This window comes from Vibrio sp. B1FIG11 (assembly GCF_905175335.1).
In the GTDB taxonomy this organism is placed as follows: Bacteria; Pseudomonadota; Gammaproteobacteria; order Enterobacterales; family Vibrionaceae; genus Vibrio; species Vibrio campbellii.
Map to the genome: position 1 here is coordinate 2,304,678 of NZ_HG992751.1, position 57,671 is coordinate 2,362,348.

The 57,671-nt window shown below is 42.5% G+C and carries 52 protein-coding genes and 1 pseudogene (2 of these 53 cut by a window edge); 11 read left to right on the top strand and 42 right to left on the bottom strand.

What is annotated here, in order from left to right; genetic code table 11:
* A protein-coding gene (locus KHO06_RS10715) for a hypothetical protein (RefSeq protein WP_052127666.1) crosses the window boundary here: on the bottom strand, positions 1 to 542 show its 5' portion. 40 nt of this gene lie to the left of the window's left edge; only the first 542 of its 582 coding nucleotides appear in the window; the start codon lies at positions 540 to 542; its stop codon lies beyond the left edge, outside the window.
* Between the two features lie 787 nt (positions 543 to 1,329).
* Here KHO06_RS10715 and KHO06_RS10720 point away from each other — a divergent pair.
* Complete coding sequence (locus tag KHO06_RS10720) at positions 1,330 to 1,581, top strand: hypothetical protein (RefSeq protein WP_047479157.1); 252 nt, start codon at positions 1,330 to 1,332, stop codon at positions 1,579 to 1,581.
* A 163-nt stretch (positions 1,582 to 1,744) separates the two neighbouring features.
* Here the strand turns inward: KHO06_RS10720 and KHO06_RS10725 are convergent, their stop codons facing one another.
* The 10 genes from KHO06_RS10725 to KHO06_RS10770 all read right to left on the bottom strand — a co-directional run bounded on the left by KHO06_RS10725 (position 1,745) and on the right by KHO06_RS10770 (position 17,344).
* Positions 1,745 to 3,496 (bottom strand): EAL domain-containing protein, encoded by a 1,752-nt coding sequence (locus tag KHO06_RS10725; protein WP_047479155.1) that lies wholly within the window; start codon positions 3,494 to 3,496, stop codon positions 1,745 to 1,747.
* A complete protein-coding gene (locus tag KHO06_RS10730; protein WP_212581552.1) occupies positions 3,493 to 6,330 on the bottom strand; it encodes an ATP-binding protein in 2,838 nt (945 codons plus the stop codon). Before KHO06_RS10730 ends, KHO06_RS10725 begins: the two co-directional genes overlap by 4 nt.
* Before the next feature lie 7 nt (positions 6,331 to 6,337).
* The gene (locus tag KHO06_RS10735; RefSeq protein ID WP_212581553.1) at positions 6,338 to 7,045 is read right to left on the bottom strand and encodes a transporter substrate-binding domain-containing protein; all 708 of its coding nucleotides are present in this window, start codon (positions 7,043 to 7,045) and stop codon (positions 6,338 to 6,340) included.
* 371 nt (positions 7,046 to 7,416) lie between these two features.
* Positions 7,417 to 9,420 carry a hypothetical protein gene (locus KHO06_RS10740; RefSeq protein ID WP_212581554.1) on the bottom strand — a complete coding sequence of 668 codons (2,004 nt, stop codon included), beginning with the start codon at positions 9,418 to 9,420 and terminating at the stop codon, positions 7,417 to 7,419.
* A 223-nt stretch (positions 9,421 to 9,643) separates the two neighbouring features.
* Positions 9,644 to 11,332, bottom strand: a complete 1,689-nt coding sequence (locus KHO06_RS10745; RefSeq protein ID WP_212581555.1) for a hypothetical protein — start codon at positions 11,330 to 11,332, stop codon at positions 9,644 to 9,646.
* A 314-nt stretch (positions 11,333 to 11,646) separates the two neighbouring features.
* Positions 11,647 to 12,732 (bottom strand): hypothetical protein, encoded by a 1,086-nt coding sequence (locus KHO06_RS10750; RefSeq protein ID WP_212581556.1) that lies wholly within the window; start codon positions 12,730 to 12,732, stop codon positions 11,647 to 11,649.
* A 7-nt stretch (positions 12,733 to 12,739) separates the two neighbouring features.
* On the bottom strand, positions 12,740 to 13,477 hold the full coding sequence (locus KHO06_RS10755; RefSeq protein WP_047479142.1) for a hypothetical protein: 738 nt from the start codon (positions 13,475 to 13,477) through the stop codon (positions 12,740 to 12,742).
* A gap of 11 nt (positions 13,478 to 13,488) precedes the next feature.
* Entirely contained in the window at positions 13,489 to 16,185 is a 2,697-nt protein-coding gene (locus KHO06_RS10760; protein ID WP_212581557.1) for a TcfC E-set like domain-containing protein, read from the bottom strand.
* 11 nt (positions 16,186 to 16,196) lie between these two features.
* Complete coding sequence (locus KHO06_RS10765) at positions 16,197 to 16,718, bottom strand: hypothetical protein (RefSeq protein ID WP_047479137.1); 522 nt, start codon at positions 16,716 to 16,718, stop codon at positions 16,197 to 16,199.
* A 56-nt stretch (positions 16,719 to 16,774) separates the two neighbouring features.
* Positions 16,775 to 17,344: a hypothetical protein gene (locus tag KHO06_RS10770; protein ID WP_047479135.1), complete on the bottom strand. Its 570-nt coding sequence runs from the start codon at positions 17,342 to 17,344 to the stop codon at positions 16,775 to 16,777.
* Positions 17,345 to 18,251: 907 nt separating this feature from the next.
* On the opposite strand from KHO06_RS10770, the gene KHO06_RS10775 reads away from it, so the two are divergent.
* A complete protein-coding gene (locus KHO06_RS10775) occupies positions 18,252 to 18,581 on the top strand; it encodes a hypothetical protein (protein ID WP_143686041.1) in 330 nt (109 codons plus the stop codon).
* 69 nt (positions 18,582 to 18,650) lie between these two features.
* On the opposite strand, the gene KHO06_RS10780 is transcribed toward KHO06_RS10775, so the two are convergent.
* The 17 genes from KHO06_RS10780 to KHO06_RS10855 form a co-directional block, all read right to left on the bottom strand.
* Positions 18,651 to 18,965, bottom strand: a complete 315-nt coding sequence (locus KHO06_RS10780; protein ID WP_005443150.1) for a heavy metal-binding domain-containing protein — start codon at positions 18,963 to 18,965, stop codon at positions 18,651 to 18,653.
* A 1-nt stretch (position 18,966) separates the two neighbouring features.
* On the bottom strand, positions 18,967 to 19,356 hold the full coding sequence (locus tag KHO06_RS10785) for a VOC family protein (protein ID WP_077261572.1): 390 nt from the start codon (positions 19,354 to 19,356) through the stop codon (positions 18,967 to 18,969).
* Between the two features lie 10 nt (positions 19,357 to 19,366).
* On the bottom strand, positions 19,367 to 19,747 hold the full coding sequence (locus KHO06_RS10790) for a RidA family protein (RefSeq protein ID WP_045418405.1): 381 nt from the start codon (positions 19,745 to 19,747) through the stop codon (positions 19,367 to 19,369).
* A gap of 16 nt (positions 19,748 to 19,763) precedes the next feature.
* Entirely contained in the window at positions 19,764 to 20,048 is a 285-nt protein-coding gene (locus tag KHO06_RS10795; protein WP_212581558.1) for a MazG nucleotide pyrophosphohydrolase domain-containing protein, read from the bottom strand.
* 61 nt (positions 20,049 to 20,109) lie between these two features.
* On the bottom strand, positions 20,110 to 20,655 hold the full coding sequence (locus KHO06_RS10800; protein WP_212581559.1) for a GNAT family N-acetyltransferase: 546 nt from the start codon (positions 20,653 to 20,655) through the stop codon (positions 20,110 to 20,112).
* A 186-nt stretch (positions 20,656 to 20,841) separates the two neighbouring features.
* Complete coding sequence (gene rplT, locus KHO06_RS10805) at positions 20,842 to 21,195, bottom strand: 50S ribosomal protein L20 (protein ID WP_004727974.1); 354 nt, start codon at positions 21,193 to 21,195, stop codon at positions 20,842 to 20,844.
* A gap of 40 nt (positions 21,196 to 21,235) precedes the next feature.
* Complete coding sequence (rpmI, locus tag KHO06_RS10810) at positions 21,236 to 21,430, bottom strand: 50S ribosomal protein L35 (protein ID WP_005428085.1); 195 nt, start codon at positions 21,428 to 21,430, stop codon at positions 21,236 to 21,238.
* 117 nt (positions 21,431 to 21,547) lie between these two features.
* Positions 21,548 to 22,099 (bottom strand): translation initiation factor IF-3, encoded by a 552-nt coding sequence (gene infC, locus KHO06_RS10815; RefSeq protein ID WP_074050532.1) that lies wholly within the window; start codon positions 22,097 to 22,099, stop codon positions 21,548 to 21,550.
* A 3-nt stretch (positions 22,100 to 22,102) separates the two neighbouring features.
* Positions 22,103 to 24,031, bottom strand: coding sequence for a threonine--tRNA ligase (thrS, locus tag KHO06_RS10820; RefSeq protein ID WP_005428072.1), 1,929 nt, complete (start codon positions 24,029 to 24,031; stop codon positions 22,103 to 22,105).
* Between the two features lie 281 nt (positions 24,032 to 24,312).
* On the bottom strand, positions 24,313 to 25,599 hold the full coding sequence (locus KHO06_RS10825) for a BatD family protein (protein ID WP_212581560.1): 1,287 nt from the start codon (positions 25,597 to 25,599) through the stop codon (positions 24,313 to 24,315).
* Between the two features lie 121 nt (positions 25,600 to 25,720).
* A complete protein-coding gene (locus KHO06_RS10830; protein ID WP_212581561.1) occupies positions 25,721 to 26,410 on the bottom strand; it encodes a hypothetical protein in 690 nt (229 codons plus the stop codon).
* Positions 26,411 to 26,421: 11 nt separating this feature from the next.
* On the bottom strand, positions 26,422 to 27,417 hold the full coding sequence (locus KHO06_RS10835; RefSeq protein ID WP_244858355.1) for a VWA domain-containing protein: 996 nt from the start codon (positions 27,415 to 27,417) through the stop codon (positions 26,422 to 26,424).
* Positions 27,410 to 28,453: a VWA domain-containing protein gene (locus KHO06_RS10840; RefSeq protein ID WP_212581562.1), complete on the bottom strand. Its 1,044-nt coding sequence runs from the start codon at positions 28,451 to 28,453 to the stop codon at positions 27,410 to 27,412. Before KHO06_RS10840 ends, KHO06_RS10835 begins: the two co-directional genes overlap by 8 nt.
* The gene (locus KHO06_RS10845) at positions 28,446 to 28,955 is read right to left on the bottom strand and encodes a DUF4381 domain-containing protein (RefSeq protein ID WP_212581563.1); all 510 of its coding nucleotides are present in this window, start codon (positions 28,953 to 28,955) and stop codon (positions 28,446 to 28,448) included. Before KHO06_RS10845 ends, KHO06_RS10840 begins: the two co-directional genes overlap by 8 nt.
* An 18-nt stretch (positions 28,956 to 28,973) precedes the next feature.
* Positions 28,974 to 29,201, bottom strand: a complete 228-nt coding sequence (locus KHO06_RS26535; protein WP_244858356.1) for a hypothetical protein — start codon at positions 29,199 to 29,201, stop codon at positions 28,974 to 28,976.
* Positions 29,202 to 29,301: 100 nt separating this feature from the next.
* Positions 29,302 to 29,949: a DUF58 domain-containing protein gene (locus KHO06_RS10850; protein ID WP_244858357.1), complete on the bottom strand. Its 648-nt coding sequence runs from the start codon at positions 29,947 to 29,949 to the stop codon at positions 29,302 to 29,304.
* 11 nt (positions 29,950 to 29,960) lie between these two features.
* On the bottom strand, positions 29,961 to 30,929 hold the full coding sequence (locus KHO06_RS10855) for a MoxR family ATPase (protein ID WP_212581564.1): 969 nt from the start codon (positions 30,927 to 30,929) through the stop codon (positions 29,961 to 29,963).
* A gap of 264 nt (positions 30,930 to 31,193) precedes the next feature.
* On the opposite strand from KHO06_RS10855, the gene KHO06_RS10860 reads away from it, so the two are divergent.
* Both KHO06_RS10860 and KHO06_RS10865 read left to right on the top strand, forming a co-directional pair.
* Positions 31,194 to 32,246, top strand: a complete 1,053-nt coding sequence (locus KHO06_RS10860) for a DUF1214 domain-containing protein (RefSeq protein ID WP_212581565.1) — start codon at positions 31,194 to 31,196, stop codon at positions 32,244 to 32,246.
* 195 nt (positions 32,247 to 32,441) lie between these two features.
* Positions 32,442 to 33,380 (top strand): LysR substrate-binding domain-containing protein, encoded by a 939-nt coding sequence (locus tag KHO06_RS10865; RefSeq protein ID WP_212581566.1) that lies wholly within the window; start codon positions 32,442 to 32,444, stop codon positions 33,378 to 33,380.
* Between the two features lie 241 nt (positions 33,381 to 33,621).
* Here the strand turns inward: KHO06_RS10865 and KHO06_RS10870 are convergent, their stop codons facing one another.
* The 9 genes from KHO06_RS10870 to KHO06_RS10910 form a co-directional block, all read right to left on the bottom strand.
* Positions 33,622 to 34,218: a hypothetical protein gene (locus tag KHO06_RS10870; protein ID WP_045368777.1), complete on the bottom strand. Its 597-nt coding sequence runs from the start codon at positions 34,216 to 34,218 to the stop codon at positions 33,622 to 33,624.
* Positions 34,219 to 34,431: 213 nt separating this feature from the next.
* Positions 34,432 to 35,463, bottom strand: a complete 1,032-nt coding sequence (locus KHO06_RS10875; RefSeq protein ID WP_045368775.1) for a biotin/lipoyl-binding protein — start codon at positions 35,461 to 35,463, stop codon at positions 34,432 to 34,434.
* A complete protein-coding gene (locus KHO06_RS10880) occupies positions 35,463 to 35,924 on the bottom strand; it encodes a hypothetical protein (protein WP_045368773.1) in 462 nt (153 codons plus the stop codon). The genes KHO06_RS10875 and KHO06_RS10880 overlap by 1 nt, the downstream gene beginning before the upstream one ends.
* Positions 35,925 to 35,937: 13 nt before the next feature.
* Positions 35,938 to 37,113 (bottom strand): outer membrane protein transport protein, encoded by a 1,176-nt coding sequence (locus tag KHO06_RS10885; RefSeq protein WP_212581567.1) that lies wholly within the window; start codon positions 37,111 to 37,113, stop codon positions 35,938 to 35,940.
* A gap of 104 nt (positions 37,114 to 37,217) precedes the next feature.
* Positions 37,218 to 38,057, bottom strand: coding sequence for a hypothetical protein (locus KHO06_RS10890; RefSeq protein ID WP_212581568.1), 840 nt, complete (start codon positions 38,055 to 38,057; stop codon positions 37,218 to 37,220).
* 74 nt (positions 38,058 to 38,131) lie between these two features.
* Positions 38,132 to 39,061 carry a LysR family transcriptional regulator gene (locus tag KHO06_RS10895; RefSeq protein ID WP_212581569.1) on the bottom strand — a complete coding sequence of 310 codons (930 nt, stop codon included), beginning with the start codon at positions 39,059 to 39,061 and terminating at the stop codon, positions 38,132 to 38,134.
* Positions 39,062 to 39,104: 43 nt separating this feature from the next.
* Positions 39,105 to 39,488, bottom strand: a complete 384-nt coding sequence (locus KHO06_RS10900) for a glycine zipper domain-containing protein (RefSeq protein WP_050913444.1) — start codon at positions 39,486 to 39,488, stop codon at positions 39,105 to 39,107.
* A 367-nt stretch (positions 39,489 to 39,855) separates the two neighbouring features.
* Positions 39,856 to 41,352: a DUF1214 domain-containing protein gene (locus KHO06_RS10905; RefSeq protein ID WP_212581570.1), complete on the bottom strand. Its 1,497-nt coding sequence runs from the start codon at positions 41,350 to 41,352 to the stop codon at positions 39,856 to 39,858.
* Positions 41,353 to 41,431: 79 nt separating this feature from the next.
* On the bottom strand, positions 41,432 to 42,919 hold the full coding sequence (locus tag KHO06_RS10910) for a DUF1214 domain-containing protein (RefSeq protein ID WP_045368763.1): 1,488 nt from the start codon (positions 42,917 to 42,919) through the stop codon (positions 41,432 to 41,434).
* Positions 42,920 to 43,046: 127 nt separating this feature from the next.
* Here KHO06_RS10910 and KHO06_RS10915 point away from each other — a divergent pair, with 127 nt between their 5' ends.
* The gene (locus KHO06_RS10915) at positions 43,047 to 43,976 is read left to right on the top strand and encodes a LysR family transcriptional regulator (RefSeq protein WP_045368761.1); all 930 of its coding nucleotides are present in this window, start codon (positions 43,047 to 43,049) and stop codon (positions 43,974 to 43,976) included.
* Between the two features lie 156 nt (positions 43,977 to 44,132).
* Complete coding sequence (locus KHO06_RS10920; protein ID WP_212581571.1) at positions 44,133 to 45,122, top strand: DUF3187 family protein; 990 nt, start codon at positions 44,133 to 44,135, stop codon at positions 45,120 to 45,122.
* A 5-nt stretch (positions 45,123 to 45,127) separates the two neighbouring features.
* Here KHO06_RS10920 and KHO06_RS10925 read toward each other — a convergent pair.
* Positions 45,128 to 45,870, bottom strand: a pseudogene (locus KHO06_RS10925) (sporulation protein).
* 193 nt (positions 45,871 to 46,063) lie between these two features.
* Here KHO06_RS10925 and hutC point away from each other — a divergent pair.
* From hutC to hutH, 5 genes are all read left to right on the top strand, one after another.
* Positions 46,064 to 46,771, top strand: a complete 708-nt coding sequence (gene hutC / locus KHO06_RS10930) for a histidine utilization repressor (protein ID WP_047479121.1) — start codon at positions 46,064 to 46,066, stop codon at positions 46,769 to 46,771.
* A gap of 120 nt (positions 46,772 to 46,891) precedes the next feature.
* Positions 46,892 to 48,142, top strand: a complete 1,251-nt coding sequence (gene hutI / locus KHO06_RS10935; protein WP_212581572.1) for an imidazolonepropionase — start codon at positions 46,892 to 46,894, stop codon at positions 48,140 to 48,142.
* Between the two features lies 1 nt (position 48,143).
* Positions 48,144 to 49,157, top strand: coding sequence for a formimidoylglutamase (gene hutG, locus KHO06_RS10940; protein ID WP_212581573.1), 1,014 nt, complete (start codon positions 48,144 to 48,146; stop codon positions 49,155 to 49,157).
* A 112-nt stretch (positions 49,158 to 49,269) separates the two neighbouring features.
* Positions 49,270 to 50,967 carry a urocanate hydratase gene (gene hutU / locus KHO06_RS10945; RefSeq protein ID WP_212581574.1) on the top strand — a complete coding sequence of 566 codons (1,698 nt, stop codon included), beginning with the start codon at positions 49,270 to 49,272 and terminating at the stop codon, positions 50,965 to 50,967.
* 11 nt (positions 50,968 to 50,978) lie between these two features.
* Complete coding sequence (gene hutH, locus KHO06_RS10950) at positions 50,979 to 52,514, top strand: histidine ammonia-lyase (RefSeq protein ID WP_010448635.1); 1,536 nt, start codon at positions 50,979 to 50,981, stop codon at positions 52,512 to 52,514.
* Positions 52,515 to 52,636: 122 nt separating this feature from the next.
* Here hutH and KHO06_RS10955 read toward each other — a convergent pair whose 3' ends face one another.
* The 4 genes from KHO06_RS10955 to KHO06_RS10970 all read right to left on the bottom strand — a co-directional run.
* Entirely contained in the window at positions 52,637 to 54,253 is a 1,617-nt protein-coding gene (locus KHO06_RS10955) for a M91 family zinc metallopeptidase (RefSeq protein WP_045368742.1), read from the bottom strand.
* 4 nt (positions 54,254 to 54,257) lie between these two features.
* The gene (locus KHO06_RS10960; RefSeq protein WP_212581575.1) at positions 54,258 to 56,546 is read right to left on the bottom strand and encodes a hypothetical protein; all 2,289 of its coding nucleotides are present in this window, start codon (positions 56,544 to 56,546) and stop codon (positions 54,258 to 54,260) included.
* A gap of 59 nt (positions 56,547 to 56,605) precedes the next feature.
* Positions 56,606 to 57,346 (bottom strand): ADP-ribosyltransferase, encoded by a 741-nt coding sequence (locus KHO06_RS10965; RefSeq protein ID WP_212581576.1) that lies wholly within the window; start codon positions 57,344 to 57,346, stop codon positions 56,606 to 56,608.
* A gap of 114 nt (positions 57,347 to 57,460) precedes the next feature.
* Positions 57,461 to 57,671, bottom strand: partial view of an ADP-ribosyltransferase gene (locus KHO06_RS10970; protein ID WP_212581577.1) — the 3' portion only. The gene runs 563 nt beyond the window's last position; 211 of the gene's 774 nt are visible here — the last part of the coding sequence; its start codon lies off the right edge, out of view — the gene reads right to left on this strand; its stop codon occupies positions 57,461 to 57,463.

A 57,671-nucleotide genomic window follows, 5' to 3' on the forward strand; every position in this document is an offset into this window, starting at 1 on the left:
ACTGCCCAAATGTCGTTCGCAGACGCCATGTCGAATGTTGAACCTGGTGTTGCTGGAGCAAGAGAAATCGTCGCAACTTGGTTTGCTGCAAAATTAAGCGGAGTGCTGGTAGATAGCGCCGTAGTACCTGACGTCACCGCGAAGTAACCGTGGTCACCACCTGCTGATACAAGACCACCCTTACCAGCCTTAATACTGCCAAGTGTTGCTTTGTAAGGAACACCTTCTTTATCTAGTGCAGGGTTAAATGCGCCATCTGCAAGCTCTGCATCACGAACCACTTTAAAACCGAACGTGCTTGCAGAGGTCAGAACAACTTCACCCGCTTTGTTGTCGAAGACCATTACGCCGTCGGTTGCAGACAGTACAGAACCGCCGTCCGCTGATACAATCCAGTAGCCTGGGCGCGCTTCTGAAGGAGCAGGAACGGTACCAACCCATTGGAAAATCGCTTGACCTACTTCTTCTGTTGCTGCTAGAACTGTGTTTGCCATACCTAGGGATGCAACTGCTGCAACTGCTAGTACTGTTTTTTTCATCATTTTCTTCTCGTGTTATTTTGTTTTTACCCTAACCGAGACTGACAACCTTCTGTCGAATCAGTGGGCATTACGCTAATTACTTAAATAGTCCCGAACACCGTCGGAACGTTGGTGAGAATTATGCGCCCTCAAACACGCAAGCGGTAGCAGATAAATTCCCACAAACCATTAAAAATCAACAACTTAAAATCAGCACCCAGTAGGAAAATACCGACAAACGATCAAAAAGCACTCACCCCCCTCCTAAAGATCATGCGCAACCAGTTTTGCAATTAAAATTTAGGTAATGCAGGAACAGCCGGCAACGTAAACAAAAAACGACCAATAAAAGATGAAAAATCCGACGCTTAGCCATTGAATCTAAGAAAAAGCCAATAGATTTTGTTTAAGGAGAGAGCGCGCGTTCATAAAACCGCAACAAGTTGGCATAACTCGAGAAGTACTGCTAACAAACTAACATAACTTAAAATGAAGTGTTGATGCTTCGTCATAGTGGCTAAATTAAAGTAAGTGATGATGAGGTTTCGAAATAATTAGCGGGGATTTACTCAACACAGTCAGACGTTCAGTGATTTAACTCTTGTAATCTTACGCTTATATGAAAATCTCAACCGCATAGCCTAAATAAGCCGATTCATAGGGTCTGACAAAAGAGAGGAGGAATACACATAACTCTTAGCTAAGGGCCGTTACAGTCCGTTACAAATAAAGGATTATTAGCAACTACACAAGTAGAGTTATTAGTCTAAAATTGGAGGTAGGAAAATTCACACAAAGAGTGGCCACCATGAAATTTGCATCTATATTACTGCTTTTCCTCAGTGCTATATCGTCTCATGCTACTGCCGAAGTAATCAAACTTAACTGGTATGGGGTTGTTCCTCCACCAACTTCCGTTTTAGACAGTCCTACTTATTTTGATAATGTTGATGTCGCGAGAGTCTCTCAATATTCTGAATTGCACCCGCAAATGAGTGTCGAAATTAACACACAAAATTCAAAAAACGTCAAACTCCATAAGTTAGTGGTAAAACTGTGACGTATTTCGTTTAGACTAGCCCAACACGGAAGAAAGTCTGTTGGGCTACCCTGATTTGTAACGTTACAACGTATCATTTACCGTAGATGAACGACACTCTCCAATCTAGGCTAAATTGATTGAATGCCTGTGACAACAAATCTTTACTATGAATGAAGCGTTGCTAGGTAGACGAGTTTAATACTTTGACTAACTCAACGGTTGATTTAATGCCTAACTTAGTCAGTATTCTTGTCTTATAAGTGCTAACTGTTTTTTGATTAATTCCTAACTCATAGGAAATATACTTGTTAGTGAAGCCTGCAACCAAGAGCTTCGCAACATCTAACTCTCGCTTAGACAGTTGTGCATAATGCTGGCTATCATCAACATATTCAGTTTTATTCCCGCCAACAGCAACCAAGACTGATTGGATCGTATCATACAACGATTTAGATTTATTAATTCTTAACACATTGTCTAAGCCTTCAGCAGATGAATCTAAGCTACTAGACTCAAGTAGGAAGATCTTAACGTCTGGATACATTGGCAAGTGCTGACTGACATTAAATTGACCCGATTGAAAGGCTTCTGAGTGGGTAATAATGTTATTGATAGGCAAATCCCTCAAATAAATGACCATCTCAGACTCACTCTCTACAGAAACAATATGCCCTAACGCTTCCTCTTTAAGCAGTAACTTCAAGGTTGCGCTTGATTCCTGTGTTCTTGTGTCCAAAAATAAAGTGTAGCTTTCACTGATGCTAGGGACGACTTTTGAGCTAAACAAATCATCCAAGTCTTTGATTTCAGACAACAACATCGGTTTGCCTGTGTAATACCCCTGGCAAACATCAATACCTAACTCTCTTAAAAACTCCCAAGTAGCTTGATCTTCTACACCTTCAGCGACACAAGTGAGTCCAAGCCCCTGAGCAAGTTGTAAAGCCATAGACGCTAATTGTTGTCTTCTATAATCATTCGCAATGCCGTGAATAAAGTTGCGATCAATTTTTAACTCAGTAAACGGTAAATCAATCAGTTGATCTAACGATGCGTAACCAGTGCCAAAGTCATCAATGGCCAACTCGACATCGTTCAATCTTAATCGAGCTAAGTTCGCATAAAACGCGGGGGTTCCATCGCATGTTTGATCTTCTGTTAACTCTAATGTCAACTTATTTGCCATAAACCCGTTCTTCTGACATGTGACAAGCGTGTAATTACACACATCTTGCTCTTCAAGTAACTGGCGATTAATGTTTACAGATAATCGAAGCTCGGTACTTATCGACGCAATTTCCTCTGTAGAAATGTCCAAGACTTTATTGTAAAGCTTGTCTAGCATTCCAAGATCTTCAACTTGAGTTAAAAACCTATCCGGTGCGACTACGCCATATTGTTCATGAGTTATTCTGGCTAAGGCCTCAACGCCAATAAGCTGACCAGTGCGGAAGTCAAATTGAGGTTGATAGTGAACGATGACACGATCTTTCTCGAATGCCTCTGCGATATCTATATTACTTAATGTTGGCAGCTCTGCTTCTCTTATTTCTTCAGCCGTGAAATTATTAAAGCTATCCACGATGTTTGATAACTGATTTATATCAAAAGGCTTTTTGAGCACATCTACAAAATCAAATTTATTTAGATTACACATACCTCGTGTGATTTCTAGGATGTTATCGTCGACAGCACTCATAATGATCACCCCTTTTGCTTCATTAGGAGTGACATATTCAGATAGCAATGTAATGCCATCCATTTGAGGCATTCGAATGTCACAGAAGATCAGATCAAATCGGGTTCGGCCTAAATTTTTATGCGCGCTTATCCCGTTATCAACAACCGTTACATCGGTATAACCAAGTTGCGCTAACTGTAGCTTTAAACCTGTAGATTGAATTCTATCGTCTTCGATTATCATTATGTTCATGAGTTAATTACCCTTAAGAATTCATGTGCATCACGTATCGCCATTTCAAGATGTTCAATTAACAACCTCTTTAAGGTGACATCTCCTGGCTTCATCTCCAATTCACACGCAATATCCGCTAATTTTTCAAGCTGTAACACGCCAGCAGAGCCTTTCACTCTATGCGCCACCAGTTTTACATCTGCATCTTCCAAGCACAGTTCTTCCAACGAATTTGAAAATGACTCATGGACCACTTCGGCCATTTCGGCTCTTTGGCTGCTTGGGAACCCTCCGATCCAACTCTCTTTTTCTACATCCGTTTGAACGGGGTTATCAGCGAGAGAAAGATGGTCACTAAGAACAAAGTGTAAGTCAGACAGATCATACGGTTTATATATCAACTCATTTATACCGCTCGCTCTTGCCCTATCCTCGATCCCTATAGAGTTATCTGCTGTACAGGCAATAATAGGGACCGCATCATATTCAGGAAATTCCGTTCTTATAATCTGACTCAACTCAAAACCATTAAGCTCTGGCATGTGACAATCTGTAATAATCACATCAAACGGATCACTATCCCTTAACATTTCTAATGCACTGACACCATTTTCGGACAATGTCGAGCGAATACCGAATTCTGCCAACTGTTTTTCTAGTAAGAAACGATTTATAGGATCATCTTCAATGACTAAAATATGACCAGATAGCTTTTCATATGTGCTTGATACATCGTCGTCAAGATAAGTTTTACTTAACTGGCTTCTTTGAAGAACAAAGTCTGGGTACACATTACCGCCCACAATACGCTTATTTTTAATCAACGTACTTTTGACACCAAACTCATTAAGCCATTGAGCCACAACCGGATCATCAATCTTCAATTCAGCGTCTATTTGGTTATAGTTAATCTCTAAAGGCTCTGCGCTTATCGGGATCGTTATCGTGACGATTGTTCCAAGACTCAACTGGCTACTCACCTCAATATCGCCATCCATTAGCCCAACTAACTGAGATACGATCGACATCCCAAGCCCTGTACCACCAAATCGACGTGCAATATTATCTTCTGCTTGAGTAAATGGGTCGAACATTCTGTCAACCTGCTGCTTAGTCATACCTATACCTGTATCTCTTACAGAGATACTCAAAAACGTATGGGTAATATCAATGTCTACTGAGATAAACCCTTTTTCTGTAAACTTAATGGCATTCGACAAAATGTTTGACACAATCTGATTGACACGAAACACGTCGAGTTTTGCGTTCAGTAGTTTCGTTGGCGTCCAGTTGAGCACAAAGCCGATATCCTTAACTTGTGCGCTTGCTTCGAAGCCACGCAACATTGGGGACAACTCATCAGCTAAGTTACAATACTCCTCTTGAATATTAAGCTGTTTAGCACCCAGTTTCGAATAGTCTAAAATATCCCCGACTAGAATTTTGAGTCTTTTTGCGGAACTTTCTGCATTTGAAAGTAGGGTTTTATTTTCTTCTTTCACCAAGTTGTTAGATAAGATCTCCATCAAGCCCATCATCGCAGAGATAGGTGTTCTCAATTCATGGCTTACCACTGCTAAAAACTGCTTTTGAGATTCAATAGATTTCGTTGCTATATTATTTAACTCGATTAAATCCGCTTCATTTTTTTTCATGTCGGTAACATCATTAATCGCCACAAGATAATTCATACTATTATCCTGACTGTTGTGAATCGGCGTATTAATAATGTGAAAGTATCCTACCGAACTTGGGCCAAGTTCTACATAATGCGTCTCTGAAAAATTACTCTTAAAGCTTCTACCAAACGAGTCGAACAATATTTCGATAAAATCTTTATCTGTTTCTGAATGAACCGTTGATAGCATCGACTTAAAGGTAGAATTTGAAAGCAGGACATCGCCCTTACTATCCAAAATACAAATCATACTAGGGATCGCATCGATAAGATCCGTTAACCACTGGTTTTTAAACTCTGTGTATTCTACACGCCTATCCGACGCTGTCATTCTAGCGCGCATTTTTACCATCAGACTGTAGGTAAACAGAGCGGCAATAATAACGAACAATAAGGTTAATAAGGCGGTAGTGAAAACCTTACTTTTCTCAATGCCCCAGTTATATTCCATTTTATGATAAGGCAACCATAGGTTTTCGATTTCTCGCTTCGTCAAACCGTTTAGAACACTGTCCATCGTATCTCTTAAATCTTGGTTTGTTGCATTCACAGCCATCGATAGTTGAACATCAACTTGGGGTAAAGTTGGTTTTGGTATTATATTAAAACCTTCATCCTCCCCACTAATAAGCAAACTATCAAGTAAGTCAACATTAATATAAGCGTTAGATATTTTACCGCTTCTAATATCTTTCAATATCGAATCAATTTCTGTGTACTTTATCATTCCATTTGTTGTCGCAATATTAATACGATCTAAAATGCCGACTACTTTTCCATCGTTGTCCCATTTTTTGCTTTCCAGATATGAAAACTCTAACGTTGTATACGGAACCGTTCTCAAGAAACCTCTGTCTCTTGATAAAGAAGAGTTCGAGGCAGGGAGGATGTCGACAACACCCTCTCTAAGCATATCTTCTATATTTCGCCCGTTGGGTTCAACATACTCGAAAACAAGTGATGTTCTGGAGCTAATCAGCGACAATAAATCGTTAACATACCCATCGTATTTTTTTGCATTTTCATTCCAAAAATAAATAGGGAATGCGTTTTCATCAACAGTAAACCGAATAACTTTAGCTTCACTATCAGTATCGTTATTCCCTGACATATATTCAAATGGCTTGATATTGTAACGTTCTGATAAACTATTTAACTCCGGATCCGCAACCAAAAGCGTTTTATCTAGGATATCCTTTAATAAGGCATTTTTTTTTGCTTAGCGCGATACTGGCATCAAAACTACCAAAACGGCGATCGACTGCTACTTGACCAAAATAAAATGCATTTGATCCAAGGTAAAAACGTAAACTCGGGTAAACATCAAGCAACGCATCAACTTTTCCAGACTCTAGTAGTTGATAGAACTCTTTTGGCTGATCAACTACTGTGATATCTGTATAATTCAGACCATCTAATATTTTACAAGCTGTTGACTTCTCGACACAGGCCCAGTGCAAATGGCTAAAATCCTTCGGTTCTAACTCTGTGTTAGCAATCCACCCTGCATAATAATATTTAAACACAGGTTGAGTGAATGCCATCGTTTTGGCTCTTTTAGCACTTTTAACAAAACCTATACCAATATCAACCTCACCGGCTTCAATCGCAGTGAATGCTTCGTCTATCGAGCCATAGTTTATATAGGTAAACTGCACGCCGAGTTTATTTTCAAATACTTTCACAATATCATGAATATAGCCTTTGGGAGCTTCTGGTGTACCGCCCCAAAAAGGTAGACGAGTGACAGTTCCAATCACCGCAACGCTGATAGCTCGCTTTTCTGCAAGATACTTGGACTCTTGTGCAGTCAAAAAGTCAGCTGTTTGTGCCGCATAAGACATAGACGCCATACAAAGCAGCAATACCGTTAATGTCAATCTCTTCATTTACGTGTTCTTTTATAAGTTTGAGCGGCAATTGTAACAATTCACTGAATTGACACAAACCGAAAGCATGGAAAAAACCACTTTAAGTTATTGTTTTTTAAGGAATTAAACTAATTAGCCAGTGTAAAAACAAATGACAACCGCTGACATATCATGATACCGACCATTGATAACCTTGCGTTGTTCAAGAATCTCTCCCCCCCCTCCACAAGTGACGCCAAGGTTCAGGGTCCTGTGTGCTATTGCTGAGCTAAGCATCTTGAGATTACTTGGGTATATTTGCCTTCAAATCTGCCAAATTCTAAGCTGTGCGAAAAAGCTCCAGATAACATCCAGAGCTTTCGGTTATTCAACTTACCATTACGCAACAATCATTTTGTTGGAGCGATCACTTTGATATTTAAAAGCAATTCCCCGTTATCTTTTTTCAGTGTTGCCCCTACGGTTTTTTCCGTTTCTCCAGGTGATAACAGGTTTGCCTTTGCTTTAGCCCTAAACGATGATGCTCCTCTAAGATCCGTCCAATCACTCCATGGGTTTGAAGTTACACTTAGGTCAGTTGTCACGCTGAAGCTTTTATCCGGAATACCATTACCTTCATTGTCCACCATACGAAAATCGACTTCTATTTCGTCGCTATCATTCGCTATCACATAGCAAGGATCGCGCACGCCCTCTGTTCCTCGGCACGTATAGGTATCAGAAAATTGCAATTCCTTCCACTTACCCACGATGGCTTGAAGCCGAGATTCAACCGTGATTTCAGGGTTGTCTCTATCCGTGACTTTTATAGTAAACAGGCCTCCTTTTGTCGACCGCGCATATACAGCGAATTGGCGTTCGTTAATAGGAACAGTTCTTAAGGTCATCTCTGACTCACTTATCTCGTCACTTACAAGGGAAATATCGTACTCGCTCTCTTCCGCTTTTTTCGTGACCACCGAAATCTGAGCTTCGCTATAGACTGTAAACGTCACCCCAGTCGTCTGCACCATTAACTCTTGGAACTCGAGGCAGGTGAGATAAAGCGCCTCATCTTCAGTGCTTTTATCTCTGAGAATACCTGTATTTAAATCATAGGCCTGTATTCTCGACTTGTCTTCAGAATACGCCATGAATGGCGTTGACTTTGGCCACTTGCTGATGTCTAGCTCTCCTGCTGAAGTCGCTCGATAGACTTGATCTAGTTCATAGGCAAACGGTATCCGTCCTTTTGCGGCACAAATTGTCTCTGCCGAATCTGCATTCAAATAAGCCGATAGTGTCGTGGATTTATTACTATCCCACAAAGCTTCGGCATTCGTTACTTGGCTCGCATCACTGTAAAGCAATGGCGCAGCGAGCCGTTTAGTCGTATTTGTGTGCGAATTATAATAGTCTACATAGTTCCAATCCGGTGTTTGCTCATTCGCAGCTACCGTAATATACATACTTGCAGACAATATATTATTGTATTGATCCTGTACAACATAACTAACACTGTGTTTACCCGGCTGAGTTGCGATAAATGTGAAACTTTTATTTATAACTGAATCTTTGTCTGCAGAGGCCACCGTTGCGGTATTTGAATAAACGTATGCTAGTTGCCACTGTGAGTCAATATCAATAGTTAAGTCAGATAATGTCTCTAGATTGATGGTTAGTTGTTGCTGTGTTTTTGCAGTAAATACAGTGTCCAGGTTATATGATATTGGAGATATATCTGCATATGTCTTTTCTATGCCTTTCCCGACGACGATCAACCCTGTCAATGGTTTATCTTCTGATTCCTTGTTTGCTAGCACGTAGCGTAACGTTATCATCTCGTTAACTTGGCCATAACTCAGCTCAATACCATGTTGTGACCAAGGTATTGCACTATGTTCATTCGATGGTGAAACTCGAGTAACCGCTTTCAATTCATAGCCTTGAGGCCACTGCTCACCAAGAACTGATTTTACATCAATAACATTTTGGTCCAACATTTCCGCTTGCTTCAACAGCACGAATTGCGGTTCTAGGATTGGTTTATCAGCCAGACTCGAAAAACTCGTCAATGACGTCTGAGTTTGCTCATTATTTTCACTATTGCCTACACTGATGCTATGGGTGCAAAACTCCGCCGCGTTGCTGTACAGTTCGGCTGTGTTTATATCATCATGAGATTGTGATGCGTAGCAATGTTCATTTTCACTGCTTATACTATCAATGGTGATGCCTTTGCCGACATAATGTTGACGAATATTAAATTCATTAATTTCATTTGGCTTAGTTATAATAACCAGTTCTGGGGCAATAACCCGTGGAGACTCTGTAATTGAATCCGAACCTGAAGTAATCGTGTTGCTAGCTTCTTCATGCCCACATGCTGAAATACCGATAACGATCAGCGGCATTAGACACTTAACCACATTCAATTTCGTCTTCTGCACGTTAATTTTTTTTTCTTAAGATCATTGCTTACCTCTAACGCAAGAAATGCAGGTAACATTTATAGATTTTATTAGGTCATATATTTTGCTATTCATATATGCCTTATTTTAAATTACGCCGCCTATATATACCGAGATGTATGTCATTACTATCTCGGTATTACACGTAAATATTCTGATTCTGCTTTTATTTAGCGTTAATTTTTGTGTAGATCGGTAACGAAACCAAACGAGCACCACGTCCATTAGTCAGATCGATAGCAACACGGATTATTCCTTCTTTGCCTTGCGCGCTACTATTGGCTGTCGCAGTGACATAAAAGGAATTCGAATCAATTACCTCTTTGTTGAAAGTAATATCTTGATCAGTAAATTCATCTGAGATCACTGAAAAGAGTGCTTCGCCATTAGCATCGGATGTAATAACGCGTACCAACTTTTGATTCTGCTTCCCACTGTAACCATCAACCAATGTATCGAGTAGTGATTCCTCATAGGTCAAACAAGCAACATAAAGCAGCGTATCTGTCGTTGTCACTCGGTTACCTGTACTCCCCTCAACGGCTATCGTCTCTAGCGTGCTTGGGTTAGTAGCCCAGTAATATTTCGCCTTCGGCCACTTATTTGGATCACCTTGTGCTTCACCATTATTAAATTTTACAATCTTATCACGAAACTCATAGTCGTACGGCAATCTTCCATACTTACTGCAATAGTTGACCCCCGCTTTGCGTGAATAAGTCGCGAGTGTATTCCTCTTAGCCGAATCCCAGTACGGTGTGACGGCTCCATTTATTGCTGCAACACTATAGAGGTTTGGTGACAACCATTTGATATTGTCACCATACTGTCGGTACGTAACATCGGTCCAATCGCGCGCACGCTCTGGCATAACAACATCCACGATAACCTGCCCTAGTGCATACGCCCCATACGAATCCTTTATAGAATAAAGGATCTGGTGCTGACCAATCGAAGTACTTGGTGCCAGTTGGACTTTGAGGGCTTTCGGTTCTCCACTATTAAACCAGACACCAAGCGACGCGGACCTAACAGAATCCAACGACCAACTGCCTTCTGTCGCAATGGTTAAGTTTTCCAACCTAGTCAAATCAAGGGAGACCACTTTTATGGCATTTGGGTCTATTTCTAACACTGAATTATGTCGATATACGTTGGGCGTGATACTTGGCGCCAAATGAGCACTTTGCGAAACCGTTATATATAGATAGCCTAGCATCACGTTGTTCACATTACTGCTATCAACCAACGTATAAACAACCGTTATTACGCCCGGTTTTGAGCTTGGTGTGACCACAATAGCATCACCTTCAACCGTTGCTATTGCTCCTCCATCGGTTGGGCCAGTAACGGTAACATCAGCATCAAGCTCGAAACCAGAAAGCCACTCGTCACCTAATTTTTCGCGCATGTTATAGGTTTTTTCAACGTCCCCAACCACCGACGTGTCACTAATTGCGGACAAAATTGGCGCTTCAATATCACTTGAAAACACGTCTAGTTGCATGGTCGCTCGTGTATTATCACTTTGCTGAGTCGTTATTACTTGGTAACGACATAGTGAGCCTGCCGAAAAGTCACCAATTAATATTGCATCTGTGTGCATGAGTTCCGGGCAGTCAGCGCTATTGTGCTCATCGCGCACAACCGAATTAATTCGTGAGTCTGCAGCTTTGAGCTCTTTGGCGAAATTGAGTTCCGTGTTCGCCTCTGCAGGTACAACCTTAAAGGCCTGACGTGGCATCTCTATTACGTTGTTATCTGTGGGTGCATTGTTTTCACTGCCGCTACCACCTCCACAGCCTACGAAAGTGAGCGATGCACAAAGCAAACAGAACAATGGTGACTTTTTCAATGTTGTTAATCTCAGGGTATTGAACGAACAACTTAAAGCTAACGAGTCAATAGCTCAAAGAAACAGCGCAACAGGTACGAACACCTACCCAAACGCCTTGCGTTCTCGGTTAAAAGTTGCGCAATAATGCCTATCCTACACCAAATACACAAATACGAATTTTCCTACAGGGGGTAAGAAGATTTTCGGGTCAAAAGAGCTGTTAAGAAGAGAGGTAACGAGGGAGGCAAGAAGCCTCCCGACGTGTACCGTAACGATCACTTAGTTATAGTAGATGTTAGCTACATCTTTTAGTTGGGAGTCATTTGTTTTAACTATAGTTGTGCTTCAAATACTAGAGTAAACAAACCCCGATACTCCCCCGCTTTTAACTCAGATAGAGGAACACCATCAAATCCGACAGCTAGATTGATTCGACGCTGCTTAGTATCGCTTCCCACCGATACATTTAACCTGTTATTCGCATTATCTATTTGGGCGATTCCTTTTGGATCGATGATATTTTTGTATCCCCCTTCACATCCTTGTTGACACGCAACGAAAAAAGGGATGTCGCGCAGCCCTGATTGAGGTGTTTCTGATACATATTTCATTGAATAGTAGGGTTCACCTATTAGGGTATTTTTCAACCCCAACTTTAACCCGCCAGAGAAATCCCCCGTCAGCGTAACATTGACATTGGTTTGACCGCCGACCTTAACATCGGGGTGATCATAATAGCGTGCAGGGATTACTGGTTGTCGATCAACGGTCACTGACGTAACTTGCGCGGGTTTATAATCAATAATGATGCGCGTGGTAAACGTGAAGATATTACGCTTTCTCATCCCATCGCTTGTATAGTAGTCGTAGGGGACAGTCGAGTTAATCCTCCCACTATACGTCCCTCTGGGCGCGTTTTCATTTGAAAACGCGGCGAAGATTGCGCTCGCATCCAACCCTTTAAACACCGGCCTAGAATGTGTAAACGGGGATTTCTCTTCGCCAAAGGTCAACCTTGTATCACTTAGTCCACTTCCTATAACGGTGACTTTTTTACCTGAAATGGTCGTGTTTGCTACGGAACTCGCTATATCGCTTTCTTGCGTATTCGCAGCACCCTGCAACATATACTCCATTCCGATAAATGTAATGGGAACACTTATTTGTACCCCTGCCCCATTACCCAAAAACACTGGTATTTCGTGCCCAGAGGCTTGTGCTGTTCCAAGAACCACTTTTTTCGCGGGGGGAATATTGCCGTGAATATCCCAAATACTTGGGACAAGCTGGTCGCCGTGTTGCTCTGCCGAGATCCCTGAGGCCCCATCAGCACGGAGTCTTATTTTTACCTCTGCCGAAAACGCAACGATTGGCGAGCATAAGAAAACAATGCATAACCAAGTAAGTAGTAACTTCATACTCGTCCTATTTTTCGCTGACCGCTTCATTGTTTGACAAATCGAAATCTTGCTTAAAATCACCGTTGTGTGTTCGAACTTCTATTCGCAACTTATCCGCTGCTTTCATTTGCTCGGTTAAATCAACAGAGAGTTTTCTGTCCTTTAATACATAAACGACCTTATAACAAGAGTCTCGCTCTTCCCCAACTGCGGTGACAGGGCATGTATCCATTAGTACGTTAATGTAGCTGCCACCGTTATTGACGATATTCACTTTGCCAGACTTATAGCTCATATCAAAATCCAGCGGTTGGTCTTTTTTTGCTGGCACGATAAGTAATGGTGCAAACCCTATTGCCACTTGAACAGCTTGCCCCGGCTGCTCTCCTTCAGGAAAATATGGCGTAGGGGCAAATGTTAACTGATACACTTTGTCGTAATCTTCATTTAATGTCGGTGACGTGTACGTTGCCTTAAATGACTTGCGCATTTTATTATCGATAACCGCTCGGGGAGGTTGTACTTGTAAACTCCACTTTTCGATGTTCTCTCTAGTATAAGGCGTATAAGTCAACTCCCCATTTTTTACATCGACATCCGCAACCAGTACGTTAACGTATTGGCGATAACCATCATTATTGGTAATAGTAAATACAGCTTCACCATCTTGTGCAAATTTGATCATTTGGTCGATACCAATTGCCTGAGCTGGTATTGCGGTTGCAGCTAAGGTTAATGAAATTGCGCACAACGTTTTTTTCATACTATTTACTCTTATACTGTGTGATTATCTTGCTTATGCTTATCTTCGATAGCATAAGCTTCTAATGATTCAAGGATCTGACGTTGAGCTAAGCTATACTCGACATCATTTCTAACATAGACATAAAGTACTTCCCCAACCTTGATATTGTGAGACACTAAATTAACCTCTTTGAGTCGCATTAGGATCTTGTCCACTTCTGGTGCTGAGTGAAACTTGCCTACATAAACGAAGCCTGCTTTCACATCAGACTCCACTGCCTGCTGTTGACTTTGGCTAAGCTTAGGTCCGGCTAGCGCTTCTTGTACACTTTCATCCAGCCCCGGTAAGCAATATGATTGTACATAGTCTTGCCCTAATGCTGCTTGGTCGGAAACACATAAACGTTGAGAAGAGACAATTTTAAATGGCTGCTCTTCAAGATAACTGACCCTAAATACACCGTCTTCCGACACTGGATCGATACTTCTACAACCCTTACCAATACAGCTCGCATTACTTATCGGCTCTCCGAACATGTCACTCATTACTAGGGTTTGAGTTTTTAGTTTCGTCACCTTATTCTCTATTACGTATAAGCTACCCGGCATCGCCATTGTTTTCTCGAAGTCATTCTGTACTTCAAGGCTTTCATACTCTGCGTCTAGCCGAATCTCCACTTCGGAGTAATTTGGCAATTCTATTAACGCTGGCTTTTCGGCACTAACATGGTCATTTAGCCATATACGGCTATTTTTAACCACCGAATAGGAAACTTCCCCACTGTTGTCGTCCGTACCCCATGCAGGGGCAATAAACACGTATGTCTCACTTCGTTTTCGAGTCAACATTTGGGTATTACCCGACATGATCTGCGATCCGGAGATCGTACCCGAAAGCGAGTAATCCCCTTCTGTCGAGCCATAGCCATAACCACTAAAATTGAATTCGTCTGTATGTCCTGATCCGAGAATAGACATATCACCTTTAGCACCTGCTTGGTCAACAATTGCCGCTAAAGCGCCATTGCCACTCCAGTTCTCTGATTCAAAGTTTCGAGATAACTGATTTCTCACGCTGATCAACCCGTTTTGGTCAAATGCACTAGAAAGCGTTGATTGATAGTTACCCTCTAACTGAGTACTCCAAGATAAAAGCGTATTAAAAGAGTCGCTATCACCATACTTAGAGTAGGTACCACTCAATGAAAGTTGTCCCCCGAAGGCATTACGAGACCATGAGAAACTCAATGAATCGCTCTTGGAATCACTTTCCTGATACTCTGAATGCGTGTATCCAAGTGTTCCACTACCACCTAACAGAGAGCGACTCCAGTTTGCACTGTATTCGAGGCGATCATCTTGTCCATACAAGCGAGTTGAAAGTGCGTTGCTTTCTTGTTCATTACTAATATATTTAGCGGCCAATCCCATCCCTTCGACACCAACGGATATCTGTTGGTACATATCACCATTTGCAAAATAGCTCGACACATAATCGACACGCTTTTGTCCATCAAACACCTTTGCAAGTCCAAATTGACCATAGACGTCATTTCCATTTGAGCCAGCGGCTAAGCTTAACAACGTACTTTCATCAAAACGATACGTTACCGCACCATAGCCAAATAGTTGTTCCGATTGACTTAGCTCATCATTATTATCCAATGACGGGAGCCAATGCACACCTAGCTTGTAATCATAGTTACCTGTAGCAAGCTTGTAACTCGCTACGTTAACAATAAAACGCTCCTCATTTAGCAATAAACGCTCGCCTCTGCGCAATACGATACGCAGGTTATAAGCACCTCCGGGCAGTTCACTATAAGGGACAGACTGTTCACCCTCTTGAACCCCTTTCGTTAGCACTAGGCGCTCCCCTTGAAAAAGCTCTAATTGGCCAGATTGAGGGGCAAAAAAGTTCACACGTTGGATACCTTCACTTTTATTTTTTAGAAGGTTTGTACTCGATCCAAACTGAACAAATTGGCCTGTCAGATTCATTTCTGAAAATAAGAGATCCGTTGAGTTAAAATCTATACTACTTGAAAAGTCTTTGTGCCCGACAATGAGTCGTTTATCTGCAAAATCAACATTATAGGCAGCTTCATATACATCAAACTGATTGGTTGATGAGCTATATTGCGTGTCTGCTTTAAGATACCCATAAGGTAATCCTGCCACGGTAATGTTAGACCAAGTGAAAGCACCTGAATCATCCGAGTATTGCAAGTAAAGAGAGCTGTCATTGATGATTGCGTTATCCACTCTTGAGCCGGAATAAAACTCGACATTTTGTGCTCGGTCATCAACCATTGAAGAGGAGACATAAATACGTAGTTTATTACTGTAATAGTCAAATACGAATTCGGCTTTGTTAGGAATATCCTCAGGGATACAGTCACTGATTTCACCTTCACAGTTTTCAAACGCAGCGACGCCATCAAGTAATTGCTCAATAATCTCGTCAACAGCCCACTGTTTAAGGTTGCTATTTTTTAAATAGTCAGATAACGCATTTATATTAGATGTAGAGTTGATAAGTATGAATTTTTCATAGCTGACAATTGCCATAACCGTACCACTTCCTAACTCGCTAGAAAGCGTCACTTCGACTTGTTTTTCTTTTGTTTCGAAAAAGTCTGAAAAATCCGACGGCCCCATTATCGCGTAACTTGGGCTCATAATTAAACAAGCCAAAACTGACAATAATGATTTCGCTCTATTCATACGTTTAAACTCTAATAACTGCCAACGACTTCAGCAAGTATTCCTACAAAACCATAACATTGTTGAAAATCTTGGTTTTGCCCAATCGTTGGGAAATTTAAAGTAAGCTCATGCCGATTAATATTACTGGTTGCATGAGGACCACTATTTATTTCTAGCGAGGTTTCTGATGGCATCACTGGTTGGCCATCGAATGTATATTCAACTCCGTTGATCTCTCGGTCATTCGTCTCACCTTCACCTCGACAGTAATTTTGAGGGGTTATCGTAAGATTATAATTAATCAACTGGTTTCTTGTTGATGTAACATCAAACCCCATCCTCAAGGGAAGAAAGCTTTGAGCACCCACATCATACTTAGTGGTATATAATTTTTGCTCTGGGGTTATTTCAATACCACTAGCACCTTGGTCCTTAACGATTCGTACGCTAGGCATTAATGATATTTCACCAAAGCGCGGACCTTCACTCGCAGCTATTGATAATGCGCTTGTCATCATCGTAAAAAGCGCTAATCCAATCTTATTTTTCATATAAATACAAAAAGCCCGTCAGCAAGGCTGACAGGCTTGCTTGTTGCTATGGAGAATTAAGCGTCTGTAGGCGTTACAGCCACGATCGCTTGTAGGATTACTTCTTGGCCAGCAGTGATTGGCGCTGAAACACCCGCTTTAGTAGAAATATCAAACTTTGAGCCCGCAGCAGCAGTGTCTGCCGAGATAGTTGCTGTAGAGTGCTTATCTAAAAGCGTGCCGTTGTGCTTCACTTCAAAGAAGCCATCTGTTTGTTCCGCGATTGCAGCACCATCGATACCTACGCGTACGTTGGTTAGTTGTACGTCGTACGCAAGAGCAGTACCTTCGCCATTTTCTGTACCGCTAATAACACCGTCTTTATTCGCGTCTTTCTTAACGACAAAACCGATTTGTGATGCTGATTTAAGCGTTACCGCACCACCCGCATTATCAAACTCTAGGTTACCTGCAAGAAAGTCTACAGCACCCAGCTTTTCTATCACATAACCAGCATCCGTTGGAGGAGTTACCACAGGAACCGTACCTTGCCATTGCATAGTTTGAGAGCCCGTTTCTAGCGTCGCAGCCATAGCTGAAGTAGTAGAAAGCATAAGTGCAGTAAGAGCAATTGTTGAGTATTTCATTTTCTATAAACCATTAATTAATCAAAAATTAAGTCTTCTGCTCACTCTGCTAAGAACTTGATTACCCTAGCAACAACTTGTAAGCATTTGACATATTATTCGCGGATAAATATGAACGGTGTTGCGTTCACTTCCTGTGGTCATTATTCAAACAAAACAAAACAAAATAAATCCTGAAATTTCTTACAAACACCAAAGGGAAACGTTTGGCGGAATGATTACAAGTAAGAATCACCCTACAAGTCTTTTTTGCACATTAACTTTTTCTATATAAATCAACATATCAGAATATACTCAGTTACAACTCGCTGGTGAACTGGATGTTATAAATGAAGAACTAAGGTGAAATGTCGTTCGGACACTAGACTTCAAGAACGCGAAGTGGAGAACATCATTGCAGCGTGCCGGTTTCTTGATAGGATAATTAATTCCATAGTTAAAATAACTTCAATTTAAACTAGAAAGAATCACGTTCTCATAGACTTTGACACACCAGTTATTCAGTGAGTAACGAGAAGTATGATGTAAATTATTACCAGAGAAAAACTAGCCTAGTGTTGATTTTGTGTTGTTCATTAACTTACTTATTGTCTAGTATTTAGTTTTCCAAAACCAATGTAACGACATTTGAACCCATAAACTAAAACGAAATGTCATAGTGCCTACTCGAAAGATGTACGAATTATCTGGTATTGCCTTTCCCTTCAGGGTGTTATTCAATACAGCACAAATCAAAATATTGAATAAAATCAGCATTTATTAAAGTGTATTTATTATGTTATCTATTATAATTAGCGACTTTGAACCAATTAGAAATTACATAAAAAACTCTATTAAGTCATTCTATAGTTCAAGTAGCATTGTTACTTTCAACAATATAAAGGAAAGTGACGTAAAGAAAATAAACATGATAGTGAATGACTTTAATAATGTTGTAATTTTTATTGATCTTGACCAAAAACCTTATTTGATAGGAAGAAAACCAGATCAAAACGAGAAAGTTGGGGCGATAAGTAGCATAGAGCGCATGCCAAGTGTTAGCATCTTCGCAATTGGTAGTGAAGAATCTCTAGAAGAAAACAAGAACTTTATTATAAACCAAAATATTCATTCTCATCAGATGCTAAGCAAGCCATTTAACGGAAAACAGCTTCAGCGATTTATTGGTGAGAATATTGCATCGCACAAAGCAGAGTTAGTTAAATCGCCAACATTTGGGCAGCGCTTAACTGCTTAATTCTCACTGTCCTATACAAAAAAAATGCAAACGTGAGGTTGGCAATGAAGGATCCACACTCATTTCCTCTTAAACAAGCTTTACTGCAGTGCCAAATGCAAGAATCTCTGAAGAACCATCAACGATCGAACTGGTGGTGAAACGAATACCGACTACGGCATCTGCTCCTAGGTTCGCGGCATCCTCTACCATTCGTTGAATAGCAATATTTCGGGCTTCAGTCATCATTTCGGTGTAACCACGAATCTCACCACCAACAATGCTTTTTAAGCCAGCCATGAAATCACGCCCAATGTGCTTTGACTGAACCACATTTCCCGTCACAACACCTTTTATCTCCGCAATCTCTCGTCCAGGAATCGTCTCGGTTGTTGAATAAATCATGCTATACCTCAGTAAGATAGTTAGATAACTCAATTAAGTTACCATCTGGGTCTCTAATGTAAACCGATAGGATGTTACCAATTGCACCTGTCCGCTGAACGGGGCCATCAATAACCTCGATAGAATGGGAGTCTAAGTGGGAGAGCACGTTTGCAATTGGCGTATCACACACAAAACATAAATCAGCACTCCCAGAGGCTACTTGACTCGCCTTAGGTTCAAATTCATTGCCAAGCTGATGAAGGTTGATTTTCTGTCGCCCATATACCAAAGCAACACGCCCTTCCCCGAAAGCAACACTTTCCATACCTAGAACCTGTGTATAGAAATCCAGTGTGGTTTGAATGTCTTTCACTGTCAGAACTAAATGATCCAAGCGGTTTATTTTCATTCAAGCTTCTCTACAATGCTTCAGATGAGATGACTGCCTCAATCTCAATAGATAGGTCAGGATGAATCAAACGGCTTACCTCAACTAGTGAACAAGCTGGCAAATACCCTTCATAGAAGTCGAATAACACCGACCGGATCTCTGGCAGTTGGTTCATGTCGGTTACAAATATCGTCAGCTTGACCAAATCGCGTTTCTCTCTTTGTTCTTCGGCGAGTATTTGTGACAAGTAAGACAGAATCGTTTTTGTTTGCTCGATTAGGCTTTCACTTTGACTTGCTGACCCCATAGCTGTCAGCCCTGACACATACAAGGTCTCACAATGTCTTGTCGCATGAACATAAGGACCAGAAATTTGCGGCAAAAATTCGTAACTGATTCGTTGAACCATGTTGTCTCCCCTTTCCCTAACGGTTATATTTTCGTTTGTTCAGTATCTCTTTCACTTGGTGCGTTTTTTCTAAATCTATCTCATAAACATTGGCTAAAGCACAAACATAATAGAGTACGTCGTAGAGTTCTTCCGCGATTGTTCCTTTAATTGTGTCCTCTGTCGGCTGACCTGTAGCGTCTTTCCTAATCGATTCAGATAGTTCACCCACTTCTTCAATCAGTTTGAGAAAGTAATGGTGCTTCTGTTCCGGGTCGTGATCAAACTCTTTTATATGCGCTTGTAGTTGTCGAATGTCCATTTCTAATCCTTTTTTGTTTGCAACTCTAGTAAACCCTACCATCAATAGATAACAGAATGATTTAAAGCGATATTCCTTTACTGAGGACAATGCAATGATACTCGCGCCCTAACTCATACTCAGTATCATCAAATTGTTCTATCTGATTAAAACCTTGCTTAAACCAAAAGCGAAAAGCGTCGGTATTCTCAACGTACACGTTTAGCATGGCTTTATCGAAAGGAGCATACTCAAAAACGATGTCCAATACACTATCGACGATTTCCTTTCCTAAGCCTCTACTTTGGTAGTCAGGAATAAGACACAGCATAGGGATCCATAAACACCCTTTGTACGGAAAATTCAGTTCGAGTTGGATATAACCTATCGCCTCCCCTTCCTGTGTCGATATTTTTCTGAGGTAAAAAGCCTCGAGGTCATCGGGATGTTTTGGTAGAGCGCTCTTTGAAATCAGCGCTTTATATTCTGCAATTGGCCAATCACGAAAAGTATGGTCATAAGCCACTTTTTGATGATTAGAATCGAATAGAGATTTGGCTAACTCAGCCTGTGCTGCATCAAAAGTAGAAAAGATTAAACGCTTTGATTCCCAATAGCTCGGTAACACAGATGCTCCTTATCCATGACGTGACGAGTAGAAGCAAAATAACAAATGCTGCCATTAGAGCAACTGATTTAGTCAGAGTTGGGATATGAGCGGGAAACGGGAAACGGGAAATTTTAAAGCAGGAAAAACACGAGGCAATAAAAAAGGAGAGCTAATGCTCTCCTTCTCTTAATCCTAAACTGCTAATTAAAGAGCAGCTTTCGCTTTTTCAACTAGAACAGCAAATGCTGCTTTGTCGAATACTGCGATGTCCGCTAGGATCTTACGGTCGATCTCGATAGATGCTTTCTTAAGACCGTTGATGAAACGGCTGTAAGATAGACCATTTTGACGAGATGCTGCGTTGATACGTGCAATCCATAGTTGACGGAATTGACGTTTCTTAGCGCGACGGTCACGGTAAGCGTATTGACCAGCTTTAGTAACTGCTTGGAAAGCTACGCGGTAAACACGTGAACGTGCACCGTAGTAACCTTTAGCTTGTTTTAGAACTTTCTTATGACGTGCACGAGCTTGTACACCACGTTTTACGCGAGGCATTATGCTTCTCCTAAACTAAACGATTGATAACTATAAAGAATTAAGCGTATGGCAACATACGAACAACTGCTGCAACTTCACAACGTGGAAGAAGTGCATTTGGACGTAGCTGACGCTTGTTCTTAGTAGTACGCTTAGTCAGGATGTGACGTTTTGTAGCGTGCTTGTACTTAATACCACCAGCAGTTTTCTTGAAACGCTTAGCAGCACCTTTGTTGGTTTTCATCTTAGGCATGATGAATAACTCCGCATTGAGTAGGTTTAATAAACAACGTAATTAGGGCGAACAAAACCCAGCCGTTTACCTTTAAAAGGGAAGCGGCCAGGTCTTAATTACTTGATGAGCCGTTAATTACTTCTTTTTAGGGGCAAGAACCATGATCATCTGACGACCTTCGATCTTACTAGGGAAAGATTCCACTACAGCAAAGTCTACAGTGTCTTCTTTCAAGCGATGAAGAACGTCAACACCGATGTCTTGGTGTGCCATTTCTCGGCCACGGAAGCGAATTGTTACCTTCACTTTGTTGCCTTCTTCAAGGAAACGCGTCAGGTTGCGTAGTTTTACCTGATAGTCTCCAATATCAGTTCCAGGACGGAATTTTACTTCCTTAATCTGAACCTGCTTTTGCTTTTTCTTCTGCTCTTTAGCAGATTTGCTCTTTTCAAAGAGGAATTTGCCGTAGTCCATAACACGACAGACTGGCGGCTCAGCGTTAGGACTGATTTCCACAAGATCCATGCCTGCTTCTTCAGCAGCTGCGATCGCTTCTTGAATAGATACAACACCAACTGATTCACCGTCAGCGCCAGTTAGTCGAACTTCACGAACGCCACGAATTTCACCGTTCATACGGTGTGGGTTTTGTTTTACCGGCTGTTGGCCGCGTCTTCCGCCTTTAATAGCTTATTCCTCCAGATTGAGCTTACGGCTAGAGATCTCGTCTTGGATGTATGCGATAAAGTCATCCACTTTAAATTTACCGAGATCTTTACCTTTACGAGTACGTACTGCGATTTCGCCAGCTTCCATCTCTTGGTCACCAACAACAAGCATATACGGTACACGCTTCAAAGTGTGTTCGCGGATTTTAAAGCCAATCTTCTCATTTCTCAAGTCCGCTTTAGCTCTAATTCCACTTTTTTGTAGTTTTTGTACTACTTCCTGAACATAATCTGACTGTTTATCAGTAATGTTCATAAGAATTGCCTGTTCTGGTGCCAACCAAGTTGGGAAGAAACCAGCATATTCTTCGATAAGGATACCAATGAAACGCTCTAGTGAACCTAGAATTGCACGGTGAATCATTACCGGTACAAGACGTTCATTGTTTTCACCTACATAAGTTGCACCTAGGCGACCTGGTAGGTTGAAGTCTAGCTGAACAGTACCACACTGCCACGCACGGTCTAGACAGTCGTATAGCGTGAATTCAATCTTAGGACCGTAGAATGCACCCTCACCCTCTTGAATCTCGTATGGAATTTCCATTGATTCTAGAGACTGTTTCAATGCTTCTTCAGATTGATCCCAGATTTCGTCTGAACCTACACGTTTCTCTGGACGAGTAGACAGTTTCACTACGATGTTGTCGAAACCAAATGTTTGGTACGTATCGTACACCATCTTGATACAATTTGTTACTTCTTCTTGAATTTGGCTCTCAGTACAGAAAATGTGAGCGTCATCCTGAGTAAAGCCACGTACACGCATAATGCCGTGTAATGCACCAGATGGCTCGTTACGGTGACATGAGCCGAACTCTGCCATACGTAACGGTAGATCACGGTACGATTTTAGACCTTGGTTGAAGATCTGTACGTGACCTGGACAGTTCATTGGCTTCAGTGCGTATTCACGGTTCTCAGAAGAAGTTGTGAACATCGCATCTGCGTATTTGTCCCAGTGACCAGAACGTTCCCAAAGAACGCGATCCATAATTAGTGGACCTTTTACTTCTTGGTAACCGTATTCATCTAGCTTAGAGCGTACGAATACTTCAAGGTCACGGAAGATAGACCAACCATTGTGATGCCAGAACACCATACCCGGTGCTTCTTGTTGCATGTGGAATAGGTCTAGTTGCTTACCAAGCTTACGGTGGTCACGCTTCGCCGCTTCTTCTAAGCGAGTTAGGTGCGCCTTTAGTGCTTTCTTATCGTGGAAAGCTGTACCGTAGATACGTTGAAGCATTTTGTTGTCGCTGTTACCACGCCAGTAAGCACCTGCAACATTCAATAGAGTGAAGTGTTGGCAGAAGCCCATGTTAGGAACGTGAGGACCGCGACACATGTCGATGTATTCTTCATGGTGGTAAAGACCAGGACGATCATCACGAGATACGTTTTCGTCTAGGATTTCCACTTTGTATGGTTCGCCACGTGATTCAAACGTATCACGTGCTTCCTGCCAGCTTACTTTTTTCTTAACAACTTCGTACTTGGTTTTCGCTAGCTCTTTCATGCGCTTTTCAATCTTTTCAAGATCGTCTTGCGTTAGAGACTCGTCTAGGTCGATGTCGTAGTAGAAGCCATTGTCGATGGTTGGACCGATCGCCATTTTAGCTTGAGGGTAAAGCTGCTTAAGAGCGTGACCAAGAAGGTGAGCACAAGAGTGACGAACGATTTCTAGACCGTCTACTTCATCTTTTACTGTGATGATTTCTAGGCTTGCGTCTTCTTCAATTAGATCACACGCATCAACGCGGTTACCGTTTACACGACCAGCGATAGTTGCTTTTGCAAGACCAGGACCGATCGATTGCGCAACTTCCATAGTAGAAACTGGGTTGTCAAATTGACGCTGACTGCCGTCAGGAAGAGTAATAATAGGCATGCTATGTCCTTTACAGTGGTGTTGCACACCAAGCAACACATGTTATTCAAATTAGAAGATATTTCGAGAGTCGATGACGGTCGCTCAGTAACACGAATACCGGACCTTCATCGGAACAAGGATTGTACATAGCTCACATTTAGAATGCAAAGAGCGATTTTAAAATGTCATTGAAACTTCATCAGGAGGAATTCCATCAAAAGACGAAAATTTAGAGCTGTCCCCCACCACCTCGCGACAATGACTGACAACTCCCTCAAACTAGAAGCTAGCCATTTTGACTATTCACTCACTGGGTTAAGTGTCCAATCGAATTTAAATTTGGTTGGTCTACTAACACCACTGGCAGTAAGGGCGTGAATTAGCTTTTGCGCTTCGCCTTGTGATATTGAGCGTGCAGCGTTTCCATTAAACGCCATTGCTAGTATTTTTTGCCAAATGTGGTTGCTCTCCTTATCTAAAACATGACTCAGCGACGCTCTTGAAACATCTAATTTGGTGGCAATATCATATAGCGTTTGTACAGCTTCTATGTAATCCGCACGATCACACTGCTCTAAAAATGCTTGCTTTAGGTCTCTACTTTCATACATCCGTTGTTCATCTTGCCTATTAACCTCCCCTCGTTGATAGGCAAACAGTAAGAATGAGAGAAAGCTTAAAAAAAGAGTGATCGCCACTACATAATCAGAGTATGAAATCGAACCTTTGCTTGTATAGAAATTGCGACCAAACCATTGCAATACGTTTGCCTTTACTTCTTCTGCAATACTCGGCTCACCAACCTGAAATGTTAGTTGTGAAATTTTAAGAGTTTCTACTCTCTTTGTATTGGTGTTCCACCAACTCAGCGTTTTTTCGGGTAGTTTAAAGGTACCCTCATTCTGAAAGATGTAAGTAAACGATTGAGAAAGTACAGCGGTATTATCATTTGTTAATGGGTTAAGAATGTCTTCCTTATTTGCTGGCTTTCTGTAAGCGATAATACCGTCCACCTCCTCAATTTTTAGCTGCGGCAATAACATACTATGCGAGTTCTCTACTGATACTCGATAAGTCAAAGTCACAGCTTGACCAACTTCAAACACATCCTTTGTCGACATTTTTTCTTTATTTTGTTTCATCGATAAAGACAAGGTTGCTTTGTCTGAAACAACCCCGTTTTGCATTAATGCCTCAGATTCTCCAAAGTTGTCGACATAAAACTCCACTGAATGACTTTCAATGCTTCCCTCTATTACATCTCCATTTGGTACTGTCACTGATAGAGGCAAGTCAAACCTACTCAGTACGAAATCACCTGAGCGCATTGCGTATAAAGAAAACGTTGATGTTTGTGTGTACCATGTCTTACCACCGCGTCGATATGTCGAGCGAACCACCGGTGACTTTTCGTTAACGATAACCGTATCTGAAATATTCAAATAAGGAAGCACCATATCTCTGTTGAAAGGGAATTGACTCTCAACCTTAACGTCAAAAGTTATCCGCTCTTTAGGTACAACGCTTTTGTCTATGCGAGGGGAAACACTGATGCGTACTCGCTTCTCTGCGATTAAATCCTTCATGGTCGGTTGAATTTGACTCGCAAAGCTTTGTGAGCACAACACTACGCTGATGAAAGTCAGGAGACATACTTTGAGACAGTAATTCCATCTATAATAGTGCAACGTATAAAAACATAGCTGATTATAAGTGCTCATTAGCATACTCCTGCTGGAATTTCTGCCTTAGGAAGGTCGAAGGGTTTTGACGCACTTGTTTCAGCCATAACTGATCAGTGACGGCTGTTCTCTTGCTTTTCACTTCCTTGTCTTCATCACGAACAGTTTGACGATCATCAATGAACCGTTCTGTCCCCTTCTTTTCTGGCGGTGCATTTTTAATTTTCTCTATCGCCATTTTAATCACCGCTATATTATTCTTAGCTGCCATTCCAAAACCTTTCTCACCCTTGAAGGATTCATATATCGGTAATGCGAGTTCAAATTGCATTGAGTGAGCATATGCATTCGCTAGAGCAAATTGCGCTCTATCAATACCAATGACTTTTAACAGCTCGATTGCAGCAGTAAAGTCACCAGATAAATAGGTGCTATATGCTTTCCATTCAGGCTCTTCAAATAAGAGAGCCGCTTCTTTCACGTTGCCTTGCTTAAAATAAAGCATCGCCTGTTGGTCTTTCGAAAGCCACGCTTGGTAAAAAGAAGTCGGCGAAAAGCAGTACCATGCGGGTAAAGAAAGTAAACATGAAGCAACCAACTTGATTTTATGCTTCTGCAACATTTTCAGTGCTAATGAACTCAACGATTTTAGCCGGCTCTTTATACCTAAGTTATTACTTTCCAAAGCACAGTTGGTGGGATTTCTATTCATCAAGACCAACTCCTTTACCATTGCAATGTCCAACCACGTCTAAACCACATCAGTTGCACTGGCAGCAAAATAAAAAGTAATAAGTAGCCTGCATCAAGCCATGGCCGTTGCTCGTCACTTGCCGCGAATAGATTACTTTTAACTAGGCTTTGCACTTGTGCCACGTCATCACCATTGCGGGTAAACATGACTAACTCTCCATGTCCGGCCTCGGCTAACTTTGATAAGTTTTTTATCTGCACCTGACTGCTTTTAGGGGGATTTTCAGGAAATGAGCTATTGCCGCTTTGCACACTTTCCCTCATAGCCCAAACAATAACTTGATGCTCAAGGCTCCTAAGCTCATCTTCGAGTTTCTCTATGGCTAGCGTATTCGTTTTATCGGTTACTAACAGCACACTCGACGGCGATTTTGCTTGGTTCAGCAACTCCACAATTGGTGAAATCACCACTTCAGGGTGGCTCTCTTTATTAGGTAGTAAGCTGTCATCTAATGCGTCTAAAAAATATCGTGTTAAGTCTCCATCTGTTGTTACTGGCATAGCAACATGCGCGCTACCGCCAAAAATAATCAGCCCTGTTTTACCGCCACCTCGCTGCTGAATTAACTGAGCAATTTTATGCTTCGCACGTGCTAAACGAGTAGGCTCGATATCGGCGGTGTTCATACTGGTAGACACATCCAAAGCAATAATCAACTGCGAATCATCTTCATAAAACGGGGACAATTGCTGTTTCCAAGACGGCCCGGCCATGACTAAAGTCGCCAAAATTGAAAACAAAACAAAAAGCTGGTTAGGGGTAACAAAACGGTGAGCACTGCGATTAATAGTAAGGTGTTCAAGCACATTTTTAGCCATCACTCCTTCCCATTGAGACATCACATCATCTTGTTTTTTCAGAATGTAATACAGGCCCATCATTGGGAAAAACGCGATCAACCACCAAGGTCGTATAAAATGGAACTGAGATAGTGTTCCACCATCAAAGAAAATAAGCAGATCACTCACTCTGTCTCTCCCCTTTTATTGCATGCTGGTAGATAGTCTGTAGATTCTTCTTGCGACGTAAACCCGCAATAAAACGTGTGAGGATGATTAACATCAAAGCGAATAGTTGGGTTATAAAACTAAAACCAAACACCCAATGGTGCAGGCTATGTTTAGGTCTATGAGTCAACAACTCAAACTCTTGTCGTTCCATCTGTTCAATAGCTAAATAGGCCTGCTCTAAATCCTGACGACTCATAGCGTGAAACATTCTACCTCCAGTCATCGAGGCTACTTGATCGAGCGTAGTGAGATCCATTTTGTATCGGCCTTTAGTACTTGGGTCTCCTATTGCGATGGTATAAATCTTCACATTATATTTGGCAGCGATTTCCGCGGCCTTTAGAGGAGGCATTGTCGAGCTTGTATCATCTCCATCAGTCAATAGAATTAATACCCTCTGCTCGCTTTGTTCTTGTTCAAAAACCAAGATGGCCAACCCAATTGCATCACCAAATGCAGTTTGAAACCCCGCATACCCCAACTGCACTTCCTTCAATAAGGATTGCCATGTTTCGATATCTTCGGTAAAAGGAGCCTGCACATAAGCAGCGTCAGCAAATAGAATGAGTCCTAAACGGTCGTGTTGACGACGTGATGCAAACTCACGCAACACTTGTTTAGCGATCGTTAAACGATCATGCTTAGTCCCTTGTTTATCTGTAAAATCTTTCTCGGACATGGAGCCAGACAAATCCAGTGCGACCATAATTTCTCTCGCGGACTTCTTTTGCTGAATAGGTTCCCCAAGCCACACCGGTTTAGCCAGAGCAGTTACTAAAGCCAAGTAACTCATGATAACTAACGCCCACTGCACTCTGCGTCGTTGCAGTAGACTGGCAGCCTCTGACGCTTCTTCACCAGAAACAGATAGTAGTCGTTCAAAAAACGGAACTTGCAATGCACTTTTTTGCGCTCGGTAAGGTGGCAAAAAACGATATACAAAGTAAGGCAACACAACCAGCGCAAATGCCCACGGAGCATCAAATTCAATCATGCTTCACCTCATGGTGTTGGATCCAATGGCGGACAGCCTTGAAACATTCTTGCCTTTTCAGGTCAGACAGCCCTCTCCCCCCGCTATAGGCTAGCGTGGCAAGTAGCCCCGAATATTGCGTCGAAAATTGGCTGCCGGGACAATGACTATCCAACCATTTCTCCCAATCTTTACCAATCAAAGGGGCAACCTCTTCTCGAGGGAAAGCATAGAGTGCAGTGCGCCTCAATAACTGAGGTAACCGACTTGAACCTAACTCCAAATTCTGTAGGCACTGAAGTTCCTTTAATGCAGCACGTCGATAAATATTCGCAAAGTACCTTTTCACTCGAAGAAAGAGTCGAAACGTAATAAAGCAAAGTAAAATTCCCAGTAACACGAACCAACCAGGCGCATTAGGCAACCATGAAATGGTCTCAGGTCCACCGACCTCTGCTAGGTTGGTGAGCAAAGGATTCGTTCCTAGTGGTAAGGTGAGCTCAGGTATGGTCGATGTAGGCATACAACATGTTCTCCCTATTTAACAAACCTGGCGGTAAGCACTGAGTGCTTTTCTAAGTTGACCATCGGAAGGTGCTTTCGTATTGAAATTCAGAACAGGGATTCGATACTTACGTGCAGTATTAGTGAACTGCTCTATCGCCCGAGTAACATCCTGTGCAAACTCGATTCTCAACTGCTGATCTCGCCCTGATAGAGCGACTTGTTTGAGACCATCACTAAACACAGCTTTACCCAGTTCAGCCATTCTATGCTCCAACGGATCAGAGATGTGGCAAAACACTACGTCATTGTGCTGACATAGTGTTTTAATGTGCTCTTCGCTGTGTGTGTTGTAGCCATACCCGTCAGTCAAAAAAAATAACTATGCCATCATGCTTCACTACCCGGTTTATCTGATGGAAAAGCTTTGCAAACATCTTTGTTTCCGAACTTCGAGCCCCGCCGACTCTTAGCTGGTGATTCATCATCACGACTTGGTTAAGAAGCTTGAGCACATGATTGGCACTACGTTGCGGTGCAAAGGAAGTTGCTTCGAAATCGTTGTAAACAATGGCGCCTACTTTGTCGGTTGAGCCCACAACTTTCCAAGCAATAAGTGCCGCTAACTCAGCAGCAATCACAGACTTCATTTTATGAGTACTACCAAAAAACATATTGCTTCGTTGGTCGATGAGCAAAAATACGTTCCTTTCGCGCTCCTCAGAAAATATCTTTACGTGCGGTTTCCCTGTACGCATCGTTATTTTCCAGTCCATTGTTCGAATATCATCTCCAACTCGATAGTGACGCATCTCTTCAAAGTTCAAACCTCTTCCCCTCAACTTAGAAATATGGCGTCCTGCCAGTAAGCTATTAATTGGCTGTTGAGGAAGGAAGTCAAAACCTGTCGCTTTAAACTTCATACTTTGCAATGACTTGAGCGATGTGTAGATGTTTGGATCTTGTTCGTCAGCTTTGACGACCGAGCCACTTAAAAAAGAACGTAACGTCATGTTTAATGCCCCTATGCGACAGCAACATACGTTAAGATTTCATCGATAACTCGATCAGAGTTGATGCCCTCCGCCAACGCCTCATAAGAAAGTATTAACCGGTGTCTTAACACGCTATGGGCCACTGAGCGCACATCATCTGGATCGACAAAATCTTTTCCTTTTAGCCACGCCATCGTACGAGCGCACTTATCCAGAGCGATAGTAGCTCTAGGGCTTGACCCCACAGCAATCCAGTTGGCCAGCTCAGATTCTCCGTAGTTTTCAGGCTCTCGAGTTGCAACAATGATGGCCACAATATATTTCAACACATCATCGCTGCAGTGAACCTCACGAATTTGCTCTCGAGCCTCAAAAAGGCACTGAGGATCAATTCTTTGAATATCATCGAGTTGAGGAGTCTCTTCATTCCTAAGCATCTTTATTATCTGCTCTTCTGCCATAAAGCTGGGATAGTCGAGATTAATTTTCATGATGAATCGGTCCATCTGCGCTTCTGGCAATGGATAGGTCCCTTCTTGCTCTACTGGATTTTGCGTCGCGAGCACCATAAAAGGCTCTGGTAACGGATAAGTTTTTCCCGCTACCGTAACTTGTCTTTCTTCCATGGCCTCTAGCAGTGCAGCTTGCACCTTCGCTGGGGAACGATTTATTTCATCTGCCAGTAATAAATTGTTGAACACTGGTCCCGCTTGAAACGTTAGCGTTGGTTTCCCATCAACATCTTGGTATACCTCTGTACCAGTTACATCTGACGGCAAAAGATCAGGTGTAAACTGCACACGCCCCAAAGTGACATCTAGGATCTTAGATAACGCCTTTATAGATCGAGTTTTGGCTGTGCCAGGTAATCCCTCAAGTAAAACGTTACCATTTGTCAGCAATGCAATTAATAAGGTATCCACCATATTTTCTTGACCAATCACTGATTTCTTTAACTGCTTTTTAATAAAGAGAATATTATTTAATGATGTATTCAAACCGATCTACCGCCAATAATTAATTTCATAACAAACAGAAAAGATAATAACTAATTTAAATAGAAAACATCTGACCTGATACTAAATACATCATAAGTATTATCTAGTGCACTTCAGACAGTCAATAGAACTTAGATTAATCTCCATGCAAATTAGTAATATCAATTATCAGTATTAATCACTTCAATAAAATAAAAAAATAAAATAATGTTAGCTCGTCTTATTTGGCCCCTTTTTAAAATCCAATAATTATTAGGAATCGACATGAAAAAGATAGCAATTTCCGTCGCGGCTGGACTCAGCCTGTTATCACTTCCAACATTTTCTGCGGAAGTGACTACTCTGAGCGACTACTTCGATCAGGATGGCATTATCACGACACCAGAAAACTACCCAACCCTCGAATCAGCTCGTCAGTTTGTAAAAAACCAAGAAGTTGTAGGGGTAAACAATTTTCGCCACAAGCGTGAACTAACCCCTCTGGACGAGCAAGATGTGGTGCGAATGAATAGAGACACTTATTACTCCTTAGCGGTAATAGATGTATCGAAGGGAGCAACGATTTCCCTACCGGAGATACCAAAAGGCAAATACATGTCTATTCAAGGTGTCACTGAAGACCATCGTATTTTGCCAATGCAATATGGCTCAGGCACGTTTGAGCTCAGCACGACGAAAGGCGACCACCTATACGTTATTGTTCGCCTAGACTCTACGTTTACAAAAACTGAAGCCCACGCCATACAAGACAAGATGGTCATCACGGCGCAATCAGATAAAGAATTCACTGCAGAACAGGTGAATAAAGCCTCTTTTGAACAAACAGAGAATGCTCTTAAAGCTCAAATGCCCGCCATTTTCAAACGTGAAGGGGCATCAGCACTCGTAGGCATGTTTACCGCTCCAAACGATGCATCAAAGGAGCTCTTTACCAAACAAAAATATGCGGTTGGCGCCGCTGTTGGTTGGGGTGGAGCACAAATGGTTGATAACATTTATGAAGTATCAGGCAACTACCCAACCGACAAGTGTTATCAAGCAACATTTGAAGACCCTCAAGACCAAGCGTTTTGGTCTGTAACTGTCTATAACAAACAAGGCTTCATGTTCAATGACGTAGCCAATATCAGCTCTAATACTGCAGAGCGCAACGCAGATGGCACTTACACGGTCAGCTTTGGATGTGGCTCTGATGCACTAAATAACTTAGAAACTGAAAATAAATCAAATGAATTTAATTTAGCATTCCGCCATTACATCCCTAGTCAAAAGGTCAAGGATGGTTATCGAATTTTACCATTCGTAAAAGAAAAATAATAAAATCTTAAAGGTCACTAAAGGTGGCCTTTTATTTTTAACAGCAAACACATCACGCAAATAATATTAACCGCTAAAGTAAACCACTCTACTTCAAACTCTTGAACCCAAAAACTACCTTAAATAACCAAGCTATCCTATAATTCGATAATATCTTTATCGACTTTCCGTATATGAACGTTTTCTAAGGATGCTATGAAAACTATCGAACAAGAGTTATCTCGCATTGATCTCAATCTTTTGGTCTCTTTAAGTGTTCTATTAAAAGAGAGAAATGTAACTCGAGCTGCCTCTGCCCTTTATATCTCCCAGCCGGCAATGAGTCGAATTTTAGGAAAATTAAGAGACGTCTTTCATGACCCTCTATTCTATCGGGAGTCAAGTGGCCTAGTTCCAACACAAAAAGCAATAGAGCTAGAGGGGGCAATCAGTGAGGTACTCTCAAACATCAAAGACATTGTCGACTCCAGTTCATTCAGCCCTAAAAACTGCGAGCATACGTTTGCTATCTCTGCTCCCCCTCTAATGAGCGAATTGATATGCGGAAAACTTAGTATTGCGCTCTTTAATCAAGCTCCTAAAGCGAGTTTGGTCGAATACCCTCCGACAAAAAACCCAACACAACAATTAGTAGAGAGAACGATAGATTTTACGCTGCACCTAGAGAAGCCAACGAATGAAGTTGATTTTCTCTGTACGGAGCTAGGTAAAATCTATCCTGTTTTTTACGCGTGCAGACAACATCCTTTAACAGGAAAAGACTCGGTTACCCTCGAGGATTGTCTAAACTACCGCTTTGTTGATTTAAACTTGGATATTCGTTCCATGTCGGCAACGCATAACCCGGTGGATCAATATTTAGAAAGCCAGGGTATATGCAGAGATGTTGTCTTTAAAAGCGGTCAACTCAGCACGTTGATAAAAGTGATGAAAGAAACGCCAACAATATTGGTCTCCTCCAACTTGCTCGGACAAGTGAGTGATGAACTCATTCCCATTCCATTAACGCATCAGAGTATCGATTTAGATCTAAACGTCTACTTAATCGAGCATAAAAGAACATTAAACAGCCAAGCTCATCAATGGTTCCGAGAGCTCGTCCTTGAACAAACGAAGTCCATACTGAGATGTTAACTGGCTAAACCGTGAATCGCTAATGCTGAATTAGGGGCATGTGTTTAGTCGGATTGAGAGAAAGAGCATATCGCGCCATCAATGAATGCATAGACAGAGAAACGATTGGGAGGCGGTTTATTTCTTCCAAGCGTTTTTGCTCTTTTTGAGGTAGGCAGAGCTAATCATTTCACTCTGCCAGATAAAAAATAATATAGAGATTACGAATATTCTATTCTGTTACTTATGCTAAGTATCAGAGTTAGAAAGCGATTTTATAATTAGCAAAATATTGCTCTTCATCATTACTAATCATATTAACACCCACTCTGAATCGATGACGGCCATGTTGATATCCGATAAACAGATCTGTCGATAAACTGTCGAGATATTCAGTACCATATTGAGATGAATAAAAAGGATCGAGACCTAGGTGAAAGTTTTCTCCAAATTTATAGCGTGTATACCACCCCACTGTTGATGTCATATCATAATCGTCGATCACTTCGTTATTCGTATACCCTAACATTGCAACTGGATATATAACTAAAGCATCGAACTTAAATGTCATGATATAGCCAGCGCTCACATTTCGTATGTCCTTGTTACCACCAATTTCAGTGTAGAATCCTTGACCATCAGTCATGTTGGCATATGTGAGCTTAAGCTTATCAAAACCATCTTTAGACTCTAGTAACGCCAAGTGACGCCCAGAGGCAATACCTATGCTCATGTCTCCACCCTCGCTGTTTACTTCTGCGCCAAAGCTACTGTATACAGCGGTCGGATCTGCCATGTCGACTTTAGCTTCTAAACTCAAGCTAAATAAGCAAGAGGTCAAGAGCACTAATTTTTTCATTATGTATTCCTATATTTCACGTACTAAAAATATAAGTAACGGCTTAGAAAATAATTCTAAACTATCACTTAAAATATTGAACAAATTATAATTAACAAAATAATCTTTATTTATTATTAAGTAACTTATCTTATATAAATTTACTTATTTATTTTGAAATTACTATTAATATAAAAATCACAAAGCCACCAAAAGAATTGGTGGCTCTATTAGTTAAATTGCATTGAGGTAAGACTTAAGTGCTTTTAAACGAACTGTTGCACCACCGATGATATCCATAAAGCCTAACATCGGATGTGGCTTAGTGGCCGAAATCCAGCCAGCCCCAGTTGCGCCGATAGGGATTGCGTAACCTTCAGGCTCTTCAAACTCAATAATAACCGTTCGGCCATGTGACCCCATATTTTTTGCAATATGCTGATTCACACTTTTGGATCCATTCACAACAGAGACTTGGGCTTCTCCAGTACCACTCGTGATGCTGTGAACCTTCCCTCTAAAAACTTCTCCTGGATGTGAGTTGACATAAAACTCGGCAAACTGTCCAACTTTAATGTAGCGATAGGCTTGATCGCTAACACGCATCTCTAGGAACTTTTTACTTGTGTCGTAGATGTGCATATTACCAGTTCGAGTTCCCTCTGCGATATTAACGACGCCCATTTGTCCATCGAAAGGAGCGACAACATTGTTCAAGTCGTTTAACCACTGACTTTCCGAAATTTGAGCTTTAATATTGGCCATTTGGGCGCTGAGCTCGGACAGCTCAGAATAGCCTTGCTGAATTTTGTTAGTTAAATCGTCACGCTCTTTTTCACTGCTGTACTCATCTAACTTCTTTAGACGAGCTAAGTTCTTCTCATCCGTTTTCAATTGGAAATTAGTAGAGTCTGTTTGATGCTTCAATGCCTCCAATTGCGCATAAAGTCCCTTGATTTGCTCTTGCGAGTCGGTTGATTCTAGTGTGTAAAGTAAATCGCCCTTTTTCACCATTTGGTTGTGGGTAACATAAACTTCTTTCACTTTTTGACCGACAAGTGGACTTAGCACTGCATGCGGTGCTTTGACAGTACTGCTATCTGTCAAATCGACTGGTGCCCAAAAACGACTAACCGTGAACAAAGTCGTCGCTAAAAAAGCACCAAAAGACACAATCATGGAGGCATTGCGCAAGTTCCACTTTATTACTCCTGCTTTCACTAGGATCCACATAATGAAAACGTAAGGTAGCATGATCTCTTTCATTATTTAGATTCCTCAGAAGTAAGCTTAGGACCAGATATCCCTTTGCGAATAACGCCACTTAGTGCATCTCCAATCACATCCCAACGTGTAAAAGCAATGATTAGGGCCAAAACCCACCAGACTTTACTGATCAATAAACCACACAGAGAAAGAGCAAAAACAAGGGTCGTGTGTGCGCTTTTACGATGCTCACTTTCATGCACCGCAACTTCATGGAGTCGCCAGAAGAGATAACCTACATAGGAAAAAATTGAAATCGTTACAACAAAGATGACGCCCATGAACACTTCAGAATTGAGCAATTTTATGATGCTAGGGTTACCACCAACAAATTCACTGGCAGGCATGTCTTTGCCATGTATATTCGATAAAGTGGAAAAAAAGAGTGAACAGCCAATCAAACACGACAAAGCAAACACCGCTTTAATCAACCATTTAAATAAACCAATCAGTTTCTTCATAACAATTTCCTAACTAGAATGTATATGCAGCACCAACAAAGTGCACCGTTCCGGTAAAGTGACCATTTAGAGCGATAGGTTCGCGCATAGATTCTTGGTCAATATCAATTTCACCGAAGTCAGCGTATTCGTAATAAATATCTAATCGGCTCTCATCAAACTGTTTACTTACACCAATGGAGTATCGATGCTGCTCCCCAACGGGTAAGTCCGGTGACTGCTTTGAGGGATCATCTAATGGTGAAGATTCATACGCGTATCCCGCTTTAAAGCTCCATCCTTGATGTAGCTTATATTCCCCACCTAGAGATATGCGCCACACATCATCCCAGTCTCGTTCGATCGAATATGGGATGAATTGATCGCCAATTCTCATATCAATATCTGTGGATTCCATCGCTGACCAGTGATGGTTTTGGATTGAACTCATTAAGGAAAACTGAGGGGTAAACTGGTAAGAGACACTTAAATCGGTAATTGCCGGAGACGGTAAAGAAGTGGTGTACGTACCGTAAGCTAGGTTCGTGTGCACATCCCCTTCAAATTCGTGATTGAGTTCCGAACGATACGAGAGCCCTAGTCTCAGTTTGTCAGTTGCTTGCACGACGGTACCAATGTTGTAACCGAATGCCCAGCTGGTTGATGTATCAAGCTCGATACTCGAAGTGTTGCCCTGTAGAAACGCATAGTTAACTTGGACACCACCAGCCACTGACCACAGGTCATTCACTTTATAGCTGAGTGTTGGATTGAATTGATAAGTCAGCAATGCAACGTCAGTAAGCTGGAAGCTTCCTTGCCAATCTTCACCGTAATCCAACGTCGCCCCGCCTAGAGAGCCCAGAGCGATGCCAGCTTTGAGATCATTCCCCAAGTCAATGATATGAAAAACACCCGCAACAGGTAACGTCGAACTCGATCTTCCATTTGGACCGTCACCATCGTCATAGTAATTAATCTCTAGATTTAATAACGTTCCTGTGATGGTCGTCAGTTCATCATCAATGTGCGACATCACTGCCGGATTGGTCCAAGTCGATGTGGCGGATTCTGTGTATACACCGTCACCGGCTCCAACAGCTCCTAAGTTTGCATAGGTCGCTTCTTGAAGAAAAATACCGCTAGCAAACGTAATAGGCGTCACGCTCGCCCCTACGATTAAAGCCCAAAATGGGTACTTTTTTGTCATTCTGATACCTTCATCTTATATTGATAAAATGAAGATTAAGGGGATAGCAATGACACCACCAATCATTTAACTACATATCAGATATCAGCTAAGCGTATATCTCGCTAGAACCGGAAGTCGAAGCCAATACTAGCCATTGCTTCCTCAGATTTGGCATCACCAGATTCTGTGACCGGATTATAATTTTCACCCTCAACTTTGATGAAGTCATATTTAAATTCAAAGTAAATGTTTAGTACATTTTCCCCAAGCTTTGTTCTAACACCTTGCAACCACATAGCATTGAATACGCTCATATCCACACCATCAAAAGACGACCCAGAATTTAATTGCACAACGGTATAGTGTGTTTCACTCCATGGCTTTACAGCATATAAACTGACCGTCCCCATTTGCGCCATATCATCACCCAAGAAAGCTTCTGTCGCATTTTTGCCCGAAATACCTCCGCTCTTAAGGCTATTACATAGTTCTTTTGCTTCACCCACTGCGTAGTTTTTGCAGGTATTTTGAAGAGCCCCACCTAAACCACTGGTATCCCAATCGACATAAGAGTAGTTCACAGAAGGGAACCAAAGCGTCCCATCTTCACTTTTCAATGGCAACATATAACCCGCTGTATATGAGTTACTAACGTCTTCAGTGTGCATGATATCGAGGTAAACACCCCCAAAGCGTTTATCAAAGTGAATTTCCCGGAATCTAAAGTTTTCCGAATCAGTATAATATTCCAACAACATATTCGTTTGAGTATCGTCGCCAAACACATTATTGAAACCACCACCGGTAGCAAGTTTAATTTCACCTGAATCCGAAGCCGCGATACCACCTCGCCAAGTACTATTTCTAGGGTCAGCATCGTGAAATTTTTCTTCACTTTCAGCGTAGGCACTATTCGCAAGAATAATCGCACAGATTGTTGGTAATAATATTTCTTTCTTCATTAATTTACTCTCCAAGTAATGATTAATGAAATTATATTATTTAGTAGTTTCGACTAGCCACAGAATATATTGACTTAAGGTAAGTCAGAAAGTGAATTAACTAGAACGGTACTTATCTCTTTTTTTAATAACTTACACTTGTCACTTTTCGAGTTTAAGTAAGATGTAAAGAAAGCAATATACCGATTTAAATCACGATCTTGGTGAATTTCGGGAGGCAGTTGAAGCTTGTTTAGCTGGAGATCTTCAGAAACAAGTCTCTTAGTAGAGATAAGCAGACCTTTACCCTTAAGGCATGCCTCTACAGCAACATCAAGACTGTCAGTAGTAAGTACAATTCTTAAGTCTTTCTTGTATTTGACTTTGATGATGTCCCTCACCTCATTTATCTCTCGGACAATCGTCGGGTTCCAGCTGATAAACGGTAAACGCCAAAGCTCTTCCAATTTTATTATCTTGTGCTTACTAATAAACTGCTTGGAAGCCAAAGCAAAGAACTCGTCTCTAATGATTCTCTCAAGCACGATATGTTTGCTAGCCTCATTCTCATAGTTGATACCAATGTCCACTGTTCCACACTCTATCCTCTCTATCGTGCTATCGTTCCACTCTTCAAAGTGCCAACTGGCAAAAGGAGCAATCATAGACAAATGCTGGTATAGCTGAACACCAAACCGGTATAAAATCCCACGGCTAATGGCAAGTCTGATATCTCCTTGATGGCGGCTTGCGTCAAACTCTTTGACGAAAAATACCGAATCAATATCCTGCACTAATTTTGTCAATCCAGGTTGTATAGCAGTAAAGTAATCAGTTGGATGTAAATTATTGCCAACTCGGATCAATAACCTATCACCTAGATCATCTCTTAATCGAGCCAGCACTCGACTCACTTTAGATTGTGAAATATTTAATTCATGTGCAGTTTTGTATGTGTTCTTTGTTGAGTATAGGTTCTGAAGAATTTTGATACTTTGTATATTAATTTCTGACACGTTGGTCATAACAACTCTCATAAAAAAAGGGCCGAAATAGGCCCTCTAGAATTTAATTTAGCGCAACGTATTTTTTATCGATCATGCAATTTCGCAATACGACCTTGAAAGCCTCAGTCTGTTGAGTGTCCGCATTCTTTGCATCTTGTCTTGAAGACAACCTTCCACCAACTACGCCTATAGCAGCGCCAGTTTTCGCTGCATCAGACCCACTGTTACCACTGATGGAACCAACGAGAGCACCTGCCGCAGCTCCCTTCGCCGCACCTTTCACACCAGATCCTTTTTGTTCCACCGATGCTGTTTGGCTCGCTTGTTCTGCAATGCCAACACACTCGTCAAGTTCTTGTTGAGCAATGTCAGCCGTCACATTGTCGTAATCGAATGCCAGTTGACTCTTAGGTTCAACAAGCGCGCCACCTCCCGCAATGACCACAGAGGGTAGCAATAATGAAAAAGTTAATAATATCTCTCTTTTTATCATTCAAACACCAATCGTCAATATAAATGATTATCTATTTTATTTTTCGTAGACATAAGCTAACCAAGCCGATACCTCTAAGCCAATTGAATTACGTAATATCAGATATAAGCCAAATGGATTTCAATGCCCTATAAAGCTAAAAACCATTCAAACAATCCATGGCTTATCTACTAACAATTAAAAACATATGCTCTACTTGTTTTCATCCATGTTTACGAACTAGACAGATAAATATGTACGTTTATTAAAAAGGTGTATATAGAGTACTTATAATGCATATAAAAAAAAGAGGCAGTCATACTGCCTCTTAATATACGAATTAGTCTATTTTCTCTAAATCACCTAACATCCAAGTTTTATAAAAGTCTTTTGTTTTTGGTCCGTATAGGCGGAACAGCAAGAAAAAGTCTTCACCATCGGTTGGCACCCAGTTTTCTTCCATTCCTGTTGGTGCTTTGGGCCCAAAATAAATATCGTAAGAACCGTCTTCATTCACTCTCATCGTATCTTGGTTGCGAGAAGATAAGCCTACTCGATCAGCACCCTTGATAAAGTTTTTGGTCTCCATGCTATATACGATTGCCGACCAAAAATCCTTCACTGGCGTATCCTTTGGTACATTCAACTTATAAGTCGATTCGCCATCCAACATTTCACCGTTGCTGTCTTTCACTCCAGTTAGATAGAAAGTGCCCCCACCTAACTTTTTAGGGAGATAAGTCACATAGAAATATGAGCTTGCTCTACCATCAACCAGTACTTCATGCTCTTCTTCAAAGGTAAATCCCTTGTATGGTTGATCACCGAAGTTCCAAATCGCCCATTGAGACAGTGGCTTCCCATTCTCGTCTCTCCATAAGGGGGAGATGGTATCTCCATCGGTGACAAAGCGTTTCTGCATGTGGGCATAAGCCAACAACAAACCTTCTCTCATCGCTTTCAACTGCTTATCAGTTGGGTTGAAAGGTTTTCCTTTCTCTATACCAAGATCCTTAAGTAGTGAAACCATTACTTTATCTTGCTCACGAATTGGGTTGTTTTGTACTACATCGTTCACGTCTTGGAAGAATGTTTCGTTGTAGTAAGGCAAACAATCATAGTCGACATTAGTGGCGTTGAGGTATTCTGTCTTCGGAGGACTCAATGCATCTTTCAACTCATAGACTTTGATCCCTTTTGCGTAATCTCCTGCGTCTTTATCGGTGGCACCGTTATATAAACGCGGACGAAATGCAAAGCCATAATCGAGCGTGTCTGTTTCAGAGACAATGTAGCCTTTGGCTTCTAACTCTGATTTTGATGGCGACCCTGTATAATTTGGTGGCAAGAAAACATATTTCCCACCTTCACCTTTATCTGCACCAGCAGGACCGACATCAACAATAGGCTGCTCCCATTGGTTGACCACCGAGCCAAAGTAGCTGACTTTGTCTGAAGCAGGTGGGACTTCAATAACGATTGGGCCGTTACGGGACGTAATGGTACCCCAAGCATAGGCGGTAACATCGTTCGCCGTTAGGAAGCCTTTGTTTGACGCAAATGATTTATTGACGTAAACCACGTCATTATAATCTCCCCCAAGATCCCTTCGTGTCGCTTTAAGGAAGTCAACTTGAGTTACAGCAGGCATCGCCCAAATTGCCGTTTGAGTCGCTCTCTGTACCATAATTTTATATTCTAGGTCTTCAATTTGAGACGCACGTTCAAGGATATTATCGGTGGCATCAAAAGGTTGAATCGTTGTCGATGCTTGCGCTTGACCCAATGTAATAGTCGTTGCAGCAAATATACTTAGTGCTAAATACTTCAATTTCATAGTATGTACCTTTCGCAATGATGATGGCGCTCACCTCATCCATGAGATGATGCGAAACTGAACTTGGTAGTGATGACTTCTAACGCGTCACTTTTTCAAAATCTGATGGCTTCCAAGATCCATCAAACCAAGCTTCTGTCGGGCCATACATGCGAAACAACACGTTAAAGCCTTTTCCTGGGATAGTTTGCACCCAGTTTTTCTCGTAACCTTTTGGTGCGACCGGAGCAAAATGAATCGTAATCGACCCATCTTCATTTTCGCGAAGTCCTTCGCTCAACCCATCAATGCCTGCGCCTGCCTGATCAGTTTCTAGCATCGAGCGTGTTTGATTGTCGTAAACCATAAATGACCAAAACTTAGTCGCAGGAGCGTTAGGTGGCAGTGTCACAGTGTAGTGCTGTGAACCATCCAATAATTGGTTGTCGCTATCTCGGTTGCCAACTCGATAGTCAGAGCCACTGCCAACTGTTTTGGTCACCATGTCAGGAGTGATACCCGTTGCCATGAAATGGAACATTGCTCGGTCATCCGCATTGATGACACCATTTTCATCAAGGAATTCATGTCCGTTAATTAAAGGCGTGAACCAGTTGCTATTCTCATAAGTGATGAGCGATTCATCTGGATAGAAATAGAAGCTCCTTGCTTCCGCTGTGGCAATTTTAGCGGCTTCTTCAAGAATACCCTGCATACGAGCGTCTGGTTTAAATGGCGTGCCCTTTTCAATCCCAATTCGTTTCGCTAAAGATAACCATTCTGGATCAAAGATTTCCTTCGGCTCATACTGAATTAATGCATTGATTTCATCATAGAATTCGTGATTCATCGCGTGCACAGTGTTGTACTTGATACCCGTGATATCCAAAAACTCTGTTTGATTCTTTTCACCATAAGGATACAGCTTCATTGTTTTTTTCAGCTGACTCACATCGTGTTCTAACGTCGAAGGTTTCGTGATAATACGTACTAGCAACCAATGCTGGTAACCATCGGTTTTTACGTGGATATAACCTTCAGGGAGATCGCCTTTATAAGATGAGTGATAGAAGAAGTATTTGCCGCCCTTACCTTGATCTTGTGGATGTGTAACGCCAACTCGAGATGTAAACTTAAACGCCGCATTGTCAACCAAACCAAGTATTGGCGTTCCCACCTCAAGAACAACAGGGCCATCTTTCACATCAATTTCTGAAGTTACGTATGGCGTAGTCGTATTCGCAGTCAACCAAATACTGTTCGCATTCAGCATTCCCTCGGAAATACCGATGGTTTTGTTTGGCTCCATACCCACACTTTCATGGCCGAGTAACAAACCTTGAATAGAAGCGACTGGAATTCCTGATAGAAAAACGCGTACAGCGTCTGCTGTATCCACGAAATCCGACGCTTTAAGATGTGTTTCCAATGAAGGAGCACCATCTGTGTAGTTGAGCTCACCTAAGTACTTAGACTCAACATGGTTCGGAGTAATAATAGAAGGCGGTACGTCGGCTTTGAACGTTGCCGCTGTCGCTGAAGAAATAGCATTAATAAACACTAGGGTAGAAAGTAGTTTATATCTCATGTTCAACCTCATTAATATCTCATTCGAGTTGTTGAGGTAGATCCTAGTATTATTCTAAATTTGCATCTAACTACTTATAGTAATATGCTGACATTACCAAAGTGAATAATTAATTTATAGCCCGACGATGAACAAGCAGCTTTCACGAATCGACTTAAACCTATTGATTACGTTAGATACTTTACTGAAAGAAAAAAATGTAACCCGTACCGCAGAGGTTCTTTTTGTCTCTCAACCGGCAGTGAGCAGAGCATTAGGTCGACTCAGAGAAACATTCGACGATCCTTTATTCACTCGTGTCTCTAACGGCTTGATCCCAACTGAAAAGGCACTGCATATCGGCAAGCAACTTGAAGTTATCATTCCTCTTCTACAAGGTGTCTTTCTCTCCGAAGACTTTACTCCCGAGAAATGTGATTACAGCTTCTCAATTGCGCTACCAGCTTTTCTTTCTAGTGTCCTCCTTCCAAAGCTCGTATTAGAAATCAATCATCTTGCTCCAAAAGCTCGAGTTACCGAGTTACCGGCAAAAGCCAACCCTTACCCTTTAATTGATCAAGGGAATCTAGACTTCTCAATCCATTACACCTCCTCTCCGAACGAAAAATATTTTTCTACAGAGATCGGCGTCCTAAAGCCGCAACTTTTTGCTCGGAAGTCTCACCCGCTCTTCAAGAAAAAAGACTATAAATTGGATGATACTTTTGACTACCCGTTGGTCGGGATGCTTGTCGAGGAGGATCAGTATCAGTCGTTTAGTGCACCCATCATGAATATCTACCGTGATCTAATGATCGATAAAAAACCAATGTTGAGGAGCTCTCAGACACAAGTGCTCTTGGATGTGATGAAGAACTCGAACTCTATTATGTTTGGCACAAACTGTGTAAGCGCCCTAAGTGGTTTCGGAAACGAATTCGATCTACTTCTTTCACTCGATCACAAAGACGAATATCACGTTCCGATTCACCTAGTTCAGCACACCCGAAATAGAAATAATCCCGCTCACCAGTGGTTTTCTAGCCTTATACTTAAAGAGATTTGCAAAATCATTTAAATATGACTTTTGGTCAACCTTAAAAGCCGAGTACATCACTGGAATGTTTTCGATTCAATTTGCCTCATAATGTCAGTATTCATCGTAGTTGTAAGGCGTCCAAATACGATGAGGCTATAGTTAATCTATTGAGTAATCTCACTTTAGGCTCTCATCATGATGGATTTAAGATGGCAACCTACGCTCATGAGTTGCACCATACTCCTATCAGCGCCGGCAATCTGTGCGTCAGATTTGTATGGCCCGCTTCGTTCCTATGCTCAATCGCCAGTGCAAGTCGTCAGCCACACGAACGTACTTCGCTCCGGATATGCCCTCCCTTCCGGTTATGTTGAAGCGTATGGTTCAGGCACAATTGCGAGTGTCTGGGCTCATACCAGCGACTATTCACTCGACTATTACCACAACCAACTCGAGTTAGGCGGTAAGTGGCAAATCAATGAACAATGGCAATGGGAGTTGAACTATCGCTGGGTCTTTGCTGCGGATAACCATTTAGATGGTTTAACTGAAAGCTTCCATGACCTATTTGGTATTGGACAAAATGGACGTAACGAAGTTGATAAGAACCGTTTCTATATGTCGATGCCTGAATACGACATATTACTGGAAGACTTCCAAGGCGAAACACTAGCCAACAACCTGTCGACCTACCTCCAATATCAAATACTGCAAAATGAACATCATGGTTTGTCTATTGGCGGGAGTCTCTATTACAACGATGTTCCGCACGGCACCTTCAAAAGCACTAGCTTTGAGCAAGGCCTACAAATCAACTATACCTCTAGATTCAATGTATCCAATATATTCTATTCGATGGTAGGGATGACCTTTCGAAGCAGTGATCGTGCACTGGTAGATTTGCCCTATCGACATAATACCGCTGCATTTGCGGGTGGTTATCGCTATGCATTGGAGGAGAATCACCACTTCATCCTTGAATATCATTGGTATCAAGGTTCGACTGAAGGACCTAGCGAGTTTGCCGATGCATCAAATGAGTTTGTGATTGGATATCGCTATTTAATGGAGAACTCAGCGATTGAGATAATGGCGGTTGAGAACGCAAGAAATATGGACAACAGTACCGATATCGCCTTTACGTTTGGATATCGGTACTTGTTCTCTCCAGCAACGGAAAGTTAGGAGTATTACAGATTCAAGGTTGGGGCAACTGCCGCTGCAACTTGTGAATCAGACGCTCCGATCGGTAGCGAGAAAGAACGGTATTGGTCGCCAGACATGCTAAATGAGCGGTCGATCTCCGCTAAGCAATGGATCGTTCCACCGTCCAAGATAAAGGAAAGCTCAATCTCTTTAGTAGAAACAAAACCGTTATTACGAAACTCTAACTCTTGGTAAATGCCAGAACGAGAAGAGAAGGTATTGCCACGTAAGAAACCTTTCTCTACATCAGCTTTCACCATAGTAAAGCCCGCTTGTTCAATCGCTTGAATCACGCGAGAGGCTACTGGTAAAGGCTTCACTTCAATGTAATCTCGGTCGCGCGGGTCAATCGCAAAACCGATATCCAATGTCGTTTCTACCCAAACATGGCACTGATTTTTAGTGCACTAACCGCGGTAATAGGCGTTTCGTCATGCAGTTTAAGCTCGAATGGCACCTGCTTTTCTTCATTCGGCTGAATAACAAACGGCTCAACCGCCTTCAATTGATCAATAGTGAAAGTTTGGTAGCTAACGCTGTCGTCTGCTTCTAGTTTCATTTCCGTGTTCAGTTTGATGGTGATGGCATCAATTTGTTGTTCGACATCACCACCTTTGATTTGAACGTGACCACGTAAAGTTGCGCCTTGATATACGCTCATTTCATCTAAAATCGTATCCACTTTTGCTGAGCCGATACCAAGTGACGCTTTTAGTTTCTTAAACATACGATTCCTTTGTGACTGTCTGTTTTCGTTATTTTGATAAGTCTCTGTTTACACAACTGATCAAACTCCTGCAAGTAATAGACGATAAGAATGCGGAGTAATTCCTTTTATCAGCGCACAAAATGACTCTATCTGTTTGCAATTTGTGCATAGATTACGCACTATTTGTATAGTCAATTAAAAGGAAGTCATTATGTCTGCGCCCCTCTACATACAAATCAAACAGTTTATCCTCGATAAAATTGATTCGGGTGAGTGGATGGTTGGACATCGTATCGCAACTGAAATCGAATTGACGGAACAGTTTGGTGTAAGCCGAATGACCGTTAATAAAGCGATTCGAGACTTAGTTAATGAAGGCAAACTGCAACGCCGACCTCGCCTCGGAACCTTTGTTTGTGATCCGGCTGAGAAGTCTGAATCTCCCCTATTAGACATACGCAACATTGCCGATGAAATCACGAATCGGGGCCGCGCTCATCACAGTGAAGTGCTACAGCAAATCGCTATCAAAGCCGATGACAGTATTGCGACAAAGCTTGGCGTGATGCTAGGTACCACAGTGTTTTACAGCGAGATCATCCACTTTGAAGACGGTAATCCAATCCAGCTTGAGCTGCGTTGGGTCAACAGCCAGTACGCACCTAGTTACCTACGACAAGACTTTACTTGCATGACACCAAACCAGTACCTTTCTGATAACTGTCCTCTCAGTGCAATAGAGCACACTGTTGAGGCGATAGTGCCAGAGGGACGTGTTAAACAAGACTTGAAAATGCAAGCTAACGAGCCTTGTTTACTGCTCAACCGCCGAACGTGGAGTCAAGATAAACTGGTGAGTACTGCGCTACTTTACCATCCGGGCAATAAGTACAAATTAAGCTCTAAGATCCTGCTATAAACTAGGCGTTACTTCTTCGTTTTGATCACATTTCAGCAACATTAGCCTTGCCAGTGATGCTTTTTTCTCCTATTTATTTGTATATACATTTAAAAGTACAAATCAAAAGGAAGTATCAGAATGGATTTGCTGATTGAAAATGCACGCCTCGTCACTATGCAAGAAGGAGAGCAAGGCTACCTACCCTCTCCCCTTGCTCGCGTCGGCATTCGGTCAGGAAAAATTGTTGCACTCAGTACCGCAGCAATAGGCGAAGACAGCGCAGAAACCGAATCCATCCTGAATCCAGACCACTACGAACAAACCATTGATCTTCAAAGCAAGCTGTTGCTACCAGGTTTGATTGATTGCCACACTCATCTTGTGTACGCCGGGAATCGTGCCAACGAGTTTGAAATGCGCCTTAACGGTGTGCCTTATGAAGAGATCGCCAAACAAGGCGGCGGTATTCTTTCTACCGTTTGTGCAACCCGCGAAGCAAGCGAAGAACAACTTATCGAGCTTGCTCTACCACGCCTTGATGGCCTACTCGCCAGCGGCGTGACTTCTATAGAGGTGAAATCCGGTTACGGGCTGACATTGCAAGATGAAATCAAGATGCTGCGCGCAGCGAAAGCCTTAGAACAAGAGCGCAAAGTAAAAATCACCACAACCCTACTCGCCGCTCATGCACTTCCACCAGAATTTAAAGACCGCGCTGACGATTATATCCAGCATATTTGTGACGACATCATTCCCCTCGTGGCAGAAGAAAAGCTCGCCACCAGCGTCGATGTGTTTTGTGAATCGATAGGTTTTAACTTAGCTCAAACCGAGCGTGTCTTTGAAGCAGCCAAAAAACACGGTTTGCATGTCAAAGGGCATACGGAACAGCTTTCTGATTTAGGCGGCACTACGCTAACGGCAAAATACAATGGCCTTTCTGCCGATCATATTGAATATCTCGATGAAATTGGTGTGCGTGCGCTTGCCAATTCCTCGACCGTGGCAACCTTGCTCCCTGGTGCGTTCTACTTCTTACGTGAAACCCAACTGCCTCCTATCGAATTACTTAGAGCGCACAAGGTGCCAATGGCGATAGCGACAGACATCAATCCAGGGACATCGCCATTTGCTGATTTAACCTTGATGCTGAACATGGCTTGCACTCTTTTCCGTTTAACCCCTCAAGAAGCACTGCGTGGCGTCACTCAAAACGCAGCAAAAGCACTGGGTTATGGGGAGTCTCGTGGCGTGATTGAAATCGGTTATGACGCGGATTTCTCAATTTGGGATATCGAACACCCAGCAGACCTTAGTTACCAAGTCGGCGCAAAACGTTTAGTAGGTCGTATAGTAAATGGTGAATATGTCTCTCACGGAGGACTGTAACATGGCTCAATCAGATCCAAATACCGCTCCATTTCACTGGCAAGGTCGCCACGATGCAGAAGATGGAGAACTGGGTAAGCGCGTTCACCACGTGATTAAAAATATTTCTGTTGAAGAGTTACCGAGCAGAAGCGAAGGGGTCTCAATCCTTGGTTTTGCGACCGATGCGGGTGTTGCCAGAAATAAAGGCCGTATTGGTGCGAAAAAGTCACCGGATTTAATCCGTCGTGCCCTAGCAAATCTCGCTTGGCATCAAGATGCACCACTTTACGATCTCGGCACCGTCGTTTGCGAAGACGACCTACTAGAGAGCAGCCAATCGCAATGCGCAGCTACAGTTGCTCAAGCGCTGCCCCATTCACCTGTCGTAGTATTAGGCGGCGGGCATGAGATCGCTTGGGCATCATTTTCTGGGTTGGCCGAGTACTTCAAAACCCATCACCCAGAAAAGCAGCCGAAGATTGGCATTATCAACTTCGACGCACATTTCGACCTGCGCGCTTTTGAAAGCTCGCTGACAGAGGTAAAACCGAGCTCAGGCACACCATTTAATCAGATTCATCACTTCTGCCAACGCAATGATTGGAAGTTTCATTACGCTTGCATTGGCGTCAGTCGCAGCAGCAATACCAAAGCGCTATTCCAGAAAGCGGACGAACTCAATGTTTGGTATGTGGAAGACAAACAGCTTTGCTACATGAACCACAGCTACCATTTAACGCAACTACAGCACTTTATCGATGACTGCGATTACCTCTATCTAACGATTGATTTGGACGTGTTCCCTGCGGCAACAGCTCCGGGTGTAAGCGCTCCAGCAGCAAAAGGGGTCAGCTACGACATCATTTCGCCGTTTCTCGATCGAATCCTACATTACAAAAACAAGCTCATGCTGGCAGACATTGCCGAGTATAACCCCACCTATGACGTCGATAGCCAAACCGCTCGATTGGCAGCCCGCCTATGTTGGGACATCGCCAATGCCATGGCAGAGAAAGACCATAAACCCAAATAACCTAACCCAATAACAATCAACTCGAAAAAGACACAGCTCAAACAGCACTTTACTCGAGTAGAAATAGCCAAGCACAGACTTGGTACACACGTGAAACTAAAGGAGTCTTAAAATGACACAGCGCCAGGGACAAGATCCACGACTTGATACAAGCAGAACAATTCGTGCTCCACACGGTACACAACTGCGCGCCAAATCTTGGCTGACGGAAGCCCCGCTTCGTATGCTGATGAACAACCTTGATCCAGATGTAGCCGAGCACCCTCACTCGCTTGTTGTATACGGTGGTATTGGTCGAGCAGCACGAAATTGGGAATGCTTCGATAAGATTGTTGAAGTGTTAGAAAGACTCGACGATGACCAAACTCTTCTCGTCCAATCAGGCAAACCAGTTGGCGTTTTCCCGACTCATAAAAATGCGCCACGCGTTCTAATTGCGAACTCAAACCTAGTACCACATTGGGCCAACTGGGAGCACTTCAATGAGCTCGATAAAGAAGGCTTGATGATGTACGGACAGATGACAGCAGGTAGCTGGATTTACATCGGTTCACAAGGCATTGTTCAAGGCACTTATGAAACCTTTGTGTCAGTAGCTAAAAAGCACTTCAACGGCGACGCAAAAGGTCGTTGGATTTTAACTGGCGGCCTTGGCGGTATGGGTGGCGCTCAACCTCTAGCTGGCACAATGGCAGGTTTCTCAATGATTGCTGTTGAATGTGACGAGTCACGTATCGATTATCGCCTACGCACAGGCTACGTCGACAAGAAAGCCACATCGCTAGATGAAGCTCTGGCGATGATCAAAGAATCCGACACGCCTATTTCAGTCGGTCTACTAGGTAACGCTGCAGACATCTTCCCTGAGCTTGTGGAACGTAACATCACGCCAGACGTAGTAACAGACCAAACCTCCGCACACGACCCACTGAACGGCTACTTGCCTCAAGGTTGGAGTATGTCACATGCAGCAGAAATGCGCTTACAAGACGAAGCTGGTGTAGTTAAAGCGGCGAAACAATCCATGGCTGTGCAAGTTCAAGCCATGCTAGAACTGCAAAACCGCGGCGCTGCAACACTGGATTACGGTAACAACATCCGTCAAATGGCGCTGGAAGAAGGCGTCGAAAACGCGTTTGATTTCCCAGGTTTCGTACCGGCTTACATTCGTCCTTTATTCTGTGAAGGTATTGGGCCATTCCGTTGGGCAGCATTGTCTGGTGACCCAGAGGACATCTACAAAACCGATCAGAAAGTAAAAGAGCTGATCCCAGATAACCCTCACCTACACAATTGGCTAGATATGGCACGTGAACGCATTCAGTTCCAAGGGCTGCCTGCACGTATCTGTTGGGTGGGTCTGAAAGACCGTGAGCGCCTTGGCCAAGCCTTTAATGAAATGGTGAAAAACGGTGAACTGAAAGCGCCGGTTGTTATTGGCCGTGACCACCTAGACTCTGGCTCGGTAGCCAGCCCGAACCGTGAAACTGAAGGCATGATAGATGGCTCTGATGCGGTATCGGATTGGCCATTACTTAATGCCCTATTGAATACCGCAGGTGGTGCAACTTGGGTATCACTTCACCATGGTGGCGGCGTTGGCATGGGCTTCTCTCAACACTCAGGTATGGTGATTTGTTGTGACGGCAGTGATGATGCATCTGAGCGTATTGCTCGCGTACTTCACAATGACCCAGCGACGGGCGTTATGCGTCATGCCGATGCGGGATATGACATCGCAAAACAATGTGCAGCCGAGCAAAGACTGGATTTGCCAATGCTCAATGAAGAACTGAAAAAGCTGAAGTAAGGATGAAAGACATGCTCAATTTAACGCTAAAGCCGGGCCATATTAGCTTAAACGAACTGCGTCAGGTGAGCCGCTCGCCTGTCAACCTTACTCTCGATCCAGAAGCCATTCCGGCCATTGAGGAAAGCACTCAAGTTGTCGACCGAGTGATTGCAGAAGATCGCACCGTTTATGGCATCAATACGGGTTTCGGTCTACTCGCAAACACACGCATTGCGCCGGAAGATCTTGAAACGCTGCAACGCAGTATTGTGCTTTCACATGCCGCTGGCATCGGTAAATTCATGTCCGACGAGACCGTTCGTTTGATGATGGTGCTGAAAATCAACAGTCTTGCGCGTGGCTTCTCTGGCTTGCGCTTGAAAGTCATCAACATGCTGATTGACCTTGTGAATGCGCAGGTGTATCCATGCGTACCACAAAAAGGCTCAGTAGGCGCATCGGGTGACTTAGCGCCGCTGGCTCACATGAGTACGGTACTTCTTGGTGAAGGCCAAGCGCGTCACAATGGCAAAGTCATTTCTGGCTTAGAAGCTCTGCAAATTGCTGGTCTAGAGCCAATCACACTGGCACCTAAAGAAGGCCTTGCACTGCTTAACGGTACTCAAGCATCAACGGCGTTTGCGTTAGAAGGCTTGTTCATTGCCGAAGATTTGTTCTCATCTGCTACCGTTTGTGGCGCGATGTCAGTAGAAGCAGCACTGGGCAGCCGTCGTCCGTTCGACCCACGTATCCACCGTGTTCGTGGCCATCGCAGCCAAATGGATGCGGCGTTAGCGTATCGACATATGTTAGAAGCAACCAGTGAGATTGGTGAATCCCATACCAACTGTGAAAAGGTTCAAGACCCTTATTCACTGCGCTGTCAACCTCAAGTTATGGGTGCTTGTTTACAACAAATTCGCAATGCGGCAGACACTCTGCAAGTAGAGGCGAACTCGGTATCGGATAACCCGCTTGTGTTTGCGGAAGACGACGACATTATCTCTGGCGGTAACTTCCATGCTGAGCCCGTTGCTATGGCGGCTGATAACCTTGCGCTTGCGATTGCAGAGATTGGTAGCTTGTCAGAGCGTCGCATGGCACTACTTATTGATAGTGCTCTGTCTAAACTTCCTCCATTCTTGGTCGACAATGGCGGCGTCAACTCGGGCTTTATGATTGCGCAGGTAACGTCAGCAGCACTAGCTAGTGAAAACAAAACGCTCGCTCACCCTGCTTCTGTCGATAGCTTGCCAACATCCGCAAACCAAGAAGACCACGTATCAATGGCGACCTTCGCTGCTCGTCGACTGAAAGAGATGGGAGAAAATACGCGTGGTATCTTGGCGGTTGAGTACTTGTCAGCCGCGCAAGGCTTGGATTTCCGCGCGCCAAACAAATCTTCTGAACGTATCGAGATTGCAAAACAAATGCTGCGTGAAAAAGTGTCGTTCTACGACAAAGACCGCTACTTCGCACCAGATATTGAGCAAGCCAACGCACTACTCAAGCTTGCTCTTCACAACGCATTAATGCCAGAAAGCTTGCTCCCTAGCGTGCACTAATAAACTTCTGGTTCTGGTTCTGGTTCTGGTTCTGGTATAGAAAAGCCGATTGAGCTGCACACTCAATCGGCTTTAATTTTTTAACTTTCCAGTTAATCCCTTATGACACGATCACAAGCGGATTACTGAATACTGCAAATGTTGAAACGGCTACGACTGCCAGAACCGAGCATTTTCACATTCTGTTTTTCTCGAATATTCAACCAAGCAGTACTCTCTTCCGCATTCAGATTTGAAGGCTGGTAATCTAGGTTTGAATGTCGTGACACCAGCACTTGTCTATTGAGATCGTCTGATAAGCTATCCACAATGTTTGTTGTCATTTGGCCATCAGAATACGCCATCACCAGCACGGTATCTTGACCTTCAAGTTCTTGTGAAAGCAATGATTGATTATCCACACTAAACTGGACATCTTTGTATCCATTTGACCTTTCGGACTGCCCAGAGATTGCGCGGTACAATCGGCTGCGTTTTCTCTTCTTCAAACTCGATAGGGGCGTTTCATTTTCAGAGCTATAAGCATTAACCACTTTGATATTATTTTTAGCCGCATAGTTTAAGATCGCGCTTTGGTTGCCTAGGCCACGCCTCGTTAAGGCTGGAGAATTTTGCAGGCTTTGCGACAAACGTTGCTCCGTCGCATCGACAAGCACAATCGCCGTCTCTTTGCCTTCACTCAAAGACTGATTCAGCGCTCGACGCACTTCGGTATGAGCTTGCTTTCCTTCCAATGTATCCCACTTAGGTGAAAGAGAGCCAGCAGCAGCGGGCCTTACCTCAACCGTGTAAGGATGATATTGGTAGTGCCCTGCAGGCCAGTAAGTATTTCTCTTATATGCACCAAGGTCGTCAGCCAAATGAAACTCGCTCACCACCTTTTCGTTTTTCAGATAAGCTTTCGGTTTATTCTGCCCGCTAGATTTCCAACGGAAGTACATCTCTTCCCGCCTCATAATAACGTCATTACGAATTTCATCTATCGCAGTCTCTGCATCTCTGCCATTTTCTGCATTATTGTAATGGGAAATTCCCGTCGTTTGGTATTCAGCCTTATCGATCGAATACTCCGTGACTTGTCCAGTTTCTGGGTGACGATGTTTGAGTATCACACTCCCGCGAGGCATCGCGCCCGAAGCGTAATCACGAGCATGAATTAACTCATGCCCCAACGCGACCGCTTGATCAAAAGGCTTATCCGTTCCCGGAATATTGACCACTTCTTTTGTAGAAAAGAACACCGTGTTTGACACACCTTTCCCATCAAACTGTCGTAGGTAAACAAGCTCTGATTTTTGTCTTTCAGCGAAGGTGGAAGGCACTGTCTCGAACAAGCGACCAGCCCCCTCAGGTTCTCGAATTACGGTAACCACATTCACCTTGGTCGTATCAACACCTTGAAGATGCTCAATAAGAGGTTCTACCGTATCGTCGGGAGCATTGACTGGCGTATAAGCTGCGATTTGACGCAACACTTCCCGACCGGTCGGTGACATTTTCAGCCTTTGGATAAGGAGTTTAATATCCGCAAGATAAGCGTCATCTTTTGTTTGAACATACAAGTTAGTCGATACTCGATAAAGATTCCCGTACTGCGAAGAGTTGTAGCCGTAAATAACCTTCACACCATCAGGGGCAGCATAAAACTCACCCATTTCTGCGCCACCACCAGCAAGAGCACTTCCAACCAATGTTGAGAATGTAAAAACAATAGAAACCATTTTTGCTAATATTTTCATCCCATTAGCCCTCAATCTTAATCTGTAGTTCGATCAGTTCTTCTAATTCTTGAATAAGAACTTCATGAATTTGGGGAAGCATCGTCATATCGTTATTCCGAATCACATCACCCAGTTGTGTGATCGCCAAATCCAATTCACCTTGAGATAATTGGCTACCGACATTCGATAACATCTGCCACAAAGCATGCTGCTCTGACGCCATTACCTGCTGAGAAAGAGCATACAAATGTGCTTCATTTAGGTATTGTCTATTCACTGCGGATAATGAGCTGTTAAACAGTTGGGGAGCATTACCAGCCGCCGTCAACACATGCGTTTCAGATTGTTGGTGTTGGGCAATTTGTGCATACAAAGCCAGATCTCCAAGTAAATAATGCAACTCATTGGCCGTGTTAGCTTCACTTACTTTTTGCATTATTTCTGTCACCGCAGAGTTTAAACTTCTCAACACTGCATTCTCGTCTGGACCCACTACGACTTTGTCAAAAGTCTTCGCCATAATCGGAGAATAAAATTGAAGGTTTTTCGCTGAATAGACACTTGGATAAGGAATCGAGTAATAAATATCGCGAATGTAAGCCATAGTGATCGTTTCTTCGAAAACAGGCTTGATCAAAGCTCTGAACGCTTCATATTGTGTGATTATACTTAGAGCACCTCCTGATGGCCTTTCAGTCAAAAGCAATTCGTACCAACGGCTCAGCTGATACCAGTCTTTTCTCTGTTCAGGGTCGTTGGCATCCAGTCCCTGACTATTTAAATACTCAGTTAGGGTCGTCTGATAAGGCAGTACTTGGATGGTAGATAATTGTGTTACTAAGGTTTCAAACATTCGATTCGAGAGTTGACCAAATACATACGCATACGCTGCCTCACCCAGTTTGGTGCGTAATAGCCCTGACTCCCAGCCATCGTTCACCTTCGTTTCCACATAGGATTCCACATCGAAGTCCAGCGATTTTCTAATCACATCCACGAGCTCTTGATCTTTCGATATATGATAGGTGTCATAGAGTGGTCCAGTATCTTTACATGCATCGAGCGATGCTTGAATACCGCCGGGATAAACGGAAGGTATTCCCCAACACTCTCTAGCAGGACTCACTTCAAATGTCGCGGTGTTTATTTGCTCTTCTGACAAATAATCCACATTCCAATTTGCTTTCGCATATTCACGCAACCCACTCTTTCGCGCCCTCTCTTCCAATAAATGTCGATTAAGTCTCGTGTATTGGTAGACTTGTGGAATATGATGCTTTGCACGAGCAATTACATCATTACGCAGTGTTTCTTTATGCTCCTCCAAGTTATCCATCGCGGTCTGTACAAGCGAGCGCTTCGCTTCGTGTAGTTTTAAACGAAGTTGATTTAATTCTGACGATGACAGCTGCTGTGCAATCAACTCAATTCTCGCCTGTCCCTGTGATTTGACACAATTCATCAAATGAGTCGGATTGTCCCCCGCTTCAGAACACAGAGGTTGATTGAGATTTGATTGTTCTGAGATATGACCATAAACCTTGATGTATTCCAGATCCATCCTCGTCATTTGCCTCACAAGCTGACGATCATAACCCGCTGCAATACGACGATATTCCGTATCCGCAGCAAGCAATAGTTGATCGATGTACATTTCAATCGAAGCTTTAACATGGTTGTCGTATTGATTAATCAGCTTAATTGCATCTTCTTTTTTATGATGGAATCGATTGAAATCAGGGTGATGATCATTAAAAACATAGTGAGTTTGAGATTCAAACTCCTCAATCTTCTCTTTCGCTGCAAAGTATTTAATATCATTGGATAGCATGTTTAGCTCATCACCAACCAATGGAACAATCGAGAAAACAGAGGCGGTTTTATCTAAACGCGTCGACGACTCTTTGGAAAAGGTAGACGCCATGTTTTCTGCCCAAACACCCACAGCAAAAGCATCTCCAACCGGGCCAAGTACTTCGAGTGTTGAACTTCCAGCTTGACCTAGGCGATTCAATATCGCAGGAGCACTTAATGCACTTTCAGACGCTACTGGTACGCTGTTTAACGCCTCTTCTGTTGAAGGCCATGCCTCAGAAAATAACTGTTGCTGTGAAGAGTGTTCCAACTCACCGAATGTAGAACCAAACTGAGGTTCTGAGAAAAACTGTTGGTGGAGCTGCCCTTCTAAGCGCTGGCTATCGAAGCTATTTAAGCTTTGCGTATCAGACACACCATCAATAAAACACAATGAATAGGTAGCTGGACTGAATGCAGCCAAAGCAACGAAACTGGATATTAATTTTGAATTCATGAGTTATATGTTCTTTATATTGTTAAAAGAGTAAAAAAAGAAAGTTTATAAAGATGACTTTAAAAAGCGCACGCTTCAGCGGCTGTGATTTCTTCGCCGCTATGCATATCTTTTATTTTCTTATTACCTACTGAATTAGGATCAATTTCTCGGTAAACAACGTGAGTACCCATATAACTCGTTTTAATAGCTGTCACTTCGAAGTAAGAGTTTCTATTAATAAGAACCTCCAACTCACCATCAATGACACTTGGTATGACAATACCGCTTTTACCCTGTTGAAGTTCAAACCTTGCAAGCTGACCAGAATGAAAGTTATAGGCAGCATCTTTTGATATGGAGGTTGAAACATAAGCGCTAGGACTTACAATATCCCCAACTTGTATATCTGACATATAAGCCCCCAGTTCACGTTCGCCTCTAAAGGTAACACCTTGATATTTGGCGCCGCTCTCAAAAGCTGAATCTATATGGTCAATGATATTCAGTGTTTCATCATCAAAAACGCCTGAGATAAAACTTTCTCGAGTCGATGCAAAAGCATAATCTTGATACTCGGCCAGTGCTGCGGCTTGCTCTTCTGAAAGAAGGCCTTTCTGAACATCAGCTTGTTCGTATAATTCTTCTCTTAGTCTGTTAAATTCTCCATAATCATCAATGCCAGGCTCAGACATAATTTCCATGATCTCTTCTATGTCTGAACTACTGTAATATTTATCATTGTACTTCAAGCCTGCCATTGAGTGAGAACACAAAAAAACTTGAATTAATAAGCCGAATAATAATTTTCTAGATTTCATTTTTATTTACCAATAGACGTAAAAAATCGCCTCCCAAAATATAACAGGGAGAGCGTCGACCAATTATTTTCTAAATAATACCTCTCATGAAGGTTTCATGAGAGGTAATGGCTATCAAAGACAATACAATGCTGAGCGGGTTCGAAGTGACACTTCATCTCCACTAAAGCTATCGTAAATATGTATATCTGGTTCAGCCTTTAGATATTTAGAAGGATTTTTTATCTCCCTCAATTTTATGTAGTTCTTTTTCGCTGAAATTCTCTCAATCGCTTCAACACGAAAATAAGTGTTAGGCTTCGCTAAGATTTCAGCTTCGTATGCT

Coding starts and splice junctions, on each gene's coding strand:
- KHO06_RS10720 (WP_047479157.1), top strand. CDS start 1,330: ATGAAATTTGCATCTATATTACTGCTTTTCCTCAGTGCTATATCGTCT.
- KHO06_RS10725 (WP_047479155.1), bottom strand. CDS start 3,496: ATGAACATAATGATAATCGAAGACGATAGAATTCAATCTACAGGTTTA.
- KHO06_RS10735 (WP_212581553.1), bottom strand. CDS start 7,045: ATGAAGAGATTGACATTAACGGTATTGCTGCTTTGTATGGCGTCTATG.
- KHO06_RS10740 (WP_212581554.1), bottom strand. CDS start 9,420: ATGCCGCTGATCGTTATCGGTATTTCAGCATGTGGGCATGAAGAAGCT.
- KHO06_RS10750 (WP_212581556.1), bottom strand. CDS start 12,732: ATGAAGTTACTACTTACTTGGTTATGCATTGTTTTCTTATGCTCGCCA.
- KHO06_RS10755 (WP_047479142.1), bottom strand. CDS start 13,477: ATGAAAAAAACGTTGTGCGCAATTTCATTAACCTTAGCTGCAACCGCA.
- KHO06_RS10760 (WP_212581557.1), bottom strand. CDS start 16,185: ATGAATAGAGCGAAATCATTATTGTCAGTTTTGGCTTGTTTAATTATG.
- KHO06_RS10765 (WP_047479137.1), bottom strand. CDS start 16,718: ATGAAAAATAAGATTGGATTAGCGCTTTTTACGATGATGACAAGCGCA.
- KHO06_RS10770 (WP_047479135.1), bottom strand. CDS start 17,344: ATGAAATACTCAACAATTGCTCTTACTGCACTTATGCTTTCTACTACT.
- KHO06_RS10775 (WP_143686041.1), top strand. CDS start 18,252: ATGATAGTGAATGACTTTAATAATGTTGTAATTTTTATTGATCTTGAC.
- KHO06_RS10780 (WP_005443150.1), bottom strand. CDS start 18,965: ATGATTTATTCAACAACCGAGACGATTCCTGGACGAGAGATTGCGGAG.
- KHO06_RS10785 (WP_077261572.1), bottom strand. CDS start 19,356: ATGAAAATAAACCGCTTGGATCATTTAGTTCTGACAGTGAAAGACATT.
- KHO06_RS10790 (WP_045418405.1), bottom strand. CDS start 19,747: ATGGTTCAACGAATCAGTTACGAATTTTTGCCGCAAATTTCTGGTCCT.
- KHO06_RS10795 (WP_212581558.1), bottom strand. CDS start 20,048: ATGGACATTCGACAACTACAAGCGCATATAAAAGAGTTTGATCACGAC.
- rplT (WP_004727974.1), bottom strand. CDS start 21,195: ATGCCTCGCGTAAAACGTGGTGTACAAGCTCGTGCACGTCATAAGAAA.
- rpmI (WP_005428085.1), bottom strand. CDS start 21,430: ATGCCTAAGATGAAAACCAACAAAGGTGCTGCTAAGCGTTTCAAGAAA.
- thrS (WP_005428072.1), bottom strand. CDS start 24,031: ATGCCTATTATTACTCTTCCTGACGGCAGTCAGCGTCAATTTGACAAC.
- KHO06_RS10825 (WP_212581560.1), bottom strand. CDS start 25,599: ATGAAGGATTTAATCGCAGAGAAGCGAGTACGCATCAGTGTTTCCCCT.
- KHO06_RS10840 (WP_212581562.1), bottom strand. CDS start 28,453: ATGATTGAATTTGATGCTCCGTGGGCATTTGCGCTGGTTGTGTTGCCT.
- KHO06_RS10845 (WP_212581563.1), bottom strand. CDS start 28,955: ATGCCTACATCGACCATACCTGAGCTCACCTTACCACTAGGAACGAAT.
- KHO06_RS26535 (WP_244858356.1), bottom strand. CDS start 29,201: ATGGCTGAACTGGGTAAAGCTGTGTTTAGTGATGGTCTCAAACAAGTC.
- KHO06_RS10850 (WP_244858357.1), bottom strand. CDS start 29,949: ATGACGTTACGTTCTTTTTTAAGTGGCTCGGTCGTCAAAGCTGACGAA.
- KHO06_RS10860 (WP_212581565.1), top strand. CDS start 31,194: ATGAAAAAGATAGCAATTTCCGTCGCGGCTGGACTCAGCCTGTTATCA.
- KHO06_RS10865 (WP_212581566.1), top strand. CDS start 32,442: ATGAAAACTATCGAACAAGAGTTATCTCGCATTGATCTCAATCTTTTG.
- KHO06_RS10870 (WP_045368777.1), bottom strand. CDS start 34,218: ATGAAAAAATTAGTGCTCTTGACCTCTTGCTTATTTAGCTTGAGTTTA.
- KHO06_RS10875 (WP_045368775.1), bottom strand. CDS start 35,463: ATGAAAGAGATCATGCTACCTTACGTTTTCATTATGTGGATCCTAGTG.
- KHO06_RS10880 (WP_045368773.1), bottom strand. CDS start 35,924: ATGAAGAAACTGATTGGTTTATTTAAATGGTTGATTAAAGCGGTGTTT.
- KHO06_RS10885 (WP_212581567.1), bottom strand. CDS start 37,113: ATGACAAAAAAGTACCCATTTTGGGCTTTAATCGTAGGGGCGAGCGTG.
- KHO06_RS10890 (WP_212581568.1), bottom strand. CDS start 38,057: ATGAAGAAAGAAATATTATTACCAACAATCTGTGCGATTATTCTTGCG.
- KHO06_RS10895 (WP_212581569.1), bottom strand. CDS start 39,061: ATGACCAACGTGTCAGAAATTAATATACAAAGTATCAAAATTCTTCAG.
- KHO06_RS10905 (WP_212581570.1), bottom strand. CDS start 41,352: ATGAAATTGAAGTATTTAGCACTAAGTATATTTGCTGCAACGACTATT.
- KHO06_RS10910 (WP_045368763.1), bottom strand. CDS start 42,919: ATGAGATATAAACTACTTTCTACCCTAGTGTTTATTAATGCTATTTCT.
- KHO06_RS10915 (WP_045368761.1), top strand. CDS start 43,047: ATGAACAAGCAGCTTTCACGAATCGACTTAAACCTATTGATTACGTTA.
- KHO06_RS10920 (WP_212581571.1), top strand. CDS start 44,133: ATGATGGATTTAAGATGGCAACCTACGCTCATGAGTTGCACCATACTC.
- hutC (WP_047479121.1), top strand. CDS start 46,064: ATGTCTGCGCCCCTCTACATACAAATCAAACAGTTTATCCTCGATAAA.
- hutI (WP_212581572.1), top strand. CDS start 46,892: ATGGATTTGCTGATTGAAAATGCACGCCTCGTCACTATGCAAGAAGGA.
- hutG (WP_212581573.1), top strand. CDS start 48,144: ATGGCTCAATCAGATCCAAATACCGCTCCATTTCACTGGCAAGGTCGC.
- hutU (WP_212581574.1), top strand. CDS start 49,270: ATGACACAGCGCCAGGGACAAGATCCACGACTTGATACAAGCAGAACA.
- hutH (WP_010448635.1), top strand. CDS start 50,979: ATGCTCAATTTAACGCTAAAGCCGGGCCATATTAGCTTAAACGAACTG.
- KHO06_RS10955 (WP_045368742.1), bottom strand. CDS start 54,253: ATGAAAATATTAGCAAAAATGGTTTCTATTGTTTTTACATTCTCAACA.
- KHO06_RS10960 (WP_212581575.1), bottom strand. CDS start 56,546: ATGAATTCAAAATTAATATCCAGTTTCGTTGCTTTGGCTGCATTCAGT.
- KHO06_RS10965 (WP_212581576.1), bottom strand. CDS start 57,346: ATGAAATCTAGAAAATTATTATTCGGCTTATTAATTCAAGTTTTTTTG.